Genomic DNA, 45,542 nt, shown 5'->3' on the forward strand with positions numbered 1-45,542 from the left:
TGCAGTTCACCGGCTCGCCCGACCAGCACGTCCAGGTGCTGGTCGAGGACCCGGGCGACGGGCTGCTCGGCCGTACGGACCTGCGGGCCGGCACCGCCGCCGACCCGCACGTCATGCGGATCGGGCCGAGGGTGGACCCGCAGGTCGTGTCCTCGGTGCTGGTGCACGAGATCTCGCACGCCGCCCAGGCGAGCGCCGCGACGGCGGCCGGGGCCCGGCAGGGGGTCGTCCGGCCGTCGCTGTCGCACGACGTGGCCGAGGGCACGGACCACTGCCGGGCGCTGCGCCTGGACGAGCACGCCCACCTGTCACGCAAGTGGCGGGCGGAGGAGGACCCGGCCGCGCGGTCGCGGCTGGCGGAGGCGATCGGCGCCCTCGCCGCCGACATCGAGCGCCGCGGTCACACCCCGCCGCCCCCGCCGTGGGGCACGGGCCCGCACCGGCCGGCGCGCGACGGACAGGAGGGCCCGCTGGCCCGGCTCCGCGGCCTGATCGACGCCGTCACGCGGCAGGAGCCCACGCCCGGCCGGGGCCGCTCCCTGGCGTCCCTGCTGGGTGGCACCGAGACCGACGCCAGGACGGCCGCGGCCGAGCTGCGCTCCGAGGTACGCAGGGCGGGCCTGGCGGAGGACCAGCCGGGCGCGGCCGCCAGGACGATCTTCCTGGCGCGGGCGGGCGAGCTGACCCCCGAGCAGATCGCGGCGATCCGCGGCCCCGTGGCGCTGCCCGAGATAGCCGCCGCCAAGGCGTTCGAACGCGGCGCCGCCCTCCTGGGCGCCCGCGTCCGCGCGCACGGCCCCGGCCTGCTGGACATCCAGGTGCCCGGCCGCCCGCCCATCGCGGTCGAGATCCAGCCCGCCGGCCGCGCAACACCCCCCGACGCCGCCGCTCAGGGCGGGCCTGCCCAGGGGGTGCCTGCCCAAGGGGGTCCCGCTCAGCAGAGGACCGCGCAGAACGGGCCCGCTCAGGACGTGGGCGTGCTGACGTTCCAGGTGGACGATCACCGCACGATCGGCGCGAACGAGCGCGCCGCCGCCGCCACGGGGGGCGGCGCCGTGGCGCGGGCCATGGGCCTGACGGCCGCCGATCACGCCAGACTGGCCGAGCTGTACGAGGCCGCGCGCCAGGTCCGCACCGCCACCGCCGCCCAGCGCCCCGGGCGGCTGGGCGTCCTGCGCGACCTGGCCGCCACCGTCCCGTTCCACCTCGTGCCCGCTCCCATGGCCGCGCACCTGACCACGCTGCTGGAGACGAGCCGCCGCCCCGCGGCGCGGCACGCGTACTGGGAGCGGATGCGCCGCCTCAACGACGGCACCGGCCTCCTGCCACCGGAGGAGGAGTGCCGCTGCCCCGCGGACGGCCCCTGCGGGTGCGGCCTGCGTACGAGGACCGGCCGGGTACGGGCATGATGGGAACCCCGACCACACCCCCGAGGAGAGAAGACGGAGATGACCTTCGCGGTAGCGCGGACGAGGGATGAGGCCCACCTCTACCTCGACCTGCACCCATGTACCTGCGGCTCGGTGGACACGACCTGGGAGAGCGGGATCGTCGGCGCCGCCGGCGGGCCGGCCAACCGTTACAGCGGCGTCTGCGGGGAGTGCGGCAGGGACAGGGAGTTCGTCTTCGGCCTGCCTGAGCGTCCCGTGATGCCGGCGGGCTACCCGACGTTCGGGGGGCAGGAACGCTCGCAACTGCTCGACGCGGGGGAGTGGATGTGGGTGGCCGATCTGACCGCGGGCAACGTGCCGGTGGACGACGAGGCCGAGGCCAGACGCACGCTGGCGGTGGCCGCCGCGGCGGTGGAGGAGGTCGTCAAGTTCATCCCGCCGGGAGCGGAGGCGGTGCCCGACGACGGATTCTGGTCGCCGCGAGGGCGGGAGGTGCGCGCGGCCGAGCCCGGCAGGTTCCGGCTCGACCGGCTGCTGATCGTCCGCGACTCCTATCGCGATCTGGCGGCCCGGCATGCCTGATCACGACCCCGAGCGCCCCGGGCCCGACCCTCGGCGCCAAGTCCCAGGCCGCGACCCGGGCCAGGGCCCGGACCCCCGCCTGGGAGACGGCCTCGCCCCCCGCCTCATAGACGATCTGGAACACGGTGCCGACGGGCCGGGGCCGGCGCGGAGCCTCGTGGAGGCGTACGTCTATCTCGACCTGGTGGCGCCGGGCGGCTCCGAGCAGGCGGCGGTCGCCGACGGGAGCGAGGGCTGGCTGGTGCGCGCCGGCGGCGTCGAGGTCCTCGTCCCCTACGAGGCGGAGGAGACGGCCAGGCAGGCGGAGGCGACGTTCGGCACGGGGCTGAGCGCGCTGCTCGACCCCGGCCAATGGGTGCTGATCGCGTCCACGTACGCGAGCAGGGCCCTGGAAGGCGGCCTCCTGCTCGCCGAGGACCCGTCCGACCCGGAGGGGCTCGACACCGTCGCCGCCGACTGGTCCTTCGCCGCCGACGCCATCGCGGAGGCGCTCAAGTTCGTCCCCGAGGGCGACGCGGGCGCCGACGGGCCGGATCTCGCGTCCTTCTGGACGGAGATGGGCCGCTCGGCCCGCGACGCCGCGCCCGGCCGCTTCACCCGGGCGAAGCTGGAGAGCGACCTCGCCTTCTACCGCCAGAGCCTCGCCGACCTCCACCGCCTGCACGCCGACTGACCAGCGGCTTCTCCGACCGGCCCGCATGCGGACCGACCCCGACCCTTTCCGGGAACGTCGGCCACCGGCGGTAGGCATGCGCCATAATATCAGGTATATCTGGTAGGAAATGTTGACTTAGTGGCTCGGGGCTCGTAGTTTCATGGTCATGAGCCAGGGCCTTCGCCTGACCCGGCGCCCGCACGTGGACTTCGGTCACGTCGCCAGCGCGCAGTGTCGCTGATCACAGAGTGGAACGATCCGCCCGCACCCTCCCGTACGGGCCGAACACCCCTGTCCGCGACGACCCCCAGAGGACCAGCCACATGTCTGCCCCCTCCCAGAGACCTGCCGCGAGAGGACCGGCGGCGCTCGCCGCGACCGTCCTGATCGCCCTCCTGACCGCCTGCGCCGCCCCCGAGAGCGGGAAGGCGACCCTCGCCGCCGACGCGCCGCTGCCGGCCACCGTCCCCGCCGGCACCAAACTGATCATCGGCGATCCTCCGACCAAGGTGGCGCTCCAGTTGTCGGGCGAGATCGACACGTTCTCGTTCGACGTCGAATGGGCCAATCTCAGCGGCGGCCCCCAGACCAGCGAGGCGTTCAGGGCCGACGCCCTCGACGTCGGCGCGGTCGCGGAGATCCCGCCCATCCACGCGAACTGGACCGGCCTGCCCGTCAAGATCGTCGCCTCCAGGTTCCGCAAGGACCCCCTCACACACCCCACGTACGAGCTCGGCATCGCCCCAGGCGTGAACGTGCGGACCCTGGCCGACCTGCGCGGCAAGAAGATCGCCTACAGCCCCGGTCAGGCTCAGGGCGCGCTCGTGCTCAAGGTGCTCAAGCACGCGGGACTGACCAAGAACGACGTCACCCTCGTCGAGCTGCCGAGCACCGGCGACGTCTACCCCAGCGCGCTGGCCTCCAGGCAGGTCGACGTGGCGCCGATCGGCGGCGTCAACATCAAGCGCTACACCGCCAGGTTCGGCAGGGACGGCGCCACCACCATCGCCCACGGGCTGCGCGACGACCCGGGCCACCTCTACGTCCGCACGGCCACCCTCCGGGACCCGGCCAAGGCCGCCGCCATCCGCGAGTACGTCGCCGCCTGGGCCCGCGCCGCCCGCTGGGTCTATGAGCACCCGAAGGAGTGGATCGAGGGCTACTACGTCAAGGACCAGGGCCTCACAGCCGCCGACGGGCAGTATCTCGTCGAGCTGGCCGGCGAGCCCGACATCCCGGCCGACTGGTCGCAGGCCATCGCCAGGCACCAGGAGACCATCGACATCCTGGCCACCGAGACGGGCAACCCGCCGCTGAAGGCCCAGGACCTGTACGACCTGCGCTACCAGGCCGTGGGCGCCGAGGCGATCGGCGGCGGTGCCCGATGACCCTCCTCGACTCACCCCGCGACTCCGGCCCCGCTTCCGGAGCTGGCACCGGGCACATTTCCATACCCGCCCGTGTCCGGACTCGCCGCCGGTTGCGGCCGGGGCGGCGGATCAGGTTCGGGTTCCTGCTGGGGCCGTTCCTGCTGCTCGCCCTCTGGACGGCCGCCTCGGCCACCGGCTGGCTCGACCCGCGCTTCCTGTCCCCGCCATGGGACGTGATCGGCACCGCCGCCGAGCTGACCGGGACCGGCCGCCTCCAGGACAACCTGCTGGCCTCGGTCGGCCGCGTAGCGCTCGGACTGGCGATCGGCGTGCCGCTCGGGCTGGCGCTCGCGCTCGTCTCCGGGCTCAGCCGCTGGGGCGAGGCCGTCATCGACGGGCCCGTGCAGATCAAGCGGGCGATCCCGTCGCTTGCGCTGATGCCGCTGCTCATCCTCTGGCTCGGCATCGGCGAGGGTATGAAGATCACCGTCATCGCCGTCGGCGTGCTCGTGCCGATCTACATCCACACGCACAACGGCCTGCGCGGCATCGACAGCCGTTACGTCGAGCTGGCCGAGACCGTCGACCTCGGGCGCGGCGCGTTCATCGGGAAGGTGGTCCTGCCGGGGGCGCTGCCGGGTTTCCTGCTCGGGCTGCGCTTCGCGGTCACGACGGCCTGGCTGTTCCTGGTGGTGGCCGAGCTCATCAACTCCACCAGCGGCATCGGCTACATGATGGATCTGGCGCGCACGTACGGGCAGACCGACGTCATCCTCGTCGGCCTCGTCCTGTACGGGCTGCTCGGCCTGTTCTCCGACGCCGCGGTGCGGATCGTGGAGAGGAGGGCGTTGTCATGGCGGCGCACACTGGCGAGCTGACCCGCGTCAAGGGCCTGACCCGCGTCTACGGGGACCGGGCGGTGCTCGACGGGCTGGACCTGGAGCTGGCGCCCGGCGAGTTCGTCGCCCTGCTCGGCCGCAGCGGCTCCGGCAAGAGCACCCTGCTACGCGCCCTGGCCGGCCTGGACGGCGACCTGACGGACGGCCATTCGGGCCGTCGTCAGGGCGGCCGGACAGGCGGCCGGACGGGCGGGGCACGCGGCTGGACACGTGTCCGGTCGGGTCCTCGGACGAGCGGGGGCACGGTCGAGGTGCCCGATCAGGTGTCGGTGGTGTTCCAGGATGCCAGGCTGCTGCCCTGGCAGCGGGTGCTCCCGAACGTCGTCCTCGGCCTGCCTCCGGGCGCCGAGCGGCGCGGCCGGGAGAGCCTGGCCGAGGTGGGGCTGGCCGGCCGCGAGCGCGCCTGGCCGAACGAGCTGTCCGGCGGCGAGCAGCAGCGCGTCGCGCTGGCCCGATCCCTGGTACGCGAGCCCCGCCTGCTCCTGGCCGACGAGCCCTTCGGCGCGCTCGACGCGCTGACCAGGCTCAAGATGCACGCCCTGCTGCGCCGCCTGTACGAGCAGCACCGCCCATCCGTGCTCCTCGTCACCCACGACGTGGACGAGGCCATCGCCCTGGCCGACCGCGTGCTCGTCCTGGACGACGGCAGGATCGCGACCGAACAGCGGCTCGACGGCGGCGCGAGCCACGCCGAGCTAAGAGCCGTCCTGCTGCGAGCCTTGGGCGTGACAGACGACGACCGCGACGAGGCCGTTCGTGACGCGCCCGTCCATGGTGCGGCCGTTCGTGGAGACGGCCGCCCATGACGGCGGGTCAGTGTGTGAGAACGGACGCTGTGGCGGTAGATGTCGTGACATCGCAATCAGTAGCGGCCGGCCGTGACGGACGGAAGAAAGCTGATCGCGATGGAGGATGATCGTGACGGGTCACGGTGACGAGACGATGGCGGCGGCGGGATCGGCGGAGCGGTGGGATGCCGCCATACTGGTACGGTCCGCCGAAGCCGCCGGGTGACTGCACGAAATCCCGGAATTCCCAGTATTCCTACTCAACCTATGGGAAAATAAGGGCATGAGTCTCGAGGAGATGCGCGCGTCGAGCGCCCGCGCCGATTCCCCGCTGACCGCCGCCATCATGGCCGGCCGGTGGATCAGGTCGGCCGCGATCGACGACGAGCACGGCCGGCGCTGGCTGGCCAACCCCGACGCGCGCGGAGCCTCGGCGGTCACCTCCGAGCCCTGGTCCCTCTACTCGGGCGCGGCCGGCATCGTGCTGTTCTTCCTCGAACTGGCCACCGCCACCGGGCACGAGGCATACCTGGAGGACGCCAGGGCCGGCGCCCGCCGGCTCGCCGCCACCTGGCGCGAGCAGGACGACCTCACCCTCTACCATGGCCTGACCGGCGTCATGATCGCCCTCATGGAGGCCGGCTGGACGCTCGGCGAGGCCGGGTTCGAGGCGGAGGCGGCGGCCATCGCCGACCTCATCGTCCGCCGGGGCGTGGAGCAGGGCTCGGGCGACGGGGTGCAGTGGTCGCGGGACCCGGCGCAGCGCGGCGAGGGCGGCATCATCCTCGGCCTCCTCCGCGCCGCCACCCACCTCGGAGTGCCCGCGTACGAGGAGGCGGCGGTCGAGGCCGGGCGGCGCATCGCCCGGCTGCCCGTTCCAGGCCACCGCTTCGGCGACTGCGCCGACCTGCCGGTCGACGCCGTCACGCCGGGCTTCCTGGCCGGCACGTCCGGCACCGCGTTCCTGCTCGCCCGCCTGTACGGCGTCACGGGCGAGGACCGCTTCCTGCGCGCCGCGCGCAGCGGCGCCGCCTTCGTGCGCGAGGTCAGCCACGTGACCGGCGCCTGCGCGGTCGTCCCGCACCACGTGCCGCAGGCCCGCGACCTGCACTACCTCGGGTTCTGCTCCGGCTCGGCGGGCGTGGCCAGGATGTTCTACGAGCTCTACCGGGTGGCGGGCGACCCCGGCGACCTGGAGTGGGCGGGACGGCTGGCGCACGGGATCGTGAGCAGCGGGGTGCCAAGGCGCCGTACCGAGGGCTACTGGAACGTCGCCTGCCAGTGTTGCGGCACGGCCGGCGTGATCGAGCTGTTCGCCGGGCTGTGGGCCGCGACCGGCGAGGAGCGCCACCTCGAATACGCCCGCACGCTCGCCGCCGACCTGATCGGCCGGGCCACCGACCACAACGGCCAGGGCTACCGCTGGTACCAGGCGTACCGGCGGCTCCGGCCCGGTGAGGTGACGGCCGACACCGGCTACATGGTCGGCGCGGCCGGCATCGGCACGGCCCTGCTGCACCTCGACGCGGCCGGCCGGGCGGACCACCCGCGCCGGGTCGTCCTGCTGCCCGACAACCCGTTCCCCGCCATCCCGCTGCCGTCCTCCCTGTTCACGGGCGACTGAGTTCACGGGCGACTGTGTTAACGGGCGACTGACCGGCGCCCGATAGGCTCGGCGCCGTGACCCGACAAGCCCGTTACGGAAAGTTCATCGCCCAGGACGGCCGCGGCCAGGAGCTCGCCGACCTCCTCCTGACCGCCGCCGCCGGCCTGGAAGGCGAGGCCGGTTGTGAGCTGTACCTGATCAATCGGCAGACCGACGCGCCCGACACCGTCTGGGTGACCGAGGTGTGGCGCAGCCAGGCCGACCTCGACGCCGCGCTCGCGCAGGTCAGGGGCAGCTCGGAGGCCGCCGAGGCGTTCCGGCTGGTCAAGTCGGCCGAGATGATCGAGCTCGACCTGCTCGGCGGCACGGGCCTGGCCCCCTCAGAAGCCTGATCTCCTCGGGTCTGATCTCCTCAGGGGCCTGACCCGGCGCCGCGCTCAGGCACTCCGGCGGGTGGCCGTCCCGGCGTCAGGCGCTCTGAGGTGCACGCACTCGCCGACGCCGGCGGTCGTCACGCGTACGCCTTCACCTCCAGCAGCCCGACCGACGCCGCACCACTCTGCAGCACCACCCTGAGCCTGGTGGTGCTCACGGCCTCGAACGTCACCCGGATGTACCGGTCGAGCGCGATCGGATACGCGCCGGGCACGTCGGCGTACGCGCTGCCGTTCCAGTACTGCAGCTTCCACGACGCGGGCAGCCGCACCCCCTGGCCGTCGTCGAAGAAGTACACCTCGGCCGAGCGCAGCGTCCGCGCCGACGGCCAGGTCAGCTCGGCCCGCTGCGTGCCCGTCTGCGGCCAGGTGCCCCAGCGGCGGTTGACCGTGTCGTTCGACGAAGGCGGGTCGATGCCGTCGTTCAGCGCCGCCACGCTCTCCCATGCGGAGGTGTGGGAGGCCGGCGGGGTGGCGGACACGGCCAGGTTCGCGCCGCCGCCGGCTCCGACCGTGAGCGTAAAGGTCCTGCTCACCGGGGTGCTCAGCCGGTCGTAGTCCCTGAGCTGGACGGTGAAGGTGGAGGCGCCCGCCGCCCTGGGGGTGCCGGTGATCGCGCCGGTGAACCGGTCGAGGGAGAGGCCCGCGGGCAGCGAGCCGCCGGTGACCTGCCGGTCGTAGAACGGGACGCCGCCCTTCGCGGCCAGCATCTGCCGGTAGGCGGAGCCGGGGGTGGCCTGGGGGAGCGAGGTGGTGGTGATCGCCGCTTCGAGGAACGGGGTGAGGTCGCGGTTGAGCGTCCAGCCCGCGTTCTCCGCCACCAGCAATGCCAGCTTGGTCAGCATCCACCTGCGGGTGGGGAACAGGTGGTTCCAGCCGCCGCTCTGCCCGCTGAGCCGGTCCCAGTAGGGCCGGTCGCCGGGAATGTGGTAGCTGCCGTCGAGGGGCACGGCCCGGCCCTGGGAGGCCACCACGTCGGGGTCGTTGCCGCCGCCGGCCACGTACGAGCGCATCCCGGCCCAGCCGCTGTGGAAGGCGACCGCGTGGCCGTACTCGTGCATGACGAGCCCGTGCACGTCGAGAACCGAGCCCTGGATGTCGGTCTTGTACCAGTCTTCACAGGTCGACGACCTGCGCGGTGGGAGCGGCGTGAGCGGGCGGCGGGGTGCCGGCGACGAGGAAGGACGCGAGTAACGCGGCCACGGCGGCCAGTCGTCTCATGGGGAACCTTTCTCCGGGTGCGCTGGGCGAAAAAACTGAAAGGTTTTCGGATGCAAAACCCAGAGGGAGATGTCTGCGAAGGCCGTCCTGCGGCGTTGCAGCGAACGGCGATAAGCACTAGCAAGAAAAGGTTTTCGGGCATCGGGACGCTCGTCGGCGGGCGTACGGCGGGGCAAGGAAAGGCAATCGTTTGCCGACCGAGATACGCCGCACACGCTGGGACTATTGACTAGTGCTGTATCACATCCTACATTTCGGCGAGAAAACCTCTTCCCAGTCACAGGGAGCGCGATGTCTGACCGCACGGACCGCGTCCGCGGCCCGCTGGCACCTTCCACCGGCGTACAGCGACCGCTGGGCATCGACGACGTCGAGATCGAAGGAGGCCCGTTCGGGCGCTGGCAGCGGATCAACAGGGAGGCCGGCATCCCGCTCGGCCTGGAGCAGATGGAGAGGTCGGGGGCCGTGCCCAACCTGCGGCTGGCCGCGGGCGAGGGCGAGGGCTCCTTCCAGGGCTTCCGCTTCCAGGACTCCGACCTGTACAAGCAGCTCGAAGCGGTCGCCTGGGAGCACGGCCGGCTGCCCGGCGACGGCTACCGCGCCTTCGCCTCGGAGACGGCCGCGCTGCTCGCCCGCGCCCAGCGCCCCGACGGCTACCTGAACTCGCACTACCAGATGGTCAAGCCGGACAAGATCTGGACCGAGCTGGAGTACAGCCACGAGATGTACTGCGCCGGCCACCTCATCCAGGCCGCGGTGGCCGCGGCGCGGGCCGGCCTCGGCGAGGAGCTCATGGCGGTCGCCCGCCGCTTCGCCGACCTGCTCGTCCAGCGCTTCCTGGTGGACGGCGACGACGCCATCGACGGGCACGCCGAGGTGGAGACGGCCCTGGTCGAGCTGTACCGGCACACCGGGCAGGGCTCCTACCTGGAGCTGGCGCGCAAGCTGATCGACAACCGCGGCCGGGGCCTGATCGCCGAGACCGGCCTCGGGCCGCTTTACGCCCAGGACCACCTGCCCGTACGCGAGGCGGACACCGCCGCCGGGCACGCCGTGCGCCAGCTCTACCTGGAGGCCGGCGTGGTGGACGTGGCCGTCGAGACCGGCGACGAGACGCTGCTGGCCTGCTCGGTGCGGCGCTGGGAGGACCTGGTCGCCACCAAGACCGCCATCACCGGCGGCCACGGCTCGCGCCACGACGGAGAGGCGTTCGGCGAGCGCTACGAGCTGCCGCCCGACCGCGCCTACAACGAGAGCTGCGCCGCCATCGCCAGCATCCACTGGAACTGGCGGCTGCTGCTGGCCACCGGCCACGGCCGCTACGCCGACCTCATCGAGCGCACCCTCTACAACGCCTTCGCCGCCTCCACCTCCGCCGACGGCGTGCGCTTCTTCTACGTCAACCCGCTGCAGCGCCGCGCCGACCTGTTCGAGGACGCCTACCTGGGCCGGCGCAGGGAGTGGTTCGCCTGCGCCTGCTGCCCGCCGAACATCATGCGCCTGGTCGCCTCACTCGGCCACTACGTCGCCACCACCGACGACGACGGCCTGTCGGTGCACCAGTACGTGCCCGGCACCATCCGGGCCGGCGGCATCACCCTCGCCGTCGAGACCGACTACCCCTGGGACGGCCGGGTCCGCTTCACCGTCCGCGACACGCCGGGCGGGGAGTGGACGCTCAAGCTGCGCGTCCCCGCCTGGAGTGCCCCGGGCGAGCTCATCCCCGACGCCGACGGTTACGCCGGGATCCGGCGCGACTGGCGTACCGGCGACACCTTCACCCTCGACCTGGACATGACGCCCAGGCTCGTGCTGCCGCACCGCAAGATCGACGCGCTGCGCGGCTGCGCCGCGATCGAGCGCGGCCCGCTCGTCTACTGCTTCGAGCAGATCGACCAGGACGGCGAGCTCGACGACCTGGCGCTCACCCCGGACGCCCAGCTGCGCGCCGTCGAGCGCGACCTGCCCGGCATCGGCAGGACCGTGCTCATCGAGGCGGACGCCGTCCGCCTGCCTCCCGCCCCGCCGGACGGCCTGCCGTACGGCACCGCACCCCCGGAAAGCCTCCCGGCCCCCACCACCGCCGTGGCCGTCCCCTACTACCAGTGGGACAACCGCGACGGCGGCGTCATGCGGGTCTGGACACCCCTCGCGTAAGGACACGCACGCATGAAGAGAAGAGACCTGTTCAGAATGGGCTCCCTGGCTGCCCTGGGAGCGGCCGGCGTGAGCGCCTGCGGCTCCGGCGGAGGGACGGGCGCGGCCGGATCGACGCAGCTGCAGTTCATGTACTGGGGCTCGACGTTCGAGAAGGCCGCCGTCGAGAAGATGCTCAAGTCCTTCGAGCAGAAGAACCAGGACATCAAGGTCAAGCCGGTCTTCACCCCCGACGAGTACGACGTCAAGCTCAACAGCCTGGTCGCCGGCGGCAACACCCCGGACCTCGGGTACGTGCCGATGTCGATGTCGTTCCGCCTGGCCGAGCAGGGCAACCTGGTCAACCTGTTCCCGTACCTGCAGAAGTATCCGCAGCTGGCCGGCTACCTGCCGGACGCCTACCTCTGGTACGGCCAGGACAAGCTGCACGGCGTGGCCACCGCCAACGAGATCGAGCTGCTCTGGTACAGCAAGTCGGCCATCGCGGCGGCCGGCGCCGCCACCCCGCCCGCCGTGGCCTCCTCGGCCTGGACGTGGGACCAGCTGGTGGAGAACGCCTACAAGCTCACCGTCGACCAGAACGGCAGGCACCCGGACGAGTCCGGCTTCGACCCCAAGCAGGTCAGGCAGTTCGGCATCTCCATCAGCCTCACCTACGCCGCCGCCTGGTACGGCTTCCTGCGCGGCAACGGCGCCGACTTCGCCGACGAGGCCGGCAAGAAGTGCCTGCTGGACACCCCCGAGGCGATCCAGGTCTTCCAGAACCTCCAGGACCTCGTCTACAAGCACCGCGTCGCCCCCGGCCCCGGCCAGCTCGCGGCCACCGGCGACGACGTGCCGGGCACGAACATCCTGCTCAAGACCAAGCGGGTGGCGATGGTGGTGGACGGCCACTGGAGCCTGCTCGACATGAACGAGAGCAAGGTCGACTACGGCATCGGCGTGCTGCCGAAGTACGCCGAGCCGTTCACCACCTCCCAGGTCGCCGGCGCCTCCTCGGTGTTCAGCACGACCGAGCACGTGGAGGAGGCCGTCGAGCTGTTCGCCTTCCACATCGACCCGCAGTACGTGGACCTGTACAAGCAGGGCCTGTGGATGCCGCAGGAGAAGAAGTACTACGAGGACCAGGCCGCCATCGACTCCTGGACCAAGAACGACGGTCACCCGCCGGAGTTCCGCACGGCGGTCGTCGACTACGCCCGCGACCACGGCGTGCCCGACCTGCGCAACCGGGTCAAGAACCTGTCCGCCATCTCCAGCGACGTGCTCACCCCCGCGCTGCAGGAGATCGAGTCGGGCAAGCGGCCCGCGGCGGAGGTGCTCAAGGCGGTCAGCCCGAAGATCACCGGCATGCTGCAGGGCTGGCAGCACGTCCAGGAGCCGTGACATGCCGGACACCCGGCGGAGCCCCTCGGGCCCGCGCCCGCCGAACGAACGCCCGCCGAACGAACGCCCGCCGGGTAAGCGCTTGTCAGGTCAGCGCCGCATGGAGCGGCGCTGGGGGCTGCTCATGGCGCTCCCGGCGATCCTCGGGTTCGTGATCTTCACGGCGGGCCCGATGGTGGCCTCGCTCGTGTTCAGCCTCACGGACTGGCAGGTGGGCGGCTCGCCGTCGTTCATCGGGCTCGGCAACTACACCGAGCTGGCAGCCGACGAGCTGTTCTGGACGTCGCTGAGCGCGACCACGTACTACACGCTCGGCGCGGTCCCGCTCGTCCTGATCGTCTCCTTCGCCGTCGCCATGCTGCTCAACCAGAAGGTGCGCGGGCTGCCGATCTGGCGGACCATCTTCTACCTGCCCACGCTCGTGCCCGCCATCGCCAACGTGGTCCTCTGGATCTGGATCTTCAACCCGGACTTCGGGCTGCTCAACTCGCTGCTGCGCCAGGCCGGGCTGCCGGCCGGGCAGTGGATCTACGACGAGGCGATGGCGATCCCGTCGCTGATCGTGATGAGCACCTGGGGCTTCGGCAACACGATGGTCATCTTCCTGGCCGGCCTGCAAGGGGTGCCGCGGCACCTGTACGAGGCGGTCTCGATCGACGGCGGCGGCCCCTGGCGGCGCTTCTGGCACGTGACGCTGCCGATGATGACGCCCACCATCTTCTACAACCTCGTGGTGGGCGTGGTCGGCACCTTCCAGGTGTTCAACCAGGCGTACGTGATGACCGAGGGCGGTCCCAACAACGCCACGCTGTTCTACGTCTACTACCTGTTCAGGATGGCGTTCAAGGAGAGCGAGATGGGTTACGCCAGCGCGCTCGCCTGGGTCCTGTTCATGATCATCGTGGTGATCACGTTCCTGTTGTTCAGAAACGCCCGCCGCTGGGTCTACTACGAGATGGCGGGAGCCCGATGACCGCGCTGGAAACGCCGCCGCGCACCGCGCGGGTCGCCCCGGTCGCCGGCCCGCGCCGGCCGCGCAGGTTCGGCAAGGCGCTGCTGTACGTGGCGCTCGTGGCCGGGGCCGTGCCCACGCTGCTGCCGTTCGTCTGGCTGGTGCGCAGCGCGCTCATGCAGGACGCGCAGATGTTCATCGCGCCGCCCGAGTGGATCCCGTCGCCGTTCCAGTGGGACAACTTCACCGAGGCGCTCACGGCGCAGCCGTTCTGGCTGTACTTCGTCAACACGGTGATCATCGCGGTGATCAGCGTGCTGGGCACGGTCCTGACCTGCTCGGTGGCCGCCTTCAGCTTCTCCCGGCTGCGCTGGCGGGGCCGGAACGTGGCGTTCGCGGTGCTGCTGAGCGGGGTCATGCTGCCGTACGCGGTGACGCTCATCCCGACGTTCGTGATGTGGCAGGAGCTGGGCGCGCTCGACACGTTCGTCCCGCTCACCGTGCCGAGCTGGTTCGCCGGCGCGGGCGGTGGGGTGTTCAACGTGTTCCTGCTGCGGCAGTTCTTCCTGACGATCCCGTTCGAGCTGGACGAGGCCGCCTACATCGACGGGGCCTCGCCGTGGCGGGTCTTCTGGACGATCGTCATGCCGTTGTCGAAGCCCGCGATCGTGGTGGTGACGATCTTCACCTTCATCGGCACGTGGAACGACTTCCTCGGGCCGCTGCTCTACCTCAACGACGAGGAGAAGTACACGCTCTCCCTCGGCCTGGCCTCCTTCCAGAGCACGTACCTCACCCAGTGGGGATACCTGATGGCAGCCTCCGCCGCCGTGATCGCACCCATCATCGCCCTGTTCTTCTTCCTGCAGCGCTACTTCATCGAGGGGGTCACGCTCACCGGCATCAAGAACTGAAAGCGGTCCAGAGGACCGGCGACATACGGCCGGCGCGGCGTCGAGAAGCCGTAGAGTGTCTTACGGGCGCGCGCCCGCCTCGCCGTCCATGGTGTCCCACTCCGCCTGGGCCCTGCGGTGCCAGCGGTTGCGCAGGTCGTGGAAGACGGCCGCGGCCCTCGGCCCCGGCCAGTCGTGCTCCAGCAGTTCGGCGGGCAGGTCGGGGTCGAGGAACGGGAAGCGGCGCCACTCTTGGACGATGCGCACCTGGTTGACGAACGCCTCCCGGCCGGTGGCCGCCGTGACGCCCGCGAAGCGCTCGATGAAGGCCAGGTAGCGCTTCTCCACGTCGGCGAGGTCCCACGCGGCCGTGATCAGCCTGGCAGGGTCGCCGATCCCGGCCGACGGGCCCGTCCAGGCGAAGACGCGGTCGCCGAGGTCGAGTTCGCGCACGACCTCGCGGACGGCGGCCTCCTTGGAGGCGTCGGGGATCACCCACAGGCCGGGGGAGGGGGAGCCGAGCCCGAGCCAGGTGAGCCGGGTGCGCAGGCGGTGGCGCAGCCGCCGCTGCGACTCCGGCACGCCGGCGGTGAGCACGAGCCAGCGGCCGTCCCAGTCGTGCGGCCCGCGCATGAAGCCGTAGATGCGCTCGGTGCCCTCGCGCAGCAGCCGGTCGCCGGCCGGGGTCAGGCTCCAGCGCACCCTGCGGCCGTGGCGGGCGGAGCCGAGCAGCCCTTCGGCGGCCGTGCGCGACAGGGCCTGGCGGGCGGACTTCTCCTCGACGCCGAGCGCGCCCAGCGCGGTGACCAGAGTGCCCGTCCAGACCTCGCCGCCGCGCGGCAGGACGAACTCGCCGAGCACGGTCAGCAGCAGCGAACGCGCTCCCGCCGACGCTCTGTCCCGCGTCTCGCCCTGGGTCATGTGGGCTCCGTTCACGTGCTACAAACCTCCGCCGATCCCTGGCGGCTGTGTAGAGCGTAATGTACGGGGCATGCTCGACGGCACGCCGCTCATCGACGCCCACGTCCACGTGCCGGTGCTCGGCACCCTCAAGCCCGCCTGGCTGCGCTGGGCCCGCGACTTCGGCCCCGACGGCCTGATCGAGGACGTCTGGGACGCCGAGGGCCGTCCCCGTCCGGCCCGCCTGGACGAGCTGTTCGCCGCCCAGGGCGTGGACGTGGCGCTGCTGCTGTGCGAATACAGCCCGAAGGCCACCGGCACGCAGGCGTTCGAGGACCTGCTGCCGATCGTCGAGCACAATCCGTCCCGGTTCCGCCCGGTCGCGAACGTCAACCCGCACCTGCACTTCCCGCTCGCCTCCGAGGTGCGCAGGCAGCTCGCCCTCGGCGCCGCCGCGCTGAAGCTGCATCCCGTCCACGGCGGCTTCCGCTGCGACGACGCGGCGCTCTACCCGGCCTACCACGTGCTGGAGGAGCAGGGCGTGCCGCTGGTCGTGCACTGCGGCACCAGCACCTTCCCCGGCTCGGCCAACGAGAACGCCGACCCGGCCTTCCTCATCCCGGTCGTGCGCGACTTCCCAGGGCTCGACGTGGTGCTCGCGCACGGCGGGCGCGGCTGGTGGTACGACGCGGCCGCCTTCCTGGCGCTGTCCAACGAGACGGTCTGGCTGGAGCTGTCCGGCCTGCCGCCCAAGCGGCTGCCCGAGTACTACGCCCGCTTCGACCTGGCCCGGCTGGCCAGGAAGTGCATCTTCGGCACCGACTGGCCGGGCGTCCCCGGCACCGCCGCCAACGCCCGAGCGGTGGCCGGGCTGCTGCCGGACGAGGTGGCCGCCGCCGTGCTCGCGGGCAACGCGACGAGGGTGTACGCGGGACTCCCTCTGTGATTTCCCTCAAAACCAGTAGGAAATATTGACTTATCGGGGATCGCGGCTTAGCGTCGTTGACATGAGCCAGGGATTCCTCCTGACCGGACGCCCGCACGTGGACTGCTGCCACGTCGCCAGCGCCCAGTGTCGTTGATCACGGACCGGTAGCCGGCGGCGCGGCCCCCGCCCGCCCTTCACCCTCGTGCTCCGGCGTGGCCGACGCCGTCCACGCTCCGCTGACGAACCCTTCCGCCCGCGCTCGCCGCGCATGCACAGCGCCGCTTGAGCGCGCCCTTCTTCGTGAGGAACAGACTCCGTGATCTCAACCAGGTTCATGGCCGCCCGCCACGCATCCGAGAGGAGGAGCCGGGCATGACGGACACCCTGCCCGACCGCGCCGTCGAAGCCGAGCACTTCAGGAGAGCGCTGGCCGTGCACGCCAGCGGCGTCGTGGTCATCACCGCCCAGAACGACGGCGTCCCCGTCGGGCTGACCGCGACCTCCTTCTCCTCGGTCAGCCTCGAACCGCCGCTGGTCTCCTTCTACGTCGACCAGTCCTCCTCCACCTGGCCCTGGCTGCGCACCGCCGACCACTTTGCGGTCAACATCCTGGCCAGCGACCAGGCCGAGGTGGCCTCCAGGTTCGCGCGCAAGAACATCGACAGGTTCGCGCCGCCCACCCGCTGGCGGCCGGGGCCGCTCGGCGCGCCGCTGCTCCAGGACGTCTCCGCGCACCTGGTCTGCCTGCCGTACGAGACGGCCGAGGTCGGCGACCACATCCTCGTGGTCGGGCTGGTCGCCGAGGTGACCACGCACAACCCGGGCCGCCCCCTCCTGTACCACCAGGGCCGCTTCGGCCGGTTCCTCCCGCATCCAGAAGACTGAGCACCTCGGAGCCAAGCGTGACCCGACCCATGGAGCGGCTGCCATGAGCCGCAAGCAGATCCATCTGGCCGCCCACTTCCCCGGCGTGAACAACACCACCGTCTGGGCCGACCCCCGATCCGGCAGCCAGATCGACTTCGCCTCCTTCGCCCACCTGGCCAGGACGGCCGAGCGGGGCAAGTTCGACTTCTTCTTCCTGGCCGAGGGGCTGCGGCTGCGCGAGCTCAAGGGCCGCATCCACGACCTGGACGTGGTCGGGCGGCCCGAGTCGCTCACCGTGCTCAGCGCCCTGGCCGCCGTCACCGGCCGGCTCGGCCTGGCCGGCACGGTCAACGCCACCTTCAACGAGCCGTACGAGCTGGCCCGGCGCCTGGCCACGCTCGACCACCTGAGCGGCGGCCGGGCCGCCTGGAACGTGGTGACCACGTCCGACGCCTTCACCGGCGAGAACTTCCGCCGCGGCGGCTACCTCGACCGCGCCGACCGCTACACCCGGGCCGCGGAGTTCGTGCGCCTGTCGCGCGAGCTGTGGGACTCCTGGCGGCCGGACGCCGTGCTCGCCGACCAGGCTGGAGGCCGGTTCGTCCGCGAGGGCGCCGTCGGCACCGTCCGGCACGAGGGCGAGCACTTCTCCATCGAGGGCCGCTTCACCCTGCCCCGCGCCCCGCAGGGCCACCCGGTCATCATCCAGGCCGGCGACTCCGGCGAGGGCAGGGAGTTCGCCGCCGCCACCGCCGACGTGATCTTCTCCAGGCACGGCACGCTGGAGGAGGGCAAGCGCTTCTACGCCGACGTCAAGGGCCGCCTGGCCAGGCACGGCCGCGAGCCGCACCAGCTCAAGATCATGCCCGGCGTCACGTACGCGCTCGGCGAGACCGAGGCCGAGGCCGCAGAGAACGCCGCCACGATCCGGCGGCAGCAGGTCGGGCCGCAGACCGCGATCGCCTTCCTGGAGCAGGTGTGGGGCCGCGACATGTCCGCCTTCGACCCGGACGGGCTGCTGCCGGACATCGAGCCCGACCTGGACGAGGGCGTCTCCCAGGGACGGGTGCCGATCAAGGACCGCGCGGCCGTGGCCGCCAAGTGGCGGGCGCTGGCCGAGGAGAAGGGGCTGACGATCCGCGAACTGGTCATCGAGGTGACCGGCCGCCAGACGTTCATCGGCACCCCCGAGTCCGTGGCCCGGCAGATCGACGAGCACGTGCAGGGGGACGCCGCCGACGGGTTCATCCTCGTCCCCCACCTGACGCCGGGCGGCCTGGACGACTTCGTCGACCGCGTCGTGCCCCTGCTGCAGGAGCGCGGCTCGTTCCGTTCCGACTACACCGGCACCACCCTGCGCGAACACCTGGAGCTGGCATGACGTTGCACCTGGCCGCCGCGCTGGACGGCGCGGGCTGGCACCCGGCCGCCTGGCGCGAGGCGAGCGCCGCGCCGCGCGCGCTGTTCTCGGCCCGCTACTGGGCCGGGCTCGTCGCCGAGGCCGAGCGCGGGCTGCTCGACTTCGTCACGATCGAGGACGCGCTCGGCCTCCAGTCGAGCCTGCCCGACGGCGACGACGACCGCGTCGACCAGGTACGCGGGCGCTTCGACGCCGTGCTGCTGGCCGCCCGCCTGGCCCCGCTCACCCGGGGGATCGGCCTGGTGCCGACCGCCACCACCACGCACACCGAGCCGTTCCACGTCGCCATCGGCATCGCCACCCTCGACCACGTCAGCGGCGGGCGCGCCGGATGGCGCCCGCAGGTCTCCGTGCGCGCCTCCGACGCCCGCCACTTCGGCCGCAGGCAGTTCCCGCCGCTCGACCTGTCACGCGTTCCCGACCTGTCCGCCGACCCGCGCGTGCGCGCCCTGTTCGCCGAGGCCGCCGACGCGGTCGAGGTGGCCCGGCGGCTCTGGGACAGCTGGGAGGACGACGCCGAGATCAGGGACGTGCCCACCGGCCGCTTCATCGACCGCGACAAGCTCCACCACATCGACTTCGACGGGCCGTTCTTCTCCGTCCGAGGGCCCTCCATCACCCCCAGGTCGCCGCAGGGACAGCCGGTGGTGACCGCGCTCGCGCACGCGCGGCTGCCGTACGAGTTCGCCGCCGCCGGCGCGGACGTCGTCTTCGTCACCCCGCACTCGGCCGAGCACGCCCGCGCCATCGTGGACGAGGTCAGGGGGCTGTCCGGCGAGCTGAAGATCTTCGCCGACCTCGTCGTCTTCCTCGGCGACGACGCGGCCGCCCGCAAGGCCCGCCTCGACGAGCTGGACGGGGCCGAGTTCGTCTCCGACGCCGCGATCTTCACCGGCACCGTGCGGAAGCTGGCCGATCAGCTGCTGGAGTGGCGGCGGGCCGGCATCGAGGGCTTCCGGCTGCGGCCGGGGGCGGTGCCGTACGACCTGTGGCAGATCGCCTCAGGGCTGACGGCGGAACTGCGCGGGCGGGGCGCGTTCAGGAGCCGGTACGAGGCCGGCACGCTGCGCGGGCTGCTCGGCCTGCCCCGCCCGGCCGGCCGTTACGCGGAGGCACGATGAAGTTCCTGCTCATCACCCTGATCACGCACACCGGCGAACGCTCGGCCACGGAACGCTTCCGCGAGGTCGTCCAGAACGCGGTGCTGGCCGAGGAGCTGGGCTTCGACGGCTACGGCGTGGGGGAGCGGCACGAGCGCCCCTTCATCTCCTCCTCGCCGCCCGTCGTGCTCAGCCACATCGCGGCCAGGACATCCAGGATCCGCCTGTTCACCGCCGTGACCACGCTGAGCCTGCTCGACCCGGTCCGCGCCTACGAGGACTACGCCACCCTCGACCACCTGTCGGACGGGCGGCTCGACCTCATCATCGGCAAGGGCAACGGCGCGGCCCAGGCCCAGCTGTTCCACGTCACCGCCGAGGACCAGTGGGAGCGCAACCGGGAGTCGTACGAGCTGTTCCGCCGCCTGTGGCGGGAGGACAAGGTCACCTGGAGCGGCCGGTTCCGGCCCTCGCTCACCGACGCCGAGACCTGGCCGCGCCCCCTGCAACGCCCGATCCGGGTCTGGCACGGCAGCGCCACCAGCAAGGAGTCCGTCGACCTGGCCGCCCGCTATGGTGACCCGCTGTTCTCCGCCAACGTCACCAACCCGATCGAGCCGTACGCCGAGCTGATCGAGCACTACCGCGAGCGCTGGGCCCACTACGGCCACGACCCGGCCGACGCGCTGGTCGGCGCCGGGTCCGCCGGCTTCTACGCGGCCCCGACCTCGCAGCAGGCCGTGGCCGCGTACCGGCCGATCTTCGACGCCCGCGTGGCGCTGCAGCGCGGGCTGGGCCTGCCGATCGTCTTCCCCACCCTGGAGGACGCGATCGAGCGCGGCTCGATCCTCGTCGGCAGCCCGCAGCAGATCATCGACAAGGTCCTGCGCTACCACAAGCGGTTCGGGCACGAGGTCATGCACCTGCACGCCGACGCCGACGGGCTCACCCCCGCCCAGCACCGAGCCACGCTGGAGTTGTTCCAGGCCGAGATCGCGCCCGTGCTGCGCGCCGAGATCCCGAGCCGGCCGTTCCCCGAAGCCCGAGGAGCCTCATGACGCTGTCCATCCTCGACCTCGCCCCCATCTCCTCGGGGAAGAGCGCCGCCGACGCGCTGCGCAACTCCATCGACCTGGCCCGGCGCGCCGAGGCGGCCGGTTACCGCCGCTACTGGCTGGCCGAGCACCACTTCGCGCCCGGCGTCGCCAGCTCGGCCCCCGCCGTGCTCATCGCGCTCATCGCGGCCGCCACCACGACGATCCGGGTCGGGTCGGGGGCCGTGCAGCTCGGGCACCAGACGCCGCTGTCGGTGGTCGAGCAGTTCGGACTCATCGACGCCCTGCACCCGGGGCGGATCGACCTGGGGATCGGCCGCTCGGGCCGGCGCCGCGCCGAACTCGCCGCGGCGACCCCTCCTGCGGAGCCACCCCAGGCGCGAACGGTGGACGGGCTGCTCATCCCGCCCCCGTTCGACTTCTCCCGGCTGGCCAAGCACCCGCATCTCGCCCACCACGCCACCCTGCTCCAGCAGCCGGGCGCGCAGACACCCGACTTCGCCGGGCAGATCGACGACGTGCTCGCCTTCCTGGCCGGCGCACACGAGGCGCACGCCGTCCCCGGCGAGGGCGCCGACGTCGAGGTGTGGATCCTCGGCAGCGGCGGCGGCCAGAGCGCGCAGGTGGCGGGGGAGCGCGGGCTGCCGTTCGCGGCCGGCTACCACGTCAGCCCCTCCAGTGTGCTGGAGGCCGTCGAGGCGTATCGCGAGGCGTTCAAACCGTCGGACGACCTGGCCGAGCCGTACGTCATCGTCTCCGCCGACGTCGTCGTCGCCGAGACCGAGGCCAGGGCCCGCGAACTGGCCTCCCCCTACGCCCTGTGGGTGCGCAGCATCAGGACCGGCGCCGGCGCCATGCGCTTCCCCACTCCCGCCGAGGCCGCCGCCCACGAGTGGAGCCGGGAGGACGTCGAGCTGGTCAAGGACCGTGTCGACACCCAGTTCACCGGCACCCCCGAGCAGGTCGTGGCGCGGCTGCGCACGCTGCGCCGCGTGACCGGGGCCGACGAACTGCTCGTCACCACCATCACCCACGACCACGACGATCGGGCGCGCTCGTACGAGCTGCTCGCCGAAGCCTGGGACCGCCCGTGAAGCGCCTTTCCACCGTCCTGCTCCTCGCGTCCGTGACGCTGGCCGCCTGCGGCTCCGCGCCGGCCGCCGAGGAGGCCGCGCCCACCGGCCTGACCTGGGCCGTCGAGACCCAGCCGATCACGCTCAACCCCCAGCAGTGGTCGCAGAACAAGGTCAGGCTGCTCGTCTTCAACCAGTTCGACGCGCTGCTGTCACGGGCGAAGGACGGCTCCTTCCAGCCGTGGCTGGCCAAGTCCTGGCAGGTGTCGGACGACGAGCTGACCTACACCCTCGAATTGCGGGACGACGTGACCTTCCACGACGGCACCCGGTTCGACGCCGCCGCGGTGAAGGCCAACCTCGACCAGTTCAAGGTCGAGGGCTACAACCCCGCCGTGGCCGCTATCCAGCTACGGGCGTTCGAGGAGGCCGAGGTGGTCTCGCCGACCACGCTGCGGATCACCCTCAAGGAGCCGGACGGCCTCTTCCTCGACTTCCTCGCCTCGCCCTACGCCGGGCAGATCTCCCCGAAGTCGCTGAAAAGCGCCAAGGACCTGAAGTTCGGCGGGCCCGACCTGGTCGGCACCGGGCCGTTCATCCTGGACCGCTACGTGCCCGGCCAGGAGATCCACTACCGCCGCAACCCCGCCTACAGGTGGCCGCCCGCCGGCGCCGCCCACCAGGGCCCCGCCCATCTGGCGGAAGTCACCTACCGGTTCCTGCCCGAGGCGGCCGTGCGGGTCGGGGCTCTCACCTCCGGGCAGGTGCAGGTCATCGAGGGCGTCCCCGCCACCGAGGCCGGGCTGATCAAGAGCGACCCCGACCTCACCCTGCGGAGCGCGCTCAACTCCGGCACCGCCTTCACCTACTACTTCAACACCTCGCACCCTCCGTTCGACGACCAGCGCGTACGAGAGGCGTTCCGCGAGGCCGTGGACGTGGACGCGGTGCTGAAATCGGTCTACCGGGACACCGCCACCAGGGCGTGGAGCGTCATCGGCAAGGCCGGCCCCTTCTACGACGCCGGGCTCGAAGGCTCGTTCGGCGGCGACGTGGCCAAGGCCAACACGCTGCTCGACCAGGCCGGCTGGCAGCAGCGCGACGCCGAGGGCTACCGGGTCAAGGACGGCCGGCGGCTGAGCGTGCGCACGGTCGCCGCCTCCGCCTACGTACGCGACCGGCGCGACGTCCTCGCCCAGGCCATCCAGGCCCAGGTCAAGCAGAACGCCGGCATCGACTTCCAGGTCAAGATCGTCGATACCGGGACGGCGCAGAAGGCGGTCGAGGACGACGCGTACGAGATCTTCGAGAACTCCCGCGGCGACTCCGACGCCGGCGCCGCGCTCAACCTCCTCCTGCCGGGCAAGGGCGCGCTCAACCGCACCCACTACGCGGACGCGGGGGTGGAGAAGGCCATCGCCGAGGCCGGCTCCAGCTCCGACCAGGCGCGGCGGGCGAAGCTCTACGCCGAGGTGCAGCGGGCCGTGGTGCGGGACAAGGCGATCGTCTTCCCGATCTACGTGCCCGCCGACCAGATCGCGGCCCGTAAGAGCGTGCGCGGGCTCGGGTTCGACCCTGCCTCCGGCACCCCCGCCTCCGCGTACGACGTGCGGATCGAGACGTGATCAAACGGCTCGGCACCGGGCTGGCCGTCCTGTGGGCCGCCGCCACCGCCTCGTACGTGGCCCTGCTGCTCGCGCCGGGCGACACCGTGGACATCCTGGTCGGCGACGGGGCCGACACGCCCGAGATCAGGGCCGCCATCGTCCGCGAGTGGGGGCTTGACCGGCCCGAGATCGTCCAGTACCTGTCCTACCTGTGGCGGCTCGTCCAGGGGGACCTCGGGCGGTCGTACCAACTGCAGCGGGGCGTCGGCGAGATCCTGGCCACCCAGGTCGGGCCCACCGCGCAGCTCACCCTCGCCGCCGCCGGGACCGGCGTGACGCTGGCCGGCCTCATCGCCCTCCTCACCGCGGGCCGCGGGCGGGCGGCACGCGGCGCGGCCTCGGCGGCCGAACTGGTGGCGGTGTCGGTGCCGCCGTTCCTCATCGGGATCGTGCTGCTGTCGGTGTTCTCGTTCACGCTCGGCTGGTTCCCCGTCTCGGGAGCCGCCGGGCCGCGGGCGCTCGTGCTGCCCGCCCTCGCGCTCGGGCTGCCCATCGCCGGCGTGCTCGGCCAGGTGCTGCGGGGCGGCCTCGAACGGGCGCTGGAGCAGCCGTTCGCGGTCACCGCCAGGGCGCGCGGGCTCACCGAACGCGCGCTCGTGGCCCGGCACGCGCTCCGGCACGCGCTGATCCCCGCCGTCACGCTGGCCGGCTGGTTCACCGGCACCCTGCTCGGGGGCGCGGTGATCACCGAGGTGCTGTTCGGGCGCCCGGGGCTGGGGCGGGTGGCGATGGACGCGGTCACCGGGCGGGACATGCCGGTGGTGATGGCGGTGGTGTTGTTGTCGGCGGTCGTGTACGTGGTCATCAGCACAATCCTGGACCTGGCCTACCGCGCCATCGACCCCCGGATCCGAGGCTGACCCCATGACCGCACCCACCTCGACCCACGGACCCGAAGCGGCCCGGAGGCCGCCGGCGTGGCGCGGCACGGGGGAGGGGCGGTGGCCGGTGTCGCTGGGCGTGCTGCTCCCGATCGCCGTCCTCGTCCTGCTCGCCGTCGCCGTGGCGGCGCCTGGCCTGCTCGCCTCCGCGGACCCCTTGGCCGCCGACCCGCTGCGCGCCCTCGCGCCTCCGGGCGGTGAGCACTGGTTCGGCAGCGACCACCTCGGCCGCGACGTGCTGTCCAGGGTCGTGTACGGAGCCCGGCACTCCATCAGCATCGGCGTGGCGGCCACGGTCCTGGCCGTCACCGCCGGCGTGCTGCTCGGCCTGGCCGCGGGGCTGTCCCCCAAGTGGCTGGACGAGGCCCTGGCCCGCTCGTTCGACGTCCTGTCCACCCTGCCCGAGCTGCTGCTGGCCCTGCTCATCGTGGCGATCATCGGCCCCGGCACCGGGAACGTCATCTTCGCCATCGCCGTCGCCCAGATCCCGAACTACGCCCGCGTGATCCGCGCCCAGACCTTCGTCGTCCGCCGCTCCGGCTACGTCGAACAGGCCCTCACCTTCGGCCGCTCCCGCCTGGCGATCACCGCCGGGCACGTGCTGCCCAACGTGCTCGGACCGATCCCTGTACTGGCCACGATCGGGCTCGGCGGGGCCGTCATCGCCAGCACGGGGCTGAGCTTCCTCGGGATGGGCCCGCAGCCCCCGGCCGCCGAGTGGGGCGCGATGCTCTCGGAGGCCCGCAACTACCTGCGGGTGGCCTGGTGGGAGGCGCTGTTCCCGGGCCTGGCGATCACGCTGACCGTCGCCTGCCTCACGGTCGCCGGCCGCCGCCTCCAGCGCCGCTTCGAAGGAAGGACCCCGCCCGCATGACCACCGCCCACGACGCGAACGCCCGGCCCGCCGGACCGGGAGCGCATCCCACCCGCGCGCTCCCACCGGACGTGGAACCCTCCGCCACGCCGACGGCGGGGGAGACGCCCGCCTCCACGAGCACGCCCGCCTCGTCGTCCGCGCTCGTGGCCGTCGAGGACCTGCGGGTGAGCTTCGGGGCGGCCGAGGTGGTGCGGGGCGTGTCACTCTCGATCGCCCCAGGAGAGTGCGTGGCGATCGTCGGGGAGTCGGGCTCAGGAAAGAGCGTCACCGCCCGCAGCCTGCTGGGCCTGGCAGGTCCGGGATCCCGCGTGCGGGCGTCGGCGTTCACAATCTCGGGCAGGGACGCGCTCCGCTTCCGGCCGGGGGACTGGCGGCGGCTGCGCGGGGGCTTCGCCGGGCTGGTCCTCCAGGACGCGCTGGTCTCGCTCGACCCTCTCAGGACGGTGGGCGCGGAGATCGCCGAGGTGCTGACCACCCACGACGTGGTGCCCCGGGCGCGCCGGGCGGAGCGGGTGCTGGAACTGCTGGAGTCGGTACGCGTACCGGAGCCGGCCCTGCGGGCGGGGCAGCGTCCCCACGAGCTGTCGGGCGGGCTGCGGCAGCGCGTGCTCATCGCCTCCGCCATCGCGGCCGCTCCCGAGCTGATCATCGCCGACGAGCCCACCACCGCGCTCGACGTCACCGTACAGGCCGGAATCCTGCGCCTGCTGGCCGGACGGAAGGCGGCGGGCACGGCGCTGCTGCTGATCAGCCACGACCTGGCCGTGGTGGCCTCGATCGCCGATCGCGTCCTGGTCATGCGGGACGGCCAGGTCGTCGAACAGGGCCCGGCCCGCGAGGTGCTGGCGGCACCGGCACACGCCTACACCCGCTCGTTGCTGGCAGCCGTCCCGTCCGCCTCCTCCCGGGGCACTCGCCTCACCACCGGCACCCGTGCCACCGAGCGCACCCGCGCCACCGACGGGGGCTGTGTCGCTTCCGCGCCGGAGTCCGCCGTCCAGGCGGCAGGTCCGGGTCCCGCGCCGGTGCTGGCGGCGACCGGGTTGTCCCGTTCGTACGGTCCCCGCCATGTCGTCGACGACGTCTCGTTCACCCTGTACCGCGGCGAGACCCTGGGAATCGTCGGCGAGTCGGGCTCGGGCAAGACCACGCTCGCCCGCCTGGCCCTCGGCCTGCTGACCCCCGACGAGGGCAGTGTCACCCTGCACCAGCAGGCGTGGAGTGCCCTGCCGGAACGCCGGCGGCGCCCGTTCCGGCCCAGGATCCAGCTCATCTCGCAGAACCCCCTCGACTCCTTCGACCCCCGTCACACCACCGGACGCCTGATCGCCGAGCCGCTGCGAGCCGGCGGGCGGGCGGAGCGGCGTGCCCGCGTGCGGGAACTGCTGGCCCGTGTCGGCCTGCCGCCCGAGACGGCCGCCCGTCACCCCAGGGAGCTGTCCGGCGGGCAGCGCCAGCGCGTCGCCATCGCCCGCGCCCTGGCCCCGCGCCCCGACGTGCTCGTGTGCGACGAACCGGTCTCCGCGCTCGACGTCTCGATCCAGGCGCAGGTGCTCGACCTGCTCGCCGACCTCCAGGCCGAGGACGGCACGGCGCTGCTGTTCATCTCGCACGACCTGGGCGTCGTCCACCACCTCGCCCATCGCGTGCTGGTCATGAAGGACGGCAGGGTGGTGGAGGAGGGAGACGTGGACGAGGTGTTCTCCCGCCCCCGCCACCCCTACACCCGCGACCTGGTCACCGCCGTACCCCGCCTGCCCGCCGCCGAGGCGGCACCCGATCTCGCCTCCCGCCCGGCGTGACAGCCGGCACCCTGTCCAGAGCCGGCCACCCCGCTCCGAGCGCTGCCCGACCACCCCCGTGCCGAGCCCGCCCCGAGCATCCACTCCAACCAGCCACCCACCCTGCCGATCACCTCGCTGACCAGCCCGTTGTGCGTCGTGCCGCAATCCCGACAATCCCGGCGTCATCGGCAGCAATATCAACGGGAGTTTTCCGCCAGACTCAGACACAATTGGCGAAGTGTGCCGCTTCTATGTCTTTGGCGGCCCACGGCCGATTTATGGTTCATCGAGCGATTGGCGAATGCATGGCGGGCGAGAACACGCGCACGGTCCTCGTGGTGCGGGGCGGCTGGGAAGGGCACGCCCCGGTGGCGGCCACCGACCTCTTCGTACCCTTCCTTGAGAAGAACGGTTTCGAGGTACGGCTGTCCGACAGCCCGGCGCCCTACGCGGACCCCGCGTACATGTCCGGAGTAGACCTCATCGTCCAGTGCTACACCATGGGCAAGATCGAGCCGGCCGAGCTCAAGGGCCTGCGCGCCGCGATCGAGGCGGGCACGGGGATGGCGGGCTGGCACGGCGGGATCGCCGACTCCTACCGCAACTCCTCCGACTACCTGCACCTCATCGGCGGGCAGTTCGCCTGCCACCCCGGCAAGCACCCCGACGACGAGGACGCGGGCACGGAACGGCACAACTTCGTCCCCTACACCGTCAACATGCTCCCCGAGGCGGCCGACCACCCCATCACCCAGGGGATCGCCGACTTCGACCTCGTCACCGAGCAGTACTGGGTGCTGAGCGACGCCTACATCGACGTGCTGGCCACCACGACGCAGAAGGTGCGCCCGTGGGATCCCTGGCACCGGGAGGTGACCTCGCCGGCGATCTGGACCCGGCGATGGGGCAACGGGAAGATCTTCGTCGCCACCCCCGGGCACAGCCTCGACGTCCTGGAGAACGACAGCGTGCGCACGATCATCGAAAGGGGCATGTTGTGGGCCAGCCGGTGAACCTCGGCATCGTGGGCTGCGGGGCCATCTCGGCCCAGTACCTCCAGACCATCGATCGGCTGCCGCAGGTGAACCTGGTGGCGGTGGCCGACCTGGATCTCGACCGGGCGCGGGAGGCGGTGCGGCCGTACGCGGGCGTCGAGGTCCTGAGCGTGCCGGACCTGATGGCGGACGCGCGCATTGACACCGTGCTCAACCTCACGATCCCGGCCGCCCACGCCGAGATCGCGCTCCAGGCCATCGCGGCGGGCAAGCACGTCTACTGCGAGAAGCCCCTCGCCGCGACCGGCGCGGACGCGCGGCGCGTGCTGGAGGCCGCCGCCGAGGCCGGGGTGCGGGTCGGGTGCGCCCCCGACACGGTGCTCGGCACCGGCACGCAGACGGCCCGCGTGGCGATCGACGACGGGCTGATCGGCCGGCCGGTGGCGGCGACGGCGACGATGCTGACGCCCGGGCACGAGCGCTGGCATCCCAACCCCGACTTCTACTACGTGCCGGGCGGCGGGCCGCTCCTCGACATGGGCCCCTACTACATCTCCAGCCTGGTGACCATGCTCGGCCCGGTGGCCACGGTCATCGGGGCGGCCAGCCGTACGCGGTCCAAGCGCACGATCGGCAAGGGCCCGCGCCAGGGCGAGGAGATCCCGGTCCTGGTGGACACCCACGTGACCGGCGTGCTCGTGCACGAGTCCGGCGCGCTGTCGACGCTGGTGATGAGCTTCGACGCGGTGGCGACCAAGGCGCCCAACATCGAGGTGCACGGGGAACTGGGCTCGCTCGTGGTCCCCGACCCCAACCGCTTCGACGGCACCGTGCTGCTGACGCGACTGGGGGAGCAGGAGGCCAGTCCCCTTCCGGTGTCGGCCGGATACGAGGAGGCCGGGCGCGGCGTGGGCCTGATCGACTTCGCCTTCGGCCGCGAGCCCAGGGCGGGCGGCACGCTCGGCATCCACGTGCTCGACATCATGGAATCACTGCTCGCCTCGGCCGAGTCCGGGCGATCGGTGGACGTCGAGAGCACCTGCGAACGCCCCGCCCCGGTGGCGCTGGGCAACTCGGCCACGGCCGGCTGACGACTCCGGCGCGGTGCCGCCCGGACGGCACCGCGCCGCACGTTGCGCTGGGCCTGGGCGGTCGCTACTCCGGCCCGGCCATGTCCTCGTCGGCCGTCGCACGGCCGGCCAGTCTTTCGTGGCGCTGCCTGGCCGCCTGCGCGGTCCGCAGGCCCAGGCCGAACGCGATGTCCTGCCAGGTCATGCCCCGCCCCCTGGCCATCTCCAGCAGCCCGGCCTCCAGCGCGTCCATCTCCGCGCGCATCAGCGGAACGAGGCTCAGCGCCGCGGTGATGTCGGCGTGATCCACCTCCGGCTCGCCGTCCTGCACCTGGGCCGCCCCGCTGAGCAGGAACGACACGAGCCTGACGGCCTCGTGGGCGCCCAGCGCCGAGGGGTGCGCCTGCCTGCCGCGCTGCTCGTCGGTGGCGGCGTGCCGCTCGGAGATGCGGTGCAGGGACGCGTAGACCCGGTGGGCCCGCGCCTGCTCGGGCTGTGGCGCGGCGAAGGGGTCAGAGGAAGAGGGCGACATGCGTTCAACCATGCGGCATGACGCATGTTGTTGTCAACTCATTGTTTTAAACAACTTGTTCAAGCGAGGCGATCTCCCGGAGGTGCCGGAGCTCCTCCGCACCGCCGTCCCCGGCTGACCCGGAATGGAGCCGGCCTCACCGGGACGCCGCCCGGAGACGGTCGGCCAGCGCGCCGACCCGCTCGACCAGCTCGGGCGGATCGCGCACCTCGAACCCGATGTCCATCAGGGCGATCCACACAACGATCTCGTCGAGGGTGTTCGCGCCGCACAGCAGGAGGCAGGTGCGGTCGTCGAGGGGCTCCACCGTCCCCATCGTCGGCGGCATGTGCTCGGCCACGACCTCGGCCGGCGCGTGCATGGCGACGCGCGCCCGGTACCGGTACGGAGCGCTGGAGATCGCGCGGGACAGGTAGGCGGCGAGGTCGTCGTCGGGCGGGTCGCGGGGGACGAAACGTGGCCCGCCCGGCGTCCGCAGCCGCATCCGGTCCACCCGGAACGTGCGCCAGTCGCGCCGCTCGACGTCCCAGCCGACGAGATACCACCGCCGCCCCGAGTGCACGAGCCGGTGGGGCTCGGCGGAACGAACGCTGTCCCTGCCGTCGTGCGAGCGGTAGTCGAACCGCAGTCCCTCATGATCCCGGCAGGCCGCGGCGATGGCGGTCAGCACGCCGGCGTCGACCGGCGCCGCGGCTCCCGTCATGGGCACCGTCATCGACTGGAGCGCGTGCACGCGCCGCCGCAGCCGCGCGGGCAGCACGCGTTCGAGCTTGGCCAGCGCCCGCACGGACGTCTCCTCGATCCCGGCGACCGTGCCGCCGGCGGCCGTGCGCAGCCCCACCGCGATCGCGACCGCCTCGTCGTCGTCGAGCAGCAGCGGGGGCAGGTCGGACCCGGCGCCCAGCCGGTAGCCCGGCGCGCCGGGCGTGGCGTGCACGGGATAGCCCAGCTCGCGCAGCCGGTCCACATCGCGGCGCACGGTGCGCGTGGTGACGCCCAGCCGCTCCGCCAGCTCCGCGCCGGACCAGTCACGATGGGTCTGCAGCAGGGAAAGCAGTCTGAGCAGCCGGGCCGAGGTCTCCAACATGGTCCCATTCTGCCTCCGAGCTAGGACCGTATTCGTCCTAGGCGGCTTCTAACGTCTGAGGCATGACGACCATCGACCCGTTCCGCATCGACATTCCCCAGGCCGACCTGGACGACCTCCGCGACCGGCTGGGCCGCACCCGCTGGCCGGACGAGTTGCCCGGCATCGGCTGGGCCTACGGGGTCCCGACCTCGTACGCGAGGGAACTGGCCGAGTACTGGCGGACCACGTACGACTGGCGCGCGCACGAGGCGGCGCTCAACGCCTACCCGCAGTTCACCACCGAGATCGACCGCCAGACAGTGCATTTCATGCACGTGCGCTCGCCCGAGCCGGACGCGCTCCCGCTGGTCCTCACGCACGGCTGGCCCGGCTCGATCGCCGAGTTCATGCAGATCATCGGCCCGCTCACCGACCCGCGCGCCCACGGCGGCGACCCGGCCGACGCCTTCCACCTGGTGGCGCCCTCCCTGCCGGGCTTCGGGTTCTCCGGCCCCACCCGCGAGACCGGCTGGAACCTGCGCCGGGTGGCCCGCGCCTGGGCCGAGCTGATGCACCGCCTCGGCTACGACCGTTACGGCGCCCAGGGCGGCGACACCGGCGCGCTGGTCTCTCCCGAGCTCGGCCGGGTCGCGCCGGGCAACGTCGCCGGCGTCCACGTCAACGGCGCCCTGGGTTTCCCGTCGTTCGAGCCTGGCGAGACGGAGGGGCTGACGGAGGCGGAGCGGGCCCGGCTGGCCCTCTACACCGACCACGACCGCTCGGGTTACGCCATGATCCAGTCGACCCGCCCGCAGACGCTGGCCTTCGGCCTGCACGACTCTCCCGCGGGTCAGCTGGCCTGGATCGCCGAGAAGTTCAAGGAGTGGACCGACCCCGCCCGCGACCTGCCCGAAGACGCCGTTGACCGCGACCAGCTGCTCACCGACGTCTCCATCTACTGGTTCACCGGCACCGCGGGGTCGTCGGCCCGCCTGTACAAGGAGGGCGCGACCGACTGGGGGCAGCCCGTGGACAAGTCCGACGTCCCCACCGGGGTGGCGGTCTTTCCCGGGGACGCCGGGATCCGCCGCGTCGCCGAGCGCGAGCACAACGTGATCCACTGGTCGGAGTTCGGCCGGGGCGGCCACTTCGCCGCCATGGAGGCGCCGGACCTGCTGGTCGCCGACGTCCGCGCGTTCTTCCGGCTGGTCCGCTGAACCCGGCCCGCCTCACCCCTTCAGGCCGCTGAACGTCATCGTGGCCACGAACTGCCGCTGCGCCACGATGAAGGCGATGATGAGCGGCATCGTCGCCACGACATTGCCGGCCATGAGCAGCGACCACTGCGTGTGCCGGGTGCCCTGGAAGTTGGCCAGGCCGAGCTGGATCGTGTAGATGCTCTCGTCGCTGATCGCGACCAGCGGCCAGATCAGGTCGTTCCACGAGCCCAGCAGGGTGAACACGGTGAGCGTGGCCAGGGCCGGCTTGGCCAGCGGCAGCACCACCCGCCAGAACACCCCGAACGTGGTGCAACCGTCGATGCGGGCCGCGTCCTCCAGCTCGGCGGGCAGCGACAGGAAGAACTGCCGCATGAGGAAGATCCCGAAGGCCGACGCCAGCCACGGCACGAACGCCGCCGCCAGGGTGTCGATCAGGCCGAGCCGGGTGAACATCACGTACGTCGGGATCATCAGCAACTGGGCCGGGATCATGATGGTGGCCAGGATCATCAGGAACCCGGCGTTCTTGCCGAAGAACTTCAGCCGGGCGAAGCCGTAGCCGGCCATCGAGCAGAGCACGAGATGCGCGACCACCGCGATGGTGGACACGATGACGGTGTTGAGCAGCCAGCGCAGCGCCTGCGACTGGCTGAACAGGCCGATGAAGCCGTCGAGCTGCAGCCGGCTCGGGATGAAGCGGGGAGGGAAGCGGTTGATGTCGCCGTCCGGCATGAACGCGGTCAGCACCATCTGCACCAGCGGCAGCGCGAACAGCAGGGCCAGCGGCATCAGCAGCAGATGCCAGGGGCTGAACGGCAGACGTCTCATCAGAAGGCCTCGATCTTGCTGCGCCGGGAGTAGAGGATCATCCCGACGGTGATCAGCATGGTCACGGCGAACAGCCCGTAGGCGACGGCCGAGCCGTAGCCGAACTTCGTGAGCTTGAACGCCTGGGTGTAGACGTAGTACACGATCGTCTGCGTCGCCCCCAGCGGACCGCCTCTGGTCGTGGTGAAGACCAGGTCGAAGAGCTGCAGCGCGGTGATCGTCTGCCAGATGGAGGTGAACACCGTGACCGGCCCGAGCGCGGGCAGCGTGACGTGCCGGAAGACCTGCCAGCGGTTGGCGCCGTCCATGCGGGCCGCCTCGACCACGTCCTTGGGGATGTCCTGCAGCGCGGCCAGGTAGACGACCACGGTGAAGCCGACCTGCCCCCACAGCGCGATCAGGCAGATCACGGCCAGCGCCTGCGACTGGCTCTCCAGGAACTGCTGCTGCGGCAGGCCGAGCACGCGCAGGAGGCTGTTGGCGGCGCCGTACTGGGGGTTGAAGACGAAGCTGGCCAGGATGCCGGTCGCCGCCGCCGAGGCGACGAAGGGGATGAAGATGCACGTACGGTAGAAGCCGACCAGCTTGATCGGCCGGTTGAGCGCGACGGCGACGAGCATCCCGAGGAAGATCGACGACGGCACGAACAGCACGGTGAACACCAGCGTGTGCTGGACCGCCGCGAAGAGATCGGGGTCCTGGGCCATGAACTGGTAGTTGAGCAGGCCGATGGGCTTGGCCGGGGCGATGCCGTTCCACTTCTGCAGCGAGATGAGGAACGCCCACGCCGCGGGGAAGATCGACAGGCCCACCACCAGCGCGGTGGCGGGGCCCGCGAACCCCCAGCCGACCAGGGTGCGGTGCAGCCACCGCACCCTGCCGGACGGGATCGCCGCGCGGTGGGCGGTGCTCTGGCGCCGCCCGGCGAACAGCAGCGACATGGTCAGCCTCCGGCCAGCGCCTGGGCCGACTTGGTCGCGGCCTCGTCCAGCGCCGCCTTCGGCGCGGACGCGCCCTGCAGCACCTTGGCGATGGCTTCCCCGACATGTCGCGACATTTCCACGTATCCGCTGACGGTGGGCCGGGCCTGCTTCGCGTTGGCCATGTTCGCGACCATCTTCTCCACGCCCGGGTACTCCTTGACGTAGTCCTGGTAGGCGGGCAGGGACGTCTCGGAGGTCCGCAGCGGCAGGTTGCCCTGGACCAGGTTCCACCGGGAGTCGCCCTCGGCCGAGGTGAGCCACTTGATCAGCTCGAACGACCAGTAGGCCCGGTTGGCGTCACCGTTGTCGAACAGCGTCCACAGGTCGGGGCCCGAGACCGTCTGGTGATCGCCGTTCGTGCCGGGCAGGAAGGCCACGCCGTAGTCGGTCTTCTTCTGCTTCAGGTCGAACAGCGTCCACGGCCCATTGATGATCATCCCGATCCGGCCGTCCCCGAACAGCGGCGCGTAGCGCTCGTCGGTCTGGTCGAGGTAGACGCTCTTGTCGTCCACCGCCATCGCCCGCAGGAACTCCAGCGCGTCCACCCCGGCCTGGCCGTTGAACGCGGCCTGCTTCTGGTCCTGCGACAGGATGGCGCCGCCGCGTTGCCACAGCAGCGGCCAGAAGTGCCAGGTGGTGTCCTCGGAGCCGCTCACCGAGTACGCCGTCCCGTAGATCTTCGCCGCCGGGTCGGTGAGCTTCTTGGCGGCCGCCCTGAAGTCGTCCCACGTCCACTCGTCGGTCGGGTACGGCACCCCCTTGGCGTCGAAGAGCTTCTTGTTGTAGAGCAGCGAGAGGTTGTCCACGATCGCGGGGAAGCCGATGACCTGGCCGTTCGGCGTCGCGGTGGCACGGGCGGAGGCGGCGAACTCGTCCCACTTGACCGCCGGGTCCTTCACCTTCTCCGTCAGGTCCAGGGTCTTGCCCGACTCCTGGAGCTGCGACGCCCAGTTCCCGAAAGAGTACGAAATATCGGGGTAGACGCCGCTGGCGAAACCGGCGGACAGCTTCTGCAGCAGCTCGTCGGTGGTGGACGCCCCCGAGGAGACGTCGATGGTCACGTTGGGGTGCTTCTTGGTGAACTCCGCCGCCAGACCCTCCAGGATCTTCTCTGCGTCGGCTGTCTGGCCCGTCCACCAGGTGAGCTTCACCTTCGCCTGCGGGTCCACCGTCTTGGCGCCCTCCTGGGGCGACCCCCCGCAGCCGGCGGCCGCCAGGATGATCGCCGTGACCAGGGCCACCGCGGTTCTTCTTCGCACTGTGGATGCTCCTCCCGGAATGTTGGAGCCAATCATGGTTACTTTCGAAGTCTTGTCAATACCTTCGAAAAAGCGCAAGGCTTGACAAGGTTTCACAACTCCTGGGACCGTGCCGTGGTGTCCAGAACGACCTTCGACCTTCTTGTCGTCGGCGACGCCAACCCGGACGTGATCGTGTCGGGTTCGCCTCGCCACCCCGAGTTCGGCCAGCGTGAGCAGCTCGTCCCCGCCGCCGGCCTGGTGCTCGGCGGCTCCGGCGCCATCACCGCGTACGGCGCCGCCCGGCTCGGCCTGCGCACCGCGTTCGTCGGGCGAGTGGGGGACGATCCCGCCGGGGCCTTCGTCCTGGACGCCCTGCGCGCCGGCGGTGTGGACGTGTCCGCCTGCGTCGTCGACCCCGCGGTGCCCACCGCCATGACGGTGGCGCTGGTGGACGGCGACGACCGGGCCATCCTCACCGCCCCCGGCTGCCTGGACCGGCTCGGCGCGGCCGACGTGCCGCCGGGGCTGCTGGAGCGGGCCGCCCACGAGGTCGTGTCGTCGTACTTCCTGCAGCCGCTGCTGGCGGCCGGGCTGTTCGTGCTGTTCGGGCTGGCCAGGGCCGCGGGCGCGTCCACCTCCCTCGACACCAACGACGACCCGGCGGGCCGCTGGGCCGGCCTGGAGGACGTCCTCCCCGTCACCGACGTGCTCCTGCCGAACGAGCCGGAGGCCCTGGCCATCGCCCGCGCCACCACGCTGGAGCAGGCCGTCAGGGAGCTGGCCGACCGAGGCACGCTGCCCGTGGTCAAGCGGGGCGAGCGGGGCGCGGTCGCCTTCGCCGACGGCGAGCTCGTCGAGATCCCGGCCCCGCCCGCCACCGTCGTGGACGCCGTCGGCGCGGGAGACAGCTTCGACGCCGGCCTGCTCGCCGCGCTCCTGCGCGGACGCCCGCTGCGCCAGGCCATGACGGTGGCCGTGGCCTGCGGCACCCTTTCCACCCGTGCCGCCGGGGGCACCGCGGCCCAGCCCACCTGGGAGGAAGCAACAGCATGAAGAAGATCGTGTTCGTCGGCGCGGGAAGCGTGGTCTTCACCCACGGGCTGCTCGCCGACCTGGTCAAGTTCCCCGAGCTGCGGGGCATGCGCATCGCCCTGCACGACATCGACCCCGAGCGCCTCCAGGTGGCCGAGGCCGTGGCCCGCCGCATCACCGGCGACGCCGCCACCGTCACCGCCCACCTCGACCGGCGCGAGGCGCTCGACGGCGCCGACTTCGTGATCAACATGGTCCAGGTCGGCGGCTACGACGCCACCGTCACCGACTTCGAGATCCCCGCCAGGTACGGGCTGCGCCAGACCATCGCCGACACCATCGGCGCGGGCGGCATCTTCCGCGCCCTGCGCACGTTCCCGCTGCTCGACGCGCTGGCGGCGGACATCGGCGCGGTCTGCCCCGACGCGCTCCTGCTCAACTACACCAACCCGATGGCCATGAACGTCTGGTACCTGTCGGGCAAGGTGAAGAACGTCGTCGGCCTGTGCCACTCGGTCTACTGGACCATGCGGGACCTGGCCGAGCTGGTGAACGTGCCGTACGAGGAGATCACCTACCTCGCGGCCGGCGTCAACCACCAGGCGTGGGTGCTGCGCTTCGAGCGCGACGGCCGGGACCTCTACCCGCTCCTCGACGTGGACGACCCACAGCTGCGCCGCCGGGTGCGGGTGGACATGTACCGGCGGCTCGGCTACTACCCGACCGAGACCAGCGAGCACTCCGCCGAGTACGTGCCCTGGCTGATGCACCACGACTCCGAGATCGACCGGCTGCGCATCCCGGTCGGGGAGTACCTGCGGGTCAGCGAGGAGAACCTGGCCGAGTACAAGCGCACCCGCGACCTCGTCCGGCACGGCGGTGAGCTGGACATCGCCGGCACCGACGAGTACGCCCCCCAGATCATCCACAGCATCGTCACCGGCACCCCCCGCGTCGTCTACGGCAACGTCGTCAACGACGGGCTCATCTCGAACCTGCCGCACGGCTGCGTGGTGGAGGTGCCCTGCGTGGCCGACGCGACGGGCGTCAGGCCGACCGCGGTCGGTGCTCTGCCCCCGCAACTCGCCGCTCTGAACAGGACTTATGTCAGCGTCAATGAGCTCACTGTACGTGCCGCGCTGGAAGGAGAGCCCCGCCACGTCAGGCACGCGCTGATGATCGACCCCAACACCGCCGCGTCACTTCCGCTGGAGGACATCTGGCGTATGGCGGACGAACTGACCCGCGCTCACGGCGACCTCCTCCCGGAGGCCCTGCGCGGGTGACCCCGGTGCTCGGCGGGTGATGTCGGTGCCGAGGGGGTGAGCCCGGCGCTCAGCGGGCGATCTCGACCTCCAGGCCCTTGTCCCTGAGCGCCGCCACGCACTCCGGGTCGGCCGACTCGCCGGTGATCAGCAGGTCGATCTCGCCGATCGCGCAGATCGGCGCCATCTCCACCACGCCCAGCTTGGACGCGTCCGCGACCAGGATCTTCCTGGCCGCGGCGCGCAACATGCGCTGCTTCATCTCCGCGTCGGGCAGGCTCACGTTGGTCACCCCGCCCGCGGCGTCCACGCCGCCGCAGCCCAGGATGACGGTGTGGGCCCTGATGCCCTCCAGCAGCTTGCCGCCCAGCGGGTCGACCAGCGAGTGCTGCTGGCGGCGCAGGCTGCCGCCGGTCACCACGACCGAGATCCTGGGCAGCGCGGGCTCCAGCTCCAGCGCCGTGCGCAGCCCGTTGGTGAACACCGTCACCTCGGTCAGGTCGGAGCGCGCGACCAGCTCCCTGGCCACGTAGGAGGTCGTGGTGCCGGCCCCCATCAGCACGCTCTCGCCCGAGCCGACCAGCCGGGCGGCGATCTTCCCGATGAGCGACTTCTCCACCGCCGCCGTGCCCAGCGACAGCTCGAACGACGGCTCGACGTGCGGCGCGGGCCCGGCCGACACGGCGCCGCCGCGTACCCGGCGCACCCGGCCCTGCTCCTCCAGCGCGTCGAGGTCCGCGCGGACGGTCACACTGGACACCCCGAACGCCTCGGCCAGCTCGGCGACCCTGGCGAACTCCTGCTCGGTGAGCAGCGCCAGCATGCGCTCGCGCCGCACCTCGGTCGGCATCGACTCGCTCATGCACGGACCGCCGGCGGCAGCAGGTCGCCGTGCGCCTCGATCAGCTCGTCGCACAGCCGCTCGATCGCGGGCAGCGGCAGCGTGGCCGCCGTGTTCGGGTCGAGCATCGCGGCGTGGTAGACGTGCGAGCGCTCGCCGTCGAGGGCGGCGCGCACGGTCAGCTCGACCACGTTGAGGAAGGTCCGGTTGAGCGCGGCGAGCTGCACGGGCAGGTCGCCCACGGCCCGGGGGCGCACCCCGCCCGCGCCGACGTCGGCCGGCACCTCCACACAGCTGCCCTCGGGCAGGTTGCCGATCAGCCCCCGGTTGGCCACGTTGACGTGGATCTCCTTCTCCTCGCCGGTCAGCATGGCCAGGATCGCCGCCGCGGCGGGCTCCTGGTGCTGCCAGCGGATCAGCAGCGGGTGACCGGCGGACAGGGCCCGCCGCGTCTCCTCGTACAGGTGCAGGCTCTTGCCGACCCGGCGCAGGTATTCCTCGACCGGCACGCCGAGCCTGGCGGTCTCGTCGGGGTGACGCATGATCCAGGGCACGTATTCGGCGGCGTGCTCGCTCGACTGCGTGGGGAAGTAGCCGAAGGTGCGGTAGAGCTCGGCGCGGACGTGCCGCTTGAGCTGCGGGTCGGCGTCGAGCACCGCGTCGAGCTCCGGGTAGAGCGAGCGCCCGCCCGCCTCGAAGCGCAGCACGAACGACTGGTGGTTGAGGCCCGCGCTGAGGAAGCTCACCTCGTCCTCGTCGCGGCCCACCAGGTCGGCCAGGTACGCGTGCGTGTCGCACACCGAGTGGCAGAGCCCGGCGAACCGCTCGAACCCCGTCGCCTCGTGCACCGCCCACCCGGTCATCGCCATCGGGTCGCTGCAGCTCAGCAGCCACGCGTCGGGGCACTCCTCGGCCATCTGCGCGGCCAGCTCGACCAGCACGGGTATCGTGCGCAGCCCGCGGAAGACGCCGCCGATGCCGATCGTGTCGCCGATGGTCTGGCGCAGGCCGTAGCGGTGGGGGATCTCGAAGTCGCGCAGCGTCGCCTCGAACCCTCCGACGTCGAGGTGGGCGACGACGAACCCGGCGCCCTTGAGCGCCTGCCGGCGGTCGAACACGCTGCGGATCTTCGCGTCCGCCCGCGCCTCGGCGTCGAGCGCGCGCACGAGCCGCTCGGTGGTCGCCAGCCGGCCGGGGTCGTCGTCGTGCAGCACGATTTCCAGCTCGCCGCGCAGCGAGGGGGTGAGCATCAGGGCGGAGGCGACGCGGCGCGTCAGCTCCACGTCACCGACCCCGATGAAGACGATCCGCGCCATCCCCGAAGTATGGCACGCCCCCCGCCGCGGGCCCGTCCCGCCCGTTTGCGGCAGGGCTCAGGCTCCGGGGCCGGCTACACGCGCAGCAGCGGCCCCCACGTCGCGGGCCCGACGAGGCCGTCCTCGTCGATGCCCTCGGCCCGCTGGAAGCCGCGGACCAGCTCCACCAGCCCGTTGTCGCACTGCGTGGTCTTCAGCCAGCCCTCCAGGCCGTCCTGGATGCCGGCGTACGCGGCCGGTGGCACGTGCCCTCGCGCGAACAGGCAGCCTCTGACGGTCTTGACGTCGAAGTTGTCGTCACCGGGCTTGATCAGCGGGAGCTCTCTCAAGATCTCCTCCGTCCAGGATGGGGTGGATGGTCCGGGCGCGGGCACGGGCCCGCCGTTGATCAGGGTGGCGACGGCCGCCCTGAAGGCGTTCATGTCGATGGAGTGGGGGTCGGGCTTGGAGGTGTTGACCTCACGGTGCGCCTTGACCCGCGAGGCGGGCAGCCCGAACGCCCGGCACAGCTCGGCGCAGAGTTTCCGGTAGGCGTCCAGCTGGACCTCCGGCCACGGCTGGGAGCCGTCGTTCTCCGCCTCGATGCCGATCGAGCTGGAGTTGTCGTGCCGCGGCGAGGTCGAGGGGGCGTTGTGCCAGCAGCGCCCGGCGGCGATGACGTAGATGCCCCCCGACCTGCCCAGGCCGAAGTGCGACAGCGGCCCGTCGAGCCCGGGGCGGCCGTCGCGCACCACCGCGAGCGAGGGGTAGTCGCCGCCTCCGGCCGGTCCGGCGGTGTGATGGCAGACGATGCCCCGCACCTCCGGCTGCGGCCCGTGGCCGCGGGTCTTCCAGCCGCCCACCTCGGTCACGGGGCGCCCGGTGCGGCGGGCGACGTCGGCGAGCTGGGTCAGGAAGGGCATCGGGTACCTCCGTCATGTGTCTCGATGAGTCTCACAACCTTCGATTGACGATTGGTGTCCGCTCGATTGCGGTATGTGATCATTGCTGGGAGCGCGCATGATCGTGGCCTCGGCTCGCGGTCGTCGCGGGCGGGCGCTTACAGATCATTAGCATGCCGTACCCGAGCGCAGCCGGAAAAGTCGCGAAGAATCCGGCAGTGCGGCCCGGAGAACGGTTCCTGAGGTCTATCCCTGAGGGCAGTCTCAGGACCGGCGCGGCCGTCTCAGTGTGTGGTGGGAGCTGAAGGGGACGGATCCCGATTTCAGCGTCCTTCGCACGATCCGATACCGAACGGACAGGGGGAGCGCCACGATGAGCCATCTCGACAGCCCGCGCGTCACCTTCGCGGGCCGGTTCCTCAGCGACGTGCCGACCATGAACAACGACCCGTCCTCCTTCGGCTCGGGCGGCGTGCCGGATCCGGGCTGGAACCCGTACGGCGGCGGCACGTTCGACCTGCTCGGCTGCGTGGTCGACGGAGGGGAGAGCGCGCCCGGCGCGCCGCTGCCGGCGGACGACCCGGCCTTCGGGCTGGTCGTGGCCGCCACCCGCGACCGGGCCGCCGCCAAGCTCGCCGACCTCGACCCCGACTGGCAGTTCTCCACCGAGATCTGGGGGCTGACCGTCCGCCTCACCGGCCACGGCGGCGAGACGCTGCTGTCCGGCCGCTACCGGCCCGCCGCCTTCCGCGACCTGTGGCAGCGCGTCCCCGGCGACGGCTTCGGCGGGCTGGGCGCCTCGTGGATCTCCGTCCTGGAGGACGTCGAGTACGGCCCGGGCGCCGGCTCCGTCCCCGTGCTGGCCGCCATGCGCGAGGCGTCGCCGCAGCGGCTGTCGATCGGCCTCAACGTGTACGGGATCGACGCCAGGCGCGGCGGAGTCACCTTCGCGACCGGCAGGCTCACCGGCTGCGTCGGGCCGTGGCGGGCGGGGGAGCCGATGTCGTTCGTCGCCGGCCGCCGCCTCGACGGGGGCATGCTGACCGAGGACGTCCCGATCGCCGCGGCCATCGCCGCCGGGACCGGCGACCGGCTCGTGCTCGACCTCGGCAACGCCTACCCGCTCGCCGGCGCGACCGGGACCGTGCACCCCGCGGCGGCCGCGATCGGCGTCGCCGTCCTGCCCGGCGAGGACGTGGCGGCGGGCGACGTCCTCCCTCCGGGCGCCGGGCTCGACCTCGGCACGGTCTCGCTGCTCCCGGACCTCCCGCCCGCGGGCGTCGTCTCGCTCCCGCTCACTCCCGAAGCCGCCCGAGCGCTCGCCCGGCGCCCCCTCGCGCTGGTCACGCCCGCACCGGATGGCGGCCTGCTCGTCGTCTCCAGGGAGGTCGCGGACGGCCTGTACGTCAGGGCCGACGACTTCGTGCACCGCGTCGAGGCCGGCGCCTCGGCCACGGCCACCCTGCACGCGCGGCGCCGCGGCGCGCCCGCCGCCGGCCTGAGCATCCACCTCGCCTCCGCCCAGGGCCCCGGCGCCGTGCTCACCGGACCCGCCACCGTCGAGACCGGACCCGGCGGCACCGCCACCGTGACGTTCTCGGCCGGAGACCCGGGCAACCCGCGCGGCGCGCTCGACGGCGTCGTCGAACAGGTCGGATACAGCACGCGCGTCACCGAGGACGGTGAGCTCGACCTCGACGGCTCCGGCCTCGACCCGAGGTTCGACGTGATCGTGGCCCACGTGCGCGACGCCCACCTCCCGCCCGCGGACGAGGACCTCGAACGCGAGGTGCGGCGCCTCCTGGCCCCCTACGCCCTGCACTATCCGATCATGGGCGAGCATCTGGTGAACCTCGGCGACCTGGAGTCCGTCAAGCCCTGGCGGGCCGCCATGCTGCTGGCGCTGTCGCGCGACATCACCGACCCCAACCACATGCCCGTCACCCGCGACCTGTCCGAGCCGAAGCGGGCCACGATCCTGCGCTGGCTGCGCGGGCTGCCCACCGGCCCCAGGGCCATGGCGCGCGCCGTGCCGGGGCGGGCGGAGCGGGAGTCCGTCGCCAAGACGACGGCCGCGCACGAGAGCGCGGAACGGATCAGGAGGCGGTTCGACCGGGCCGCCGAAGGGAGCGAGTGACCGATGCCGAGGACCGACCGCGCCGCAGAGGGGAGTGACTGACCGATGCTGAGGATCGATCGCGCCGCCGTCGACGAGTTGGCCAGGGCGCAGCAGCCCGCCGACCTCGTCCCACGGGTCCAGGACGCCGTCCGGCTGGAGTTCGCCACCATCCCGCCGTACCTCACCGCCATGCTGTCGCTCAAGCCGGGCCGCAACCGCGACATCTGGTGGGCCGTGCACGACGTCGTCGTGGACGAGATGCTGCACCTGCTCATCGGGTGCAACCTGCTCAACGCCCTCGGCGCCAGGCCGGCGCTCGACGCGCCCGGCTTCGTCACCGAATATCCGGGGCCGCTGCCGCTCGGCATCGGTGAGGACCTCGTCGTCGGGCTCGAACCGTTCTCCCTCGGGCTCATGGAGTCGGTGTTCATGCGGATCGAGGAGCCGGAGAACCCGCTCGTGTTCCGGCGGGCGGACGGGGTGGCCGAGCCGCCGGAGTTCGCCACGATCGGCGAGTTCTACCGCACGCTGTCCGACGCGCTGCTCGCCCTGCCTCAGGAGGTCCTGCCCGGCGACGTGCGGCGGCAGGTGGTCGCGCCCGCGTGGTTCGGCGCCGACCGGCTCTTCCCGATCAGGACCACCAAAGACGCCGCCCGCGCCATCGGGCTCATCGTGGAGGAGGGCGAGGGCACGCCGGACTCGCCGGTCGATCCCGACGGTGACATCGCCCACTACTACCGTTTCGCCGCCATCGCCAAGGGCCGCCGCCTGGTGCGCGACCCCTCCGCGCCTGAGGGCTTCTCCTACAGCGGCGATCCGTACCCCTTCGACGCCGACGGCGTGTGGCCGCTCACGCCCAACCAGCGGCCCGCCGACCTCGACCCGGAGAGCGAGGCGTGGCGGCGCGTGCACCAGTTCAGGGTGACGTTCACCCGGCTGCTGGACGCGCTGCAGCGCTGCGTGGACGGCGATCCAGGGCATCTCGACGCGGCGATGGGCGTCATGTTCGAGCTGAAGCTGGCCGGGCAGATGCTGGCCACCGTGCCGGTGCCGGCCGGCGGTGTGCCGACCGGGCGGCACGCGGGGCCGGTGTTCACCCGCGCGCCCGTCAACCTGTAGCGGGGCGCCGTTCGGGGACGTCGCCCGGACGCGGCCGTCAGCATGCGTCAGGTCGCGGTGGTCAGCAGGGGTCAAGGGCCTCAGGGGCGGACCGCGCCGATGAGGCGGTTGCGCCAGTAGTCGTCGAGCACGACCACCTTGACGACGTCCCCGGTCTGCGGCGCGTGCACCATCTTGCCGTCGCCCACGTACAGGCCCATGTGCCCGAGCCCTCTGCTGAACAGCAGGTCGCCGGGCTGCGCCTGGCTCACCGGGACGCGCCGGGCGGCGCCCCAGGCCCACTGCGTGTACGTGGTGCGGGGCAGTTGCACACCGGCCGCGCGCCAGGCCGCCTGGGCCAGGCCCGAGCAGTCCCACGAGCCCGGCCCCGTGCCGCCGAACCGGTACGGCTTGCCGACCTGCCCGAACGCGAACTGCAGCGCCTCGCGGGCGTTGCCTGAGGCGGGGCCGGTGTAGGTGATGCCGGTGCTGCGCGGGTTGCCGGTCTTGAAGGCGCCCAGCCTGCGCAGCAGCTTCGTCTGCTCGCCGACGAGCTTCTCCACCTTCGCCTTCTCCTCGCGCACGTCGTCGCGCGCGCTCTCCGCCTCGGCCAGCACGCCCTTGGCCGCGTCGCGCCGCCGGCGCAGGTCCTCGGTCGCGCTGTGGAAGGCGCGCACCTTGGCCGCCCGGTCCTGCATGATCTGCTCCAGCGAGGCCATGCCGCCGAGCATCGCCGTGGGGTCGCCCTGGACCACGTACCGCTGCCAGCCGAGCGGGCCGCCCATCTGGTAGTCGTTGAGCGCCAGCTCGGCCACCTCGCCGCGCAGCGCCTCGGCCTGCGCCTGCTTGGCGCGCAGCTCGGCGTCCAGCGTCTCGTACTTCTTCCTGGCCTTGCGATAGGTCTCCGTGGCCTGGTTGAAGCGCTCGACGAGCCGGTCGGCCTGCTCGTTCAGCTTGACCAGCTTGGCCCTGGCCTGGGCGGGGGTGGGGTCGGCCAGCGCGGTGACGGGCACGGCCATGGTGCCCGTCACCGCCACCGCGACGGCCACCGTCAGGGTCACGGTCATGGCGCCCGCCATCCGTCCGAGCCCGGCCATCGTCACCGTCCCGCCTCCTCCGCGTCGCCTCGTCCTTCGCTTCGTGAGGAGGTACGCAGGATGCTCCGCCGATGTTCAGCCGCCGGGGGAGCGGTGTCTAGGACGGCGCGGGGCCGGTGCTGTCGCGGACGAGCAAACGGGGCTGGTAGCGCACGTTGTAGCCGCCGCTCTCGCCGTTCATCAGCGCCCAGAGCCGCTCCCACGCCTGCCGGCCCAGCTCGTTCGCCGGAATGGACACCGTGGTCAGCGGCGGCGAGGTGTAGCGGGCGAAGGCGATGTCGTCGAACCCGGTGACCGAGACCTCGCCGGGCACCCGTACGTTCAGCTCGCGCAGGCCGGTCAGCACGCCCGAGGCCACCATGTCGTTGAAGCCCACGACCGCGGTGGCCCCGCACTCCACCACCGCGGCGGCGGCGGCGTGGCCGTGGTCGAACATCGACCCGCACGGCAGCACGGTCAGCTCCAGCCCGGGGGCGGCGCGCAGCGCGGCCAGCCGCTCGGCGTTGCCCGCGCTGGCGGGCGGGCCGGCCAGGTAGGCCAGGCGGCGATGGCCCAGCGCGGTGAGGTGGGCCACGATCTCGCCGATGCCGGCGCGGTTGTCGATCGACAGCGACGGCGCGCCCAGCCCGGCGACCTCCCGGTAGACCAGCACGAACGGCGCCAGCCGCTCGCTCAGCTCACGCAGCCGCTCGTCCGGCGTCCTGGGGGAGGCCAGCACGAGCCCGTCGCAGTTGCGCCGCGCCTCCAGCGCCAGGACCACCTCCTCCTCCGGGTCCTCGTCCGACTCGACCACCAGCAACTGGCAGCCCGCCTTGCCCGCGGCCTGGCTGAGCCCGCGCAGCACGTTCTGGAACAGCGGGTTGGACAGGTCGGGGACCACCAGCGCGACGGTGCCCGTGCGGCCGAGCGCGAGCCTGCGCGCGGCCGCGCTCGGCTCGTAGCCGAGCGCCTCGGCGGCGGCCCTGACCCTGGCGGCCAGCTCGGGATGCACGCTCGGCGAGCCGTTCATGACCCGCGACACCGTGGCCCGCGAGACCCCGGCGGCCGCGGCGACGCTGCTGATCGTGGC

General features: G+C 72.2%; 41 protein-coding genes. 29 read left to right on the forward strand and 12 right to left on the reverse strand.

Translation table 11 applies throughout. The annotated features are described in order from the left end of the window. From ABFX54_RS39215 to ABFX54_RS39250, 8 genes are all read left to right on the forward strand, one after another. A partial coding sequence (locus ABFX54_RS39215) for a hypothetical protein (protein WP_346111876.1) occupies positions 1–1,409 on the forward strand: 1,409 nt, incomplete at its 5' end. Positions 1,410–1,448: 39 nt separating this feature from the next. Continuing rightward, the gene (locus ABFX54_RS39220; RefSeq protein ID WP_346111878.1) at positions 1,449–1,973 is read left to right on the forward strand and encodes a hypothetical protein; all 525 of its coding nucleotides are present in this window, start codon (positions 1,449–1,451) and stop codon (positions 1,971–1,973) included. A 157-nt stretch (positions 1,974–2,130) separates the two neighbouring features. After that, a complete protein-coding gene (locus ABFX54_RS39225; RefSeq protein ID WP_346111879.1) occupies positions 2,131–2,646 on the forward strand; it encodes a hypothetical protein in 516 nt (171 codons plus the stop codon). 305 nt (positions 2,647–2,951) lie between these two features. Next, positions 2,952–4,016: an ABC transporter substrate-binding protein gene (locus ABFX54_RS39230; RefSeq protein WP_346111880.1), complete on the forward strand. Its 1,065-nt coding sequence runs from the start codon at positions 2,952–2,954 to the stop codon at positions 4,014–4,016. Next, positions 4,013–4,876, forward strand: coding sequence for an ABC transporter permease (locus tag ABFX54_RS39235; RefSeq protein ID WP_346111881.1), 864 nt, complete (start codon positions 4,013–4,015; stop codon positions 4,874–4,876). The genes ABFX54_RS39230 and ABFX54_RS39235 overlap by 4 nt, the downstream gene beginning before the upstream one ends. Continuing rightward, complete coding sequence (locus ABFX54_RS39240; RefSeq protein ID WP_346111882.1) at positions 4,852–5,703, forward strand: ABC transporter ATP-binding protein; 852 nt, start codon at positions 4,852–4,854, stop codon at positions 5,701–5,703. The genes ABFX54_RS39235 and ABFX54_RS39240 overlap by 25 nt, the downstream gene beginning before the upstream one ends. 265 nt (positions 5,704–5,968) lie before the next feature. After that, positions 5,969–7,309: a lanthionine synthetase LanC family protein gene (locus ABFX54_RS39245; protein ID WP_346111883.1), complete on the forward strand. Its 1,341-nt coding sequence runs from the start codon at positions 5,969–5,971 to the stop codon at positions 7,307–7,309. A gap of 56 nt (positions 7,310–7,365) precedes the next feature. After that, a complete protein-coding gene (locus ABFX54_RS39250) occupies positions 7,366–7,683 on the forward strand; it encodes a putative quinol monooxygenase (RefSeq protein ID WP_346111884.1) in 318 nt (105 codons plus the stop codon). Positions 7,684–7,802: 119 nt separating this feature from the next. Here ABFX54_RS39250 and ABFX54_RS39255 read toward each other — a convergent pair whose 3' ends face one another. Next, positions 7,803–8,801, reverse strand: coding sequence for an Ig domain-containing protein (locus ABFX54_RS39255; protein WP_346111885.1), 999 nt, complete (start codon positions 8,799–8,801; stop codon positions 7,803–7,805). Positions 8,802–9,237: 436 nt separating this feature from the next. Here ABFX54_RS39255 and ABFX54_RS39260 point away from each other — a divergent pair, with 436 nt between their 5' ends. The 4 genes from ABFX54_RS39260 to ABFX54_RS39275 all read left to right on the forward strand — a co-directional run bounded on the left by ABFX54_RS39260 (position 9,238) and on the right by ABFX54_RS39275 (position 14,355). Continuing rightward, positions 9,238–11,103, forward strand: a complete 1,866-nt coding sequence (locus ABFX54_RS39260) for a glycoside hydrolase family 127 protein (RefSeq protein ID WP_346111886.1) — start codon at positions 9,238–9,240, stop codon at positions 11,101–11,103. 12 nt (positions 11,104–11,115) lie between these two features. After that, on the forward strand, positions 11,116–12,489 hold the full coding sequence (locus ABFX54_RS39265) for an extracellular solute-binding protein (protein WP_346111887.1): 1,374 nt from the start codon (positions 11,116–11,118) through the stop codon (positions 12,487–12,489). A 100-nt stretch (positions 12,490–12,589) separates the two neighbouring features. After that, a complete protein-coding gene (locus ABFX54_RS39270) occupies positions 12,590–13,462 on the forward strand; it encodes a carbohydrate ABC transporter permease (RefSeq protein WP_346111889.1) in 873 nt (290 codons plus the stop codon). Further along, positions 13,459–14,355, forward strand: coding sequence for a carbohydrate ABC transporter permease (locus ABFX54_RS39275; RefSeq protein ID WP_346111890.1), 897 nt, complete (start codon positions 13,459–13,461; stop codon positions 14,353–14,355). The genes ABFX54_RS39270 and ABFX54_RS39275 overlap by 4 nt, the downstream gene beginning before the upstream one ends. Before the next feature lie 60 nt (positions 14,356–14,415). Here ABFX54_RS39275 and ABFX54_RS39280 read toward each other — a convergent pair whose 3' ends face one another. After that, positions 14,416–15,255, reverse strand: coding sequence for a PaaX family transcriptional regulator (locus tag ABFX54_RS39280; RefSeq protein WP_346111892.1), 840 nt, complete (start codon positions 15,253–15,255; stop codon positions 14,416–14,418). Between the two features lie 70 nt (positions 15,256–15,325). Between ABFX54_RS39280 and ABFX54_RS39285 the strand changes: the two genes are divergently transcribed. The 12 genes from ABFX54_RS39285 (at position 15,326) to ABFX54_RS39340 (ending at position 28,972) form a co-directional block, all read left to right on the forward strand. Continuing rightward, entirely contained in the window at positions 15,326–16,180 is an 855-nt protein-coding gene (locus ABFX54_RS39285; RefSeq protein ID WP_346111893.1) for an amidohydrolase family protein, read from the forward strand. A 354-nt stretch (positions 16,181–16,534) separates the two neighbouring features. Next, entirely contained in the window at positions 16,535–17,047 is a 513-nt protein-coding gene (locus tag ABFX54_RS39290; RefSeq protein WP_346111894.1) for a flavin reductase family protein, read from the forward strand. Between the two features lie 43 nt (positions 17,048–17,090). Next, positions 17,091–18,410 carry an NtaA/DmoA family FMN-dependent monooxygenase gene (locus ABFX54_RS39295; RefSeq protein WP_346111895.1) on the forward strand — a complete coding sequence of 440 codons (1,320 nt, stop codon included), beginning with the start codon at positions 17,091–17,093 and terminating at the stop codon, positions 18,408–18,410. Further along, positions 18,407–19,570 (forward strand): LLM class flavin-dependent oxidoreductase, encoded by a 1,164-nt coding sequence (locus tag ABFX54_RS39300; RefSeq protein WP_346111896.1) that lies wholly within the window; start codon positions 18,407–18,409, stop codon positions 19,568–19,570. Before ABFX54_RS39295 ends, ABFX54_RS39300 begins: the two co-directional genes overlap by 4 nt. Beyond that, positions 19,567–20,607, forward strand: a complete 1,041-nt coding sequence (locus tag ABFX54_RS39305) for an LLM class flavin-dependent oxidoreductase (protein WP_346111898.1) — start codon at positions 19,567–19,569, stop codon at positions 20,605–20,607. Before ABFX54_RS39300 ends, ABFX54_RS39305 begins: the two co-directional genes overlap by 4 nt. Further along, positions 20,604–21,698: an MsnO8 family LLM class oxidoreductase gene (locus ABFX54_RS39310; protein WP_346111899.1), complete on the forward strand. Its 1,095-nt coding sequence runs from the start codon at positions 20,604–20,606 to the stop codon at positions 21,696–21,698. Before ABFX54_RS39305 ends, ABFX54_RS39310 begins: the two co-directional genes overlap by 4 nt. Then, on the forward strand, positions 21,695–23,302 hold the full coding sequence (locus ABFX54_RS39315; RefSeq protein WP_346111900.1) for an ABC transporter substrate-binding protein: 1,608 nt from the start codon (positions 21,695–21,697) through the stop codon (positions 23,300–23,302). Before ABFX54_RS39310 ends, ABFX54_RS39315 begins: the two co-directional genes overlap by 4 nt. Continuing rightward, entirely contained in the window at positions 23,299–24,204 is a 906-nt protein-coding gene (locus ABFX54_RS39320; protein WP_346111901.1) for an ABC transporter permease, read from the forward strand. Before ABFX54_RS39315 ends, ABFX54_RS39320 begins: the two co-directional genes overlap by 4 nt. A gap of 4 nt (positions 24,205–24,208) precedes the next feature. After that, complete coding sequence (locus ABFX54_RS39325) at positions 24,209–25,099, forward strand: ABC transporter permease (RefSeq protein ID WP_346111902.1); 891 nt, start codon at positions 24,209–24,211, stop codon at positions 25,097–25,099. Next, a complete protein-coding gene (locus ABFX54_RS39330; RefSeq protein WP_346111903.1) occupies positions 25,096–26,904 on the forward strand; it encodes a dipeptide ABC transporter ATP-binding protein in 1,809 nt (602 codons plus the stop codon). Before ABFX54_RS39325 ends, ABFX54_RS39330 begins: the two co-directional genes overlap by 4 nt. 287 nt (positions 26,905–27,191) lie before the next feature. After that, complete coding sequence (locus ABFX54_RS39335; protein ID WP_346111904.1) at positions 27,192–27,899, forward strand: ThuA domain-containing protein; 708 nt, start codon at positions 27,192–27,194, stop codon at positions 27,897–27,899. Continuing rightward, positions 27,884–28,972, forward strand: coding sequence for a Gfo/Idh/MocA family protein (locus ABFX54_RS39340; RefSeq protein ID WP_346111905.1), 1,089 nt, complete (start codon positions 27,884–27,886; stop codon positions 28,970–28,972). Before ABFX54_RS39335 ends, ABFX54_RS39340 begins: the two co-directional genes overlap by 16 nt. 64 nt (positions 28,973–29,036) lie before the next feature. Here ABFX54_RS39340 and ABFX54_RS39345 read toward each other — a convergent pair whose 3' ends face one another. Further along, the gene (locus ABFX54_RS39345) at positions 29,037–29,483 is read right to left on the reverse strand and encodes a DNA-binding protein (protein WP_346111906.1); all 447 of its coding nucleotides are present in this window, start codon (positions 29,481–29,483) and stop codon (positions 29,037–29,039) included. Between the two features lie 136 nt (positions 29,484–29,619). Then, a complete protein-coding gene (locus ABFX54_RS39350) occupies positions 29,620–30,570 on the reverse strand; it encodes a helix-turn-helix transcriptional regulator (protein ID WP_346111907.1) in 951 nt (316 codons plus the stop codon). A gap of 62 nt (positions 30,571–30,632) precedes the next feature. Here ABFX54_RS39350 and ABFX54_RS39355 point away from each other — a divergent pair, with 62 nt between their 5' ends. After that, complete coding sequence (locus tag ABFX54_RS39355; RefSeq protein WP_346111908.1) at positions 30,633–31,769, forward strand: epoxide hydrolase family protein; 1,137 nt, start codon at positions 30,633–30,635, stop codon at positions 31,767–31,769. A gap of 12 nt (positions 31,770–31,781) precedes the next feature. On the opposite strand, the gene ABFX54_RS39360 is transcribed toward ABFX54_RS39355, so the two are convergent. From ABFX54_RS39360 to ABFX54_RS39370, 3 genes are read right to left on the reverse strand one after another with little or no spacing between them, the layout of a single operon-like run. Next, positions 31,782–32,600 carry a carbohydrate ABC transporter permease gene (locus tag ABFX54_RS39360; protein WP_346111909.1) on the reverse strand — a complete coding sequence of 273 codons (819 nt, stop codon included), beginning with the start codon at positions 32,598–32,600 and terminating at the stop codon, positions 31,782–31,784. Continuing rightward, complete coding sequence (locus ABFX54_RS39365) at positions 32,600–33,541, reverse strand: carbohydrate ABC transporter permease (RefSeq protein WP_346111910.1); 942 nt, start codon at positions 33,539–33,541, stop codon at positions 32,600–32,602. Before ABFX54_RS39365 ends, ABFX54_RS39360 begins: the two co-directional genes overlap by 1 nt. Before the next feature lie 2 nt (positions 33,542–33,543). Then, complete coding sequence (locus ABFX54_RS39370; RefSeq protein WP_346111911.1) at positions 33,544–34,842, reverse strand: ABC transporter substrate-binding protein; 1,299 nt, start codon at positions 34,840–34,842, stop codon at positions 33,544–33,546. 117 nt (positions 34,843–34,959) lie between these two features. Here ABFX54_RS39370 and ABFX54_RS39375 point away from each other — a divergent pair, with 117 nt between their 5' ends. Both ABFX54_RS39375 and melA read left to right on the forward strand, forming a co-directional pair. Then, a complete protein-coding gene (locus ABFX54_RS39375; RefSeq protein ID WP_346111912.1) occupies positions 34,960–35,877 on the forward strand; it encodes a carbohydrate kinase family protein in 918 nt (305 codons plus the stop codon). Next, the gene (gene melA, locus ABFX54_RS39380) at positions 35,874–37,142 is read left to right on the forward strand and encodes an alpha-glucosidase/alpha-galactosidase (protein ID WP_346111914.1); all 1,269 of its coding nucleotides are present in this window, start codon (positions 35,874–35,876) and stop codon (positions 37,140–37,142) included. The genes ABFX54_RS39375 and melA overlap by 4 nt, the downstream gene beginning before the upstream one ends. Positions 37,143–37,191: 49 nt before the next feature. On the opposite strand, the gene ABFX54_RS39385 is transcribed toward melA, so the two are convergent. From ABFX54_RS39385 to ABFX54_RS39395, 3 genes are all read right to left on the reverse strand, one after another. Next, positions 37,192–37,983, reverse strand: coding sequence for a DeoR/GlpR family DNA-binding transcription regulator (locus tag ABFX54_RS39385; RefSeq protein WP_346111915.1), 792 nt, complete (start codon positions 37,981–37,983; stop codon positions 37,192–37,194). Then, positions 37,980–39,278 carry a family 4 glycosyl hydrolase gene (locus ABFX54_RS39390; RefSeq protein ID WP_346111916.1) on the reverse strand — a complete coding sequence of 433 codons (1,299 nt, stop codon included), beginning with the start codon at positions 39,276–39,278 and terminating at the stop codon, positions 37,980–37,982. Before ABFX54_RS39390 ends, ABFX54_RS39385 begins: the two co-directional genes overlap by 4 nt. 74 nt (positions 39,279–39,352) lie before the next feature. Continuing rightward, on the reverse strand, positions 39,353–40,180 hold the full coding sequence (locus ABFX54_RS39395; protein ID WP_346111917.1) for a peptidoglycan recognition protein family protein: 828 nt from the start codon (positions 40,178–40,180) through the stop codon (positions 39,353–39,355). A gap of 352 nt (positions 40,181–40,532) precedes the next feature. On the opposite strand from ABFX54_RS39395, the gene ABFX54_RS39400 reads away from it, so the two are divergent. Continuing rightward, the gene (locus tag ABFX54_RS39400; protein WP_346111918.1) at positions 40,533–42,296 is read left to right on the forward strand and encodes a hypothetical protein; all 1,764 of its coding nucleotides are present in this window, start codon (positions 40,533–40,535) and stop codon (positions 42,294–42,296) included. A gap of 45 nt (positions 42,297–42,341) precedes the next feature. Beyond that, on the forward strand, positions 42,342–43,397 hold the full coding sequence (locus tag ABFX54_RS39405) for a ferritin-like domain-containing protein (protein ID WP_346111919.1): 1,056 nt from the start codon (positions 42,342–42,344) through the stop codon (positions 43,395–43,397). 80 nt (positions 43,398–43,477) lie between these two features. Here the strand turns inward: ABFX54_RS39405 and ABFX54_RS39410 are convergent, their stop codons facing one another. Beyond that, entirely contained in the window at positions 43,478–44,473 is a 996-nt protein-coding gene (locus tag ABFX54_RS39410) for a C40 family peptidase (protein WP_346111922.1), read from the reverse strand. A 97-nt stretch (positions 44,474–44,570) separates the two neighbouring features. Next, positions 44,571–45,542, reverse strand: a 972-nt coding sequence (locus ABFX54_RS39415) for a LacI family DNA-binding transcriptional regulator (protein ID WP_346111921.1), incomplete at its 5' end; no start/stop codon positions are given.

Origin of the sequence: Nonomuraea maheshkhaliensis (assembly GCF_039529435.1) — a bacterium.
Lineage (GTDB): Bacteria > Actinomycetota > Actinomycetes > Streptosporangiales > Streptosporangiaceae > Nonomuraea > Nonomuraea maheshkhaliensis.

Bases quoted from the DNA above. Each gene is read 5' to 3' on its own strand.
- ABFX54_RS39365 (WP_346111910.1), bottom strand. From the start codon at position 33,541: ATGTCGCTGCTGTTCGCCGGGCGGCGCCAGAGCACCGCCCACCGCGCG.
- ABFX54_RS39270 (WP_346111889.1), top strand. From the start codon at position 12,590: ATGGAGCGGCGCTGGGGGCTGCTCATGGCGCTCCCGGCGATCCTCGGG.
- ABFX54_RS39410 (WP_346111922.1), bottom strand. From the start codon at position 44,473: ATGGCCGGGCTCGGACGGATGGCGGGCGCCATGACCGTGACCCTGACG.
- ABFX54_RS39245 (WP_346111883.1), top strand. From the start codon at position 5,969: ATGAGTCTCGAGGAGATGCGCGCGTCGAGCGCCCGCGCCGATTCCCCG.
- ABFX54_RS39350 (WP_346111907.1), bottom strand. From the start codon at position 30,570: ATGTTGGAGACCTCGGCCCGGCTGCTCAGACTGCTTTCCCTGCTGCAG.
- ABFX54_RS39275 (WP_346111890.1), top strand. From the start codon at position 13,459: ATGACCGCGCTGGAAACGCCGCCGCGCACCGCGCGGGTCGCCCCGGTC.
- ABFX54_RS39385 (WP_346111915.1), bottom strand. From the start codon at position 37,983: ATGAGCGAGTCGATGCCGACCGAGGTGCGGCGCGAGCGCATGCTGGCG.
- ABFX54_RS39290 (WP_346111894.1), top strand. From the start codon at position 16,535: ATGACGGACACCCTGCCCGACCGCGCCGTCGAAGCCGAGCACTTCAGG.
- ABFX54_RS39360 (WP_346111909.1), bottom strand. From the start codon at position 32,600: ATGAGACGTCTGCCGTTCAGCCCCTGGCATCTGCTGCTGATGCCGCTG.
- ABFX54_RS39345 (WP_346111906.1), bottom strand. From the start codon at position 29,483: ATGTCGCCCTCTTCCTCTGACCCCTTCGCCGCGCCACAGCCCGAGCAG.
- ABFX54_RS39260 (WP_346111886.1), top strand. From the start codon at position 9,238: ATGTCTGACCGCACGGACCGCGTCCGCGGCCCGCTGGCACCTTCCACC.
- ABFX54_RS39300 (WP_346111896.1), top strand. From the start codon at position 18,407: ATGACGTTGCACCTGGCCGCCGCGCTGGACGGCGCGGGCTGGCACCCG.
- ABFX54_RS39330 (WP_346111903.1), top strand. From the start codon at position 25,096: ATGACCACCGCCCACGACGCGAACGCCCGGCCCGCCGGACCGGGAGCG.
- ABFX54_RS39405 (WP_346111919.1), top strand. From the start codon at position 42,342: ATGCTGAGGATCGATCGCGCCGCCGTCGACGAGTTGGCCAGGGCGCAG.
- ABFX54_RS39305 (WP_346111898.1), top strand. From the start codon at position 19,567: ATGAAGTTCCTGCTCATCACCCTGATCACGCACACCGGCGAACGCTCG.
- ABFX54_RS39285 (WP_346111893.1), top strand. From the start codon at position 15,326: ATGCTCGACGGCACGCCGCTCATCGACGCCCACGTCCACGTGCCGGTG.
- ABFX54_RS39230 (WP_346111880.1), top strand. From the start codon at position 2,952: ATGTCTGCCCCCTCCCAGAGACCTGCCGCGAGAGGACCGGCGGCGCTC.
- ABFX54_RS39390 (WP_346111916.1), bottom strand. From the start codon at position 39,278: ATGGCGCGGATCGTCTTCATCGGGGTCGGTGACGTGGAGCTGACGCGC.
- ABFX54_RS39220 (WP_346111878.1), top strand. From the start codon at position 1,449: ATGACCTTCGCGGTAGCGCGGACGAGGGATGAGGCCCACCTCTACCTC.
- ABFX54_RS39395 (WP_346111917.1), bottom strand. From the start codon at position 40,180: ATGCCCTTCCTGACCCAGCTCGCCGACGTCGCCCGCCGCACCGGGCGC.
- ABFX54_RS39265 (WP_346111887.1), top strand. From the start codon at position 11,116: ATGAAGAGAAGAGACCTGTTCAGAATGGGCTCCCTGGCTGCCCTGGGA.
- ABFX54_RS39295 (WP_346111895.1), top strand. From the start codon at position 17,091: ATGAGCCGCAAGCAGATCCATCTGGCCGCCCACTTCCCCGGCGTGAAC.
- ABFX54_RS39355 (WP_346111908.1), top strand. From the start codon at position 30,633: ATGACGACCATCGACCCGTTCCGCATCGACATTCCCCAGGCCGACCTG.
- ABFX54_RS39235 (WP_346111881.1), top strand. From the start codon at position 4,013: ATGACCCTCCTCGACTCACCCCGCGACTCCGGCCCCGCTTCCGGAGCT.
- ABFX54_RS39400 (WP_346111918.1), top strand. From the start codon at position 40,533: ATGAGCCATCTCGACAGCCCGCGCGTCACCTTCGCGGGCCGGTTCCTC.
- ABFX54_RS39325 (WP_346111902.1), top strand. From the start codon at position 24,209: ATGACCGCACCCACCTCGACCCACGGACCCGAAGCGGCCCGGAGGCCG.
- melA (WP_346111914.1), top strand. From the start codon at position 35,874: ATGAAGAAGATCGTGTTCGTCGGCGCGGGAAGCGTGGTCTTCACCCAC.
- ABFX54_RS39310 (WP_346111899.1), top strand. From the start codon at position 20,604: ATGACGCTGTCCATCCTCGACCTCGCCCCCATCTCCTCGGGGAAGAGC.
- ABFX54_RS39335 (WP_346111904.1), top strand. From the start codon at position 27,192: ATGGCGGGCGAGAACACGCGCACGGTCCTCGTGGTGCGGGGCGGCTGG.
- ABFX54_RS39240 (WP_346111882.1), top strand. From the start codon at position 4,852: ATGGCGGCGCACACTGGCGAGCTGACCCGCGTCAAGGGCCTGACCCGC.
- ABFX54_RS39280 (WP_346111892.1), bottom strand. From the start codon at position 15,255: ATGACCCAGGGCGAGACGCGGGACAGAGCGTCGGCGGGAGCGCGTTCG.